Origin of the sequence: Gordonia sp. (in: high G+C Gram-positive bacteria), assembly GCF_047600565.1 — a bacterium.
GTDB lineage: Bacteria > Actinomycetota > Actinomycetes > Mycobacteriales > Mycobacteriaceae > Gordonia.
Genome location: NZ_JASGKN010000001.1, coordinates 282377 through 340047, shown reverse-complemented (window position 1 = coordinate 340047; position 57671 = coordinate 282377). Strand labels below are relative to the sequence as shown.

Annotated in this window: 43 protein-coding genes, 3 pseudogenes and 1 riboswitch (2 of these 47 running past the window's edge); of the genes and pseudogenes, 21 read left to right on the top strand and 25 right to left on the bottom strand. The window is 69.1% G+C overall.

Annotated elements, in window-relative coordinates:
• Both QM774_RS01660 and metE read left to right on the top strand, forming a co-directional pair.
• Positions 1-1228, top strand: the 3' portion of a protein-coding gene (locus QM774_RS01660; RefSeq protein WP_414976554.1) for a carboxyl transferase domain-containing protein. Its footprint begins 4238 nt before the window's first position; 1228 of the gene's 5466 nt are visible here — the last part of the coding sequence; the start codon falls outside the window, past its left edge; the stop codon is at positions 1226-1228.
• Between the two features lie 350 nt (positions 1229-1578).
• Positions 1579-3876 carry a 5-methyltetrahydropteroyltriglutamate--homocysteine S-methyltransferase gene (gene metE / locus QM774_RS01655; protein ID WP_414974237.1) on the top strand — a complete coding sequence of 766 codons (2298 nt, stop codon included), beginning with the start codon at positions 1579-1581 and terminating at the stop codon, positions 3874-3876.
• Between the two features lie 102 nt (positions 3877-3978).
• Here metE and QM774_RS01650 read toward each other — a convergent pair whose 3' ends face one another.
• From QM774_RS01650 to prpD, 6 genes and pseudogenes are all read right to left on the bottom strand, one after another.
• On the bottom strand, positions 3979-5448 hold the full coding sequence (locus QM774_RS01650; protein WP_414974236.1) for a DUF222 domain-containing protein: 1470 nt from the start codon (positions 5446-5448) through the stop codon (positions 3979-3981).
• A gap of 96 nt (positions 5449-5544) precedes the next feature.
• Positions 5545-5983: pseudogene (locus QM774_RS01645) on the bottom strand (NUDIX domain-containing protein).
• A gap of 9 nt (positions 5984-5992) precedes the next feature.
• Positions 5993-9383 (bottom strand): annotated as a pseudogene (locus tag QM774_RS01640) (pyruvate carboxylase).
• Positions 9384-9512: 129 nt separating this feature from the next.
• A complete protein-coding gene (locus QM774_RS01635) occupies positions 9513-10634 on the bottom strand; it encodes a bifunctional 2-methylcitrate synthase/citrate synthase (protein WP_414974235.1) in 1122 nt (373 codons plus the stop codon).
• Complete coding sequence (gene prpB, locus QM774_RS01630) at positions 10631-11548, bottom strand: methylisocitrate lyase (RefSeq protein WP_414974234.1); 918 nt, start codon at positions 11546-11548, stop codon at positions 10631-10633. Before prpB ends, QM774_RS01635 begins: the two co-directional genes overlap by 4 nt.
• Positions 11548-13050, bottom strand: coding sequence for a 2-methylcitrate dehydratase PrpD (gene prpD, locus QM774_RS01625; RefSeq protein WP_414974233.1), 1503 nt, complete (start codon positions 13048-13050; stop codon positions 11548-11550). Before prpD ends, prpB begins: the two co-directional genes overlap by 1 nt.
• Positions 13051-13167: 117 nt before the next feature.
• On the opposite strand from prpD, the gene QM774_RS01620 reads away from it, so the two are divergent.
• Positions 13168-14604, top strand: a complete 1437-nt coding sequence (locus tag QM774_RS01620) for a short-chain fatty acyl-CoA regulator family protein (RefSeq protein WP_414974232.1) — start codon at positions 13168-13170, stop codon at positions 14602-14604.
• Here QM774_RS01620 and QM774_RS01615 read toward each other — a convergent pair.
• Positions 14570-15826, bottom strand: a complete 1257-nt coding sequence (locus tag QM774_RS01615; protein WP_414974231.1) for a PucR family transcriptional regulator — start codon at positions 15824-15826, stop codon at positions 14570-14572. The genes QM774_RS01620 and QM774_RS01615 overlap by 35 nt on opposite strands.
• Positions 15827-15934: 108 nt before the next feature.
• Between QM774_RS01615 and QM774_RS01610 the strand changes: the two genes are divergently transcribed.
• Genes QM774_RS01610 through QM774_RS01600 form a run of 3 tightly spaced genes read left to right on the top strand, consistent with a single transcriptional unit; the run spans position 15935 to position 22920 of the window.
• A complete protein-coding gene (locus QM774_RS01610) occupies positions 15935-17449 on the top strand; it encodes a flavin-containing monooxygenase (protein ID WP_414974230.1) in 1515 nt (504 codons plus the stop codon).
• Positions 17450-17488: 39 nt separating this feature from the next.
• Complete coding sequence (locus QM774_RS01605) at positions 17489-22138, top strand: ATP-dependent helicase (RefSeq protein ID WP_414974229.1); 4650 nt, start codon at positions 17489-17491, stop codon at positions 22136-22138.
• Positions 22138-22920, top strand: a complete 783-nt coding sequence (locus tag QM774_RS01600) for a DNA-formamidopyrimidine glycosylase family protein (RefSeq protein ID WP_414974228.1) — start codon at positions 22138-22140, stop codon at positions 22918-22920. The genes QM774_RS01605 and QM774_RS01600 overlap by 1 nt, the downstream gene beginning before the upstream one ends.
• 10 nt (positions 22921-22930) lie before the next feature.
• On the opposite strand, the gene QM774_RS01595 is transcribed toward QM774_RS01600, so the two are convergent.
• Together QM774_RS01595 and glpD are read right to left on the bottom strand one after the other, a co-directional pair.
• A complete protein-coding gene (locus QM774_RS01595; RefSeq protein WP_414974227.1) occupies positions 22931-23347 on the bottom strand; it encodes a pyridoxamine 5'-phosphate oxidase family protein in 417 nt (138 codons plus the stop codon).
• 107 nt (positions 23348-23454) lie between these two features.
• Positions 23455-25218, bottom strand: a complete 1764-nt coding sequence (gene glpD, locus QM774_RS01590; RefSeq protein ID WP_414974226.1) for a glycerol-3-phosphate dehydrogenase — start codon at positions 25216-25218, stop codon at positions 23455-23457.
• A 52-nt stretch (positions 25219-25270) separates the two neighbouring features.
• On the opposite strand from glpD, the gene glpK reads away from it, so the two are divergent.
• Complete coding sequence (glpK, locus tag QM774_RS01585; RefSeq protein ID WP_414974225.1) at positions 25271-26797, top strand: glycerol kinase GlpK; 1527 nt, start codon at positions 25271-25273, stop codon at positions 26795-26797.
• A gap of 18 nt (positions 26798-26815) precedes the next feature.
• Here the strand turns inward: glpK and QM774_RS01580 are convergent, their stop codons facing one another.
• Together QM774_RS01580 and QM774_RS01575 are read right to left on the bottom strand one after the other, a co-directional pair.
• Positions 26816-28252 (bottom strand): MFS transporter, encoded by a 1437-nt coding sequence (locus tag QM774_RS01580; RefSeq protein ID WP_414974224.1) that lies wholly within the window; start codon positions 28250-28252, stop codon positions 26816-26818.
• 2 nt (positions 28253-28254) lie between these two features.
• Positions 28255-29652 carry an NAD(P)H-quinone dehydrogenase gene (locus tag QM774_RS01575; protein WP_414976553.1) on the bottom strand — a complete coding sequence of 466 codons (1398 nt, stop codon included), beginning with the start codon at positions 29650-29652 and terminating at the stop codon, positions 28255-28257.
• 109 nt (positions 29653-29761) lie between these two features.
• Here QM774_RS01575 and QM774_RS01570 point away from each other — a divergent pair, with 109 nt between their 5' ends.
• On the top strand, positions 29762-30250 hold the full coding sequence (locus tag QM774_RS01570; protein WP_414974223.1) for a gamma-glutamylcyclotransferase: 489 nt from the start codon (positions 29762-29764) through the stop codon (positions 30248-30250).
• A gap of 10 nt (positions 30251-30260) precedes the next feature.
• On the opposite strand, the gene QM774_RS01565 is transcribed toward QM774_RS01570, so the two are convergent.
• Positions 30261-31424 carry an amidohydrolase gene (locus tag QM774_RS01565; protein WP_414974222.1) on the bottom strand — a complete coding sequence of 388 codons (1164 nt, stop codon included), beginning with the start codon at positions 31422-31424 and terminating at the stop codon, positions 30261-30263.
• The gene (locus QM774_RS01560) at positions 31424-32116 is read right to left on the bottom strand and encodes an enoyl-CoA hydratase/isomerase family protein (RefSeq protein ID WP_414974221.1); all 693 of its coding nucleotides are present in this window, start codon (positions 32114-32116) and stop codon (positions 31424-31426) included. The genes QM774_RS01565 and QM774_RS01560 overlap by 1 nt, the downstream gene beginning before the upstream one ends.
• Before the next feature lie 52 nt (positions 32117-32168).
• On the opposite strand from QM774_RS01560, the gene QM774_RS01555 reads away from it, so the two are divergent.
• From QM774_RS01555 to QM774_RS01545, 3 genes are read left to right on the top strand one after another with little or no spacing between them, the layout of a single operon-like run.
• The gene (locus QM774_RS01555) at positions 32169-32978 is read left to right on the top strand and encodes a purine-nucleoside phosphorylase (RefSeq protein ID WP_414974220.1); all 810 of its coding nucleotides are present in this window, start codon (positions 32169-32171) and stop codon (positions 32976-32978) included.
• Positions 32978-34501: a phospho-sugar mutase gene (locus QM774_RS01550; RefSeq protein WP_414974219.1), complete on the top strand. Its 1524-nt coding sequence runs from the start codon at positions 32978-32980 to the stop codon at positions 34499-34501. The genes QM774_RS01555 and QM774_RS01550 overlap by 1 nt, the downstream gene beginning before the upstream one ends.
• Entirely contained in the window at positions 34498-35166 is a 669-nt protein-coding gene (locus QM774_RS01545; RefSeq protein ID WP_414974218.1) for a hypothetical protein, read from the top strand. The genes QM774_RS01550 and QM774_RS01545 overlap by 4 nt, the downstream gene beginning before the upstream one ends.
• Before the next feature lie 14 nt (positions 35167-35180).
• On the opposite strand, the gene QM774_RS01540 is transcribed toward QM774_RS01545, so the two are convergent.
• Positions 35181-36089, bottom strand: a complete 909-nt coding sequence (locus QM774_RS01540) for a C40 family peptidase (protein ID WP_414974217.1) — start codon at positions 36087-36089, stop codon at positions 35181-35183.
• Positions 36086-36385 carry a type VII secretion target gene (locus QM774_RS01535; protein WP_414974216.1) on the bottom strand — a complete coding sequence of 100 codons (300 nt, stop codon included), beginning with the start codon at positions 36383-36385 and terminating at the stop codon, positions 36086-36088. The genes QM774_RS01540 and QM774_RS01535 overlap by 4 nt, the downstream gene beginning before the upstream one ends.
• Positions 36386-36460: 75 nt before the next feature.
• Between QM774_RS01535 and upp the strand changes: the two genes are divergently transcribed.
• Both upp and QM774_RS01525 read left to right on the top strand, forming a co-directional pair.
• Positions 36461-37099, top strand: coding sequence for a uracil phosphoribosyltransferase (gene upp / locus QM774_RS01530; RefSeq protein ID WP_414974215.1), 639 nt, complete (start codon positions 36461-36463; stop codon positions 37097-37099).
• Between the two features lie 79 nt (positions 37100-37178).
• Positions 37179-38432 (top strand): primosomal protein, encoded by a 1254-nt coding sequence (locus QM774_RS01525; RefSeq protein WP_414974214.1) that lies wholly within the window; start codon positions 37179-37181, stop codon positions 38430-38432.
• Positions 38433-38438: 6 nt separating this feature from the next.
• Here the strand turns inward: QM774_RS01525 and QM774_RS01520 are convergent.
• The 3 genes and pseudogenes from QM774_RS01520 to QM774_RS01510 form a co-directional block, all read right to left on the bottom strand.
• A pseudogene (locus QM774_RS01520) lies at positions 38439-39543 on the bottom strand (adenosine deaminase).
• Positions 39544-39571: 28 nt separating this feature from the next.
• A complete protein-coding gene (locus QM774_RS01515; RefSeq protein WP_414974213.1) occupies positions 39572-40870 on the bottom strand; it encodes a thymidine phosphorylase in 1299 nt (432 codons plus the stop codon).
• Positions 40867-41283, bottom strand: a complete 417-nt coding sequence (locus QM774_RS01510) for a cytidine deaminase (protein ID WP_414974212.1) — start codon at positions 41281-41283, stop codon at positions 40867-40869. The genes QM774_RS01515 and QM774_RS01510 overlap by 4 nt, the downstream gene beginning before the upstream one ends.
• Before the next feature lie 197 nt (positions 41284-41480).
• Here QM774_RS01510 and sdhC point away from each other — a divergent pair, with 197 nt between their 5' ends.
• The 5 genes from sdhC to QM774_RS01485 all read left to right on the top strand — a co-directional run bounded on the left by sdhC (position 41481) and on the right by QM774_RS01485 (position 46553).
• Positions 41481-41888: a succinate dehydrogenase, cytochrome b556 subunit gene (sdhC, locus tag QM774_RS01505; RefSeq protein WP_414974211.1), complete on the top strand. Its 408-nt coding sequence runs from the start codon at positions 41481-41483 to the stop codon at positions 41886-41888.
• A gap of 11 nt (positions 41889-41899) precedes the next feature.
• Positions 41900-42328, top strand: a complete 429-nt coding sequence (locus tag QM774_RS01500) for a succinate dehydrogenase hydrophobic membrane anchor subunit (RefSeq protein ID WP_414974210.1) — start codon at positions 41900-41902, stop codon at positions 42326-42328.
• Positions 42329-42343: 15 nt separating this feature from the next.
• Positions 42344-44098 (top strand): succinate dehydrogenase flavoprotein subunit, encoded by a 1755-nt coding sequence (sdhA, locus tag QM774_RS01495; protein WP_414974209.1) that lies wholly within the window; start codon positions 42344-42346, stop codon positions 44096-44098.
• Complete coding sequence (locus tag QM774_RS01490; protein ID WP_414974208.1) at positions 44098-44883, top strand: succinate dehydrogenase iron-sulfur subunit; 786 nt, start codon at positions 44098-44100, stop codon at positions 44881-44883. The genes sdhA and QM774_RS01490 overlap by 1 nt, the downstream gene beginning before the upstream one ends.
• Positions 44884-44975: 92 nt before the next feature.
• On the top strand, positions 44976-46553 hold the full coding sequence (locus QM774_RS01485) for a D-alanyl-D-alanine carboxypeptidase family protein (protein WP_414974207.1): 1578 nt from the start codon (positions 44976-44978) through the stop codon (positions 46551-46553).
• Here the strand turns inward: QM774_RS01485 and QM774_RS01480 are convergent, their stop codons facing one another.
• From QM774_RS01480 to QM774_RS01470, 3 genes are read right to left on the bottom strand one after another with little or no spacing between them, the layout of a single operon-like run.
• Positions 46554-47600 carry a YhjD/YihY/BrkB family envelope integrity protein gene (locus QM774_RS01480; protein ID WP_414974206.1) on the bottom strand — a complete coding sequence of 349 codons (1047 nt, stop codon included), beginning with the start codon at positions 47598-47600 and terminating at the stop codon, positions 46554-46556.
• A gap of 11 nt (positions 47601-47611) precedes the next feature.
• A complete protein-coding gene (gene trpS / locus QM774_RS01475; RefSeq protein ID WP_414974205.1) occupies positions 47612-48637 on the bottom strand; it encodes a tryptophan--tRNA ligase in 1026 nt (341 codons plus the stop codon).
• Positions 48638-48659: 22 nt separating this feature from the next.
• Positions 48660-49502 carry an exodeoxyribonuclease III gene (locus QM774_RS01470; RefSeq protein WP_414974204.1) on the bottom strand — a complete coding sequence of 281 codons (843 nt, stop codon included), beginning with the start codon at positions 49500-49502 and terminating at the stop codon, positions 48660-48662.
• A gap of 83 nt (positions 49503-49585) precedes the next feature.
• Between QM774_RS01470 and QM774_RS01465 the strand changes: the two genes are divergently transcribed.
• Both QM774_RS01465 and QM774_RS01460 read left to right on the top strand, forming a co-directional pair.
• Positions 49586-50020, top strand: coding sequence for a hypothetical protein (locus QM774_RS01465; protein ID WP_414974203.1), 435 nt, complete (start codon positions 49586-49588; stop codon positions 50018-50020).
• A 35-nt stretch (positions 50021-50055) separates the two neighbouring features.
• Positions 50056-50550, top strand: coding sequence for a putative molybdenum carrier protein (locus tag QM774_RS01460; RefSeq protein ID WP_414974202.1), 495 nt, complete (start codon positions 50056-50058; stop codon positions 50548-50550).
• Here the strand turns inward: QM774_RS01460 and QM774_RS01455 are convergent.
• The 4 genes from QM774_RS01455 to QM774_RS01440 all read right to left on the bottom strand — a co-directional run bounded on the left by QM774_RS01455 (position 50544) and on the right by QM774_RS01440 (position 56518).
• Entirely contained in the window at positions 50544-51755 is a 1212-nt protein-coding gene (locus tag QM774_RS01455) for an MFS transporter (protein WP_414974201.1), read from the bottom strand. The two genes, QM774_RS01460 and QM774_RS01455, sit on opposite strands and share 7 nt — an antisense overlap.
• On the bottom strand, positions 51752-52975 hold the full coding sequence (locus QM774_RS01450) for an NADP-dependent isocitrate dehydrogenase (protein ID WP_414974200.1): 1224 nt from the start codon (positions 52973-52975) through the stop codon (positions 51752-51754). Before QM774_RS01450 ends, QM774_RS01455 begins: the two co-directional genes overlap by 4 nt.
• Before the next feature lie 220 nt (positions 52976-53195).
• Positions 53196-54611, bottom strand: a complete 1416-nt coding sequence (locus tag QM774_RS01445; protein WP_414974199.1) for a cutinase family protein — start codon at positions 54609-54611, stop codon at positions 53196-53198.
• 146 nt (positions 54612-54757) lie between these two features.
• Entirely contained in the window at positions 54758-56518 is a 1761-nt protein-coding gene (locus QM774_RS01440) for a PE-PPE domain-containing protein (protein ID WP_414974198.1), read from the bottom strand.
• A gap of 208 nt (positions 56519-56726) precedes the next feature.
• A riboswitch (SAM riboswitch) is annotated at positions 56727-56846 on the top strand.
• A gap of 63 nt (positions 56847-56909) precedes the next feature.
• On the opposite strand from QM774_RS01440, the gene QM774_RS01435 reads away from it, so the two are divergent.
• On the top strand, positions 56910-57671 hold the 5' portion of the coding sequence (locus tag QM774_RS01435) for a bifunctional o-acetylhomoserine/o-acetylserine sulfhydrylase (protein ID WP_414974197.1). The gene runs 540 nt beyond the window's last position; only the first 762 of its 1302 coding nucleotides appear in the window; the start codon lies at positions 56910-56912; its stop codon lies beyond the right edge, outside the window.

Sequence of the window (57671 nt, the reverse complement as noted above, 5' to 3'; positions counted from 1 at the left end):
CATCAACGTCGGCGGCCAGGCGTACTGGAACGCCGAGGCCACCATGCTGATGCACACCAAGGGCATTCTGGTGATGACGCCGGATTCGGCGATGGTGCTGACCGGCAAGCAGGCTCTGGACTTCTCCGGCGGCGTGTCCGCCGAGGACAACTACGGCATCGGCGGCTACGACCGGGTCATGGGACCCAACGGTCAGGCCCAGTACTGGGCGCCGGATCTGCCGGCGGCCCGCGACATCCTGATGAACCACTACGAGCACTCGTATGTGGTGCCCGGCGAGGCGGGTCCGCGCACCGGCGAGACGAAGGATCCGTCCGACCGCGACATCTCGAGCTTCCCGCACAACGTGGAGGGCAGCGATTTCGCGACGGTCGGCGAGATCTTCTCGGCCGAGAAGAACCCGGACCGCAAGAAGCCGTTCGACATCCGTTCGGTGATGCGCGCCGTCTCCGACCAGGACCATCCGGTGCTGGAGCGGTGGGCAGGCATGGCCGACGCCGAGACGGCCGTGGTGCAGGACGTCCATATGGGCGGTCACCCGGTGTGCCTGATCGGCATCGAATCGCAGCCGGTCCCGCGTCACGGTTTCGTTCCGGCCGACGGACCGGACACGTTCAGCGCCGGCACCCTGTTCCCGCTGTCGTCGAAGAAGGCGGCCCGGGCCATCAATGCGGCCAGCGGCAACCGCCCGGTGGTGGTGCTGGCGAACCTGTCCGGCTTCGACGGCTCCCCCGAGTCCATGCGCAAGCTGCAGCTCGAGTACGGCGCCGAGATCGGCCGGGCCATCGTCAACTTCGACGGTCCGATCGTGTTCTGCGTGATCTCCCGCTACCACGGCGGCGCGTTCGTGGTCTTCTCGAAGACCCTGAACGAGAACATGACGATCCTGGCACTGGAGGGCTCGTACGCCTCGGTGCTCGGTGGCGCACCGGCCGCCGCGGTGGTCTTCGCCAGCGAGGTCCGCATGCGTACCGCCGCCGACGATCGCGTCCAGGAGCTGCAGTCGCGGCTGACGCAGGCGACCGGCACCGACCGCGCCTCGCTGAGCGCCGAACTCGACGAGGTCCGCGACTCGGTCCGGCAGGAGAAGCTCTCCGAGCTGGCCGCCGAGTTCGACGCCGTCCACGACATCGAGCGCGCCGTCCGCGTCGGCTCGGTGGATGCGGTGATCGCCCCGTCGCAGTTGCGTCCGAGCATCATCAAGGTCATCGCCGACACCAAGGACTGATCGGCGGGTTTCTCCGCCGCGGCGCGGAGAGGCCGCTGACCTGGCCGGAATTAAATTCACGACGCGGGGCCGTTGTGACTGGGGTCCGGGGTCTGCTCTAGACTCGACCCCAGCGATCGGTTCGCCGGACGCGCGTCACCAAGGAGCCCCTTGACCGCGATCGGCGTCGTTCCGCCCACCGTTTCGGCGGATCGGGGCTGCCCGTCGCAGCCGGATGCACCCGCATCCGGTCAAGCACCGTCTCGTGGGACGGATGATGTCGTGAGCGCATTCTCATTTCGGGGCTCCGCATCTCCTCTCCCCTGCGCGGCGGTGAACAACACCATGTAAAGCAGGAGAAAACACCAGCGATGAGTTTCACCACCACGGTGCCGGGCACCGCGCGCATCGGCGCGAACCGGGAACTGAAGAAGGCCGTCGAGGGCTACTGGGCCGGCACCGTCAGCGCCGATGAGCTCAAGTCCGTCGCCGCCGATCTGCGCAGCAAGAGCTGGGCCGAGCTGAAGGCCGCCGGCTTCGATTCGATTCCGGTCAACACCTTCTCGTACTACGACCAGGTGCTCGACACCGCCGCCATGCTGGGTGCGCTCCCGCCCCGCGTCGCCGGCATCAGCGACCCGCTGGACCGTTACTTCGCCGCTGCCCGCGGTGGCGACGGTGTGACCCCGCTCGAAATGACCAAGTGGTTCGACTGCAACTACCACTACCTGGTCCCGGAGATCGCCCCGGACACCACCTTCTCGCTCAACACCGACAAGATCCTCGGCGAGCTCGCCGAGGCCACCGAGCAGGGCGTTCCGGCCCGCCCCGTCGTCATCGGCCCGATCACCTTCCTCGGTCTGTCGAAGGGCGTGCCGGCCGATCTGGCCGCCGTCGACCTGACCGATCCGCTCAAGGAGGGCCAGGCGCCGGACCCGCTGACCCGCATCGACGAGCTGCTACCGCTGTACACCGAGCTCCTCGGCACTCTCGCCGACCAGGGCGTCGAGTGGGTGCAGATCGATGAGCCGATCCTGGTGACCGACGCACACGACGGCCTGCCGGAGCTGGCCGAGCGCGTCTACACCGCCCTGTCGGGTGCCGAAAAGCGCCCCAAGATCCTGGTGCAGACCTACTTCGGCGACGCCCGCGACGGTCTGGCCGCACTGGCCCGCACCGGCATCGAGGGTGTCGGCGCCGACCTGGTGTACGGCACCGTCGATTCGGTGGCCGCCGCGAACCTGGGCGACAAGCTGCTGGTCGCCGGCGTGGTCGACGGCCGCAACGTGTGGCGCACCGACCTGGATGCCGCCCTGGAGACCCTGACCGGTCTGCAGGACAAGGCCGGCTCGATCGCCGTGTCCACGTCGTGCTCCACCCTGCACGTGCCGTACAGCCTGGAGCCGGAGACCGAGCTGGACGACGTCCTGCGCGGCTGGCTGGCGTTCGCCTCGGAGAAGTTCGTCGAGGTCGCCGCCCTGTCCGGTGCGCTCACGAACGGCCGCGACTCGCAGGCGCAGGCCTTCGACGCCGCCAAGGCCGCTCTGGCCACCCGGGAGACCGATCCCCGCGTGAAGGTCGACGCCGTCCGGACGCGTCTCGCCGCGCTGAGCGACGACGACGCCACCCGCACCGATTCGGCCGAGCGCCGCACCAAGCAGCAGGCCGCCCTGAACCTGCCGGAGCTGCCGACCACCACGATCGGTTCGTTCCCGCAGACCGGCGACATCCGCAAGGCCCGCCAGGAACTGAAGAACGGCACCATCGACGCCGACACCTACCGTCAGCGCATGGAGGCCGAGATCAAGGCCGTCATCGACCTGCAGGAGCAGCTCGGTCTGGACGTTCTGGTGCACGGCGAGCCCGAGCGCAACGACATGGTCCAGTACTTCTCGGAGCAGATGGACGGCTTCTTCTCGACGCAGAACGGCTGGGTCCAGTCGTACGGTTCGCGCTGTGTGCGCCCGCCGCTGCTGTACGGCGACGTCGCCCGCCCGAACCCGATGACGGTCGGCTGGATCACGCACGCCCAGTCGCTGACCAGCAAGCCGGTCAAGGGCATGCTGACCGGTCCGGTCACCATCCTGGCCTGGTCGTTCGTCCGCGACGACCAGCCGCTGAAGGACACCTCCGACCAGATCGCCCTGGCGATCCGCGACGAGACCGTCGATCTGGAGCGTGCCGGCGTCGGCATCATCCAGGTGGACGAGCCGGCGCTGCGCGAGCTGCTTCCGCTCAAGAAGGCCGATCGTGACGACTACCTGAAGTGGGCCGTGAACTCGTTCCGCCTGTCCACCGCCGGTGTCACCGACGAGACGCAGATCCACACCCACCTCTGCTACTCGGAGTTCGGCGACGTGATCGGTGCGATCGCGGATCTGGACGCCGACGTCACCTCGATCGAGGCGGCCCGCTCGCACATGGAGGTCCTCGACGACCTGAACGCGATCGGCTTCCGCAACGAGGTCGGCCCGGGTGTCTACGACATCCACTCGCCGCGCGTCCCGGGTGCCGACGAGATGACCACGCTGCTGCGTGAGGCTCTCGAGGCCGTTCCGGCCGAGCGTCTGTGGGTGAACCCGGACTGCGGTCTGAAGACCCGCACCACCGAGCAGGTCACCGCGGCTCTCGCCGCGATGGTCGAGGCGGCCAAGGCCGTTCGCGCCTGATGTTCTGATCGGCGATCAGCCGAGCGATCGGCCCTGGACTCTCCCCGAGTCCGGGGCCGTTTCGCGTTCGAGCGCACGCCGATCAACGGCGACACCGCAGGTTCAGGCGGTGTGGCCGAGGCGGGCTTGGTCGTCGTTCGGCGGTGCGTGCGCGTCGTTGTCGGCGTGGGGCACCAGATGGTGGGTCGGGTTGAGTTTCCAGGGCTTGCCTGGACGGTTGACTCGCCAGAGCATGCGTCCGGCGTCGCGGCCTCGGCGTTCGATCGCGGTCTCCCATTGACCCTTCTGGTCGCCGACGGCCCGATTGTGGCGTGCGCACACTGCGCCGAGTTCGTCGATGTCGGTGCGGCCGCCTTTGGCCCAGTCGGTGTTGTGGTGGGCCTGCGTGCGGGAGAACGGTGCATCGCAGGCCGGGTGCGTGCAGCCCCGGTCGCGGCCGAAGAGCGCCAGTCGCTGCGCCTTGTTCGCCAGCCGCTTCCCGCGTCCGAGGTAGAGGATCTCGTGCGTGTGGTGCCGGAACACTTCCAGGTGCGGGGTGGTGCCGGCGGCCAGCTCGATGAGGTCGCTGATCGGGACCAGGGTGCCGGTCCCGGTGAGTCCGATCCCGGCATGGGTGGCGAGTTCGGCATCGCTGATGGTGATGACCAGGTGCCCGGCCAGGCTTGCGGTGGTGGTGTCGGCGGCCAGTCCTGCGTCCAGGAATGCGGCGAGGGCGTCGTGATTGCGTTGATCGGAACCGCGGAGGTCCCGTTCTCGCGCTGCGGCCAACTTCTCGGGATCGATGGTCGATGCGTGGATCGAACCGCGCGGCGAGTCCGGATCGTCGGGCACGTTCATTCCCGGCGCGGCCCACCCGTCGAGCATCAGCTCGAGTCTGGCGCGCAGGGCGGGTGTGAGGTCGCCGACGAGCCGGGACATCAGCTGGCGGTCCTGCCCGCCGAGGGTCAGGCTGCGGCGTCGTGCCCGGTCTTTGTCGTCGGACAGTGAACCGTCGGGGTCGAGGTGGGCGAGGATCCGGTTCGCCGCCTGCGCGAGTGTGTTCGGCGGGAGTGTCGCGGCGAACTCGACGAGGTCGGCCTCGACCTGCTGCCGCACGTCGGCGTCGAATCGTCCGGGCAGGCGTTGCATCGTCTCGGTGATCACGGTGAGGTGGCCGTGCCCGATCGTCCCGGCGGCCAGAGCCGTCGCGGTGGCGGGCAGTCTCGGGTCGAGGCGCTCGCCGGTCACCGAGGACAGGTTCGACAGGTGATAGGCGTGCGACTCGCGCCGCTTGGCTTCGCCCGGACCCAGCCGCTGACCCATCGCGAAATAGGTTCTGGCGCTCAGGTACCCGGATACGCGATCCACACCCCGGTCGGAGACCTCCGTGAACTGTGCAGCCGAAACATAATCCAGGCGGCGCCGCACCCGCTCGGTGGCTTCGACGATCCGATCCACCTCCTCCACCGTGCACGAGGCCATCCGGCCGGAGGTGGCGGCCATCTTCTCGGCTACCGCATCCATGAGCTCAGCGAGCTCCACCGGCGAGTCGGGCAAGGCCGTGCCGGCGACGTCGACGATGGTCGTCGTCATCCCGATCACCCCCTGTGACCTGCCGTTTCCATTGACAACAATGTATCTCGGGGGTACGACAAAACGGCTTCGCCGAGCAGACGTGGCCGACGCGCCCTACTTCCAGGCGAACAGCGGCTGCTCCAACTCGTTCACCCGGGTGGCGCGGCCGCGAACCACGACCTCACCGAACTGGTGGATGACGGCGGCCGTGGGCGCGTGCACCCAGCGTCCGATGATCGGTAGCCGGATCACCGGGCGGGGCGACTCGTCGATGGTGTCGAACTCGGGCTGCGCGGCCGTCTCGGCGAGGGACACGAAATGCAGCTCGGCCACCTCGTCCGGTCTCCCCCGGATCCAGCCGCCCGCCGGGAAGCGCGAACTGACCGGGATGACTGCGCAGCGTCGGCGGCCGTCGCGCCACCCAGATGCCCCGGCCACCCGGGCCGGGCACCACGGTGATCGCGACCGCCGCCCGGCGCAACCCGTCGCCGGGCAACTCCAGTCGCCGCCACGCCGTCACACGCCGCAGAGCGAGGTCCCGATCGAGCTCCATGCCTCCGGTCTACTCCAGAACCACCAGCAGGTCACCCGGTTGCACTTCGGTGGTGCCGGAGACGACCACACGCTGCACCCGTCCACCGGATGTCGCGGTCACCGTCGCCTCCATCTTCATCGCCTCGATGGTGCCGATCGGGTCGCCGGCGGCGACGGTGTCGCCGGGCGCCACGGTCACCGTCACCACACCGGCGAACGGCGCCGCCACGTGATGTGGATTGTCCCGGTCGGCGCGTTCCCGCGTCTGGACCGACACCTCCGCGGTGCGGTCGCGGACGAACACCGGCCGCAGCTCCCCGTTGAGGGTGCACATCACGGTGCGGATGCCCGCCGGGTCCGGTTCGCTGATCGCCTCCAGTGTGATGAGCAGATCCACACCGTCCCGCAGATGCACACGATGTTCCAGGCCCTGCTGCAGTCCGTAGAAGAACTGGTTGCCGGCGAGATGTGAGGTGTCGCCGAACTCGGCGACGTGCGCCAGATACTCGTCGGTGGGCCCTGGGAACAGCAGCCGGTTGAGCGTCGCCTGCCGGTCCGGTCCGGGCCGGTCCAGCGCCGTCTCGTCGGAGGCGCTCAGCTCCTCCTCCTTCGACGACGCCGAACGGCCCGCCAGAATCTGCTCGCGCAACGGCTCCGGCCATCCGCCGGCCGGCTGCCCCAGCTCGCCGGACAGGAAGCCGATCACCGAATCCGGGATGTCGTACGCCGACGGGTCGGCGGCGAACTCCTCGGCGGTGATGTCCTGGGCGACGAACGCCAGCGCCAGGTCGCCGACGACCTTCGACGACGGCGTCACCTTGACCGGGCGGCCCAGGAGCCTGTTCGCCGCCGCATACGCGGTCTCGACCGCCTCGAAACGGTCGCCGACGCCGATCGAGATGGCCTGCTGACGCAGATTCGACAACTGTCCGCCCGGGATCTCATGGTCGTAGACGCGGCCGGTCGGTGCCGGGATCCCCGACTCGAACGGCCGGTACATCCGCCGCAGCGCCTCCCAGAACGGCTCGATCGACGTCGCCGCGTGCAGGTCGATACCGGTGTCGTAGTCGGTGTGTGCGGCAGCCGCCACGATCGCCGACAGCGACGGCTGGCTGGTGGTGCCCGCCAGGGCCGCACTCGCGCCGTCGACGGCGTCGGCACCCGCCTCCCACGCGGCCAGATAGGTGGCCAGCTGGCCGCCCGGCGTGTCGTGCGTGTGCACGTGGATCGGCAGGTCGAACTCCGAACGGAGCGCCCCGACCAGGGTGCGGGCGGCCGCCGGCCGCAACAGGCCGGCCATGTCCTTGATCGCCAGAACGTGCGCCCCGGCTGTGACGATGTCCTCGGCGAGCCGCAGGTAGTAGTCCAGGGTGTACAGGTCCTCGGCCGGATCGGCGAGATCACCGGTGTAGCTCAACGCCACCTCGGCGACGGCCGTACCGGTCTCGCGAACCGCATCGATGGCCGGCCGCATGGCCTCGACGCTGTTGAGGGCGTCGAAGATCCGGAAGATGTCCACGCCGGTGCGCGCGGCCTCGTCGACGAACGCGGTGGTCACCTTCGTCGGGTACGGCGTGTAGCCGACGGTGTTCTTACCGCGCAGCAGCATCTGCAGACAGATGTTGGGCACCGCTTCACGCAGCCGGGCGAGCCGGTCCCACGGATCCTCCTTGAGGAACCGCAGAGCGACGTCGTAGGTGGCCCCGCCCCAGCATTCGAGGGACAGGAGCTCCGGCGTCAGGGCGGCGACATAGGGTGCGACCGCGGTCAGCCCACTCGTCCGCACGCGGGTGGCCAGCAGCGACTGATGGGCGTCACGGAACGTGGTGTCGGTGACCGCGAGCGCCTTCTGCTCGCGCAGCGCCGCCGCGAACCCCTCCGGGCCCAGCTCGTCGAGCCGCTGCTTGGAGCCGGCCGGCGGATGCGCGAGCAGATCGTCGGCGACGTCCGGCAGCTTCGTGCGCGGATGGACCGGGGTCGGCAGCGGACCGTTCGGCTGGTTGACGGTGACGTCGGCCAGGTAGTTGAGCAGTCGCGAGCCGCGCTCGGAGGAGTGCACCGCATCGAGCAGATACGGCCGCTCGTCGATGAACGAGGTCGTGATGTGCCCGGCCTGGAAATCCGGATCGGCCATCACCGCACGCAGGAAGTCGATGTTGGTGCGCACCCCGCGGATCTTGAACTCCGCGAGCGCACGGCGCGCCCGGGTCACCGCGGTCGGGAAGTCCCGTCCCCGGCAGGTCAGCTTCACCAGCATGGAGTCGAAGTGACCGGTCACCTCGCTGCCCAGCGCCGCCGCACCGTCCAGCCGGACACCGCTGCCGCCCGGGGCGCGGTAGACGTTGATCCGGCCGGTGTCCGGACGGAATCCGTCGGAGGGATCCTCGGTGGTGATACGGCACTGCAGGGCCGCCCCGTGGAGTTCGATCGCCTCCTGCGACAGCCCCAGATCCGCGAGACTCTCCCCCGCCGCGATCCGCATCTGGGCGGCCACGAGATCGACGTCCGTCACCTCTTCGGTGACGGTGTGCTCCACCTGGATCCGCGGGTTCATCTCGATGAAGAAGTGCTCACCCCGCGCGTCGACCAGGAACTCGACGGTGCCGGCACAGGTGTACCCGATCTGCCGGGCGAAACTGACGGCGTCCGCACGAGATGCGGTCGCGCAGTGCCGGATCGAGGTCGGGCGCCGGCGCGATCTCCACCACCTTCTGGTGGCGGCGCTGCAGACTGCAGTCACGCTCATAGAGGTGGATCACCTCGCCGGAGCCGTCGGCCAGGATCTGGACCTCGATGTGCCGGGGATCGACGACGGCCTGTTCCAGGAAGACCGTCGGATTGCCGAACGCCGACTCGGCCTCACGGGACGCGGCCGCGATCGCGTCGGCGAGCTGCTCGCGCTGCGCCACCCGGCGCATGCCGCGTCCGCCGCCGCCGGCGACCGCCTTCACGAAGATCGGGAAGGTCATGTCCTTCGCCGCCGCCAGCAACTCGTCGACGTCCGACGACGGCTCGCTGCCGGCCAGAACGGGCAGACCGGCGGCCCGGGCCGCCGCGACCGCCTGCTGCTTGTCACCGGTCAGTTCGAGCACCCGGCTGCTCGGCCCGATGAACGTGATGCCGGCCTCCTCACAGGCGGCGGCCAGCGCCGGATTCTCCGAAGCGAACCCGTAGCCGGGATAGATCGCGTCGGCGCCGCTGCGCCGGGCGGCGCCCAGCAACTCGTCGACCGACAGGTACGCCTGCACCGGATGGCCGGGCTCGCCGATCTCGTAGGCCTCGTCGGCCTTGCTGCGGTGCACGCAGTTGCGGTCTTCGATCGGATAGACCGCGACCGTCGACGCGCCGAGCTCATACGCCGCGCGAAAGGCACGGACCGCGATCTCGCCGCGATTCGCCACCAGGACTTTGCTGAACATGCGGACCTCCCCGGGGTGTCCAGAGGTACGACTGCGCCGACGGGCGGACCGGGATCGTCCGGACGCCCGCCGGCGCAGCAGTGGTTGGGTATTCAGTTGTGGATGCCGCGCGAAGCGGCCCTGGCCCGATCAGTTCTTCGGGACCTCGCGCTGCGGAACGCCGTTGTAGGCGGACAGCGGACGGATCAGCGCATTCGACTCGGTCTGCTCGACGATGTGCGCGGTCCAGCCGGTGATCCGGCTCATCACGAACATCGGGGTGAACATCGGGATGTCGAAGCCCATCAGGTAGTACGCCGGGCCGGTCGGGAAGTCGAGGTTCGGCTTGATCCCGGTCCGCTCGTCCATGGCGGCGGCCAGCTCGTCGTACATGGTCAGCCACTTGTCGTCGCCGACGTGCTCGGACACGTTCTTGAACGCCTCGTGCATGGTCGGGACGCGCGAGTCGCCGTTCTTGTAGACGCGGTGACCGAAACCCATCACCTTGTCCTTGGCGTCGAGCTTGGCGTTCAGCCAGTCCCGGGCCTTGGCGGGGTCGCCGATCTCCAGCATGTCGTGCATGACGGCCTCGTTGGCGCCGCCGTGCAGCGCACCCTTGAGGGCGCCGATGCCGGCGGTGACCGCGCTGTAGATGTCCGACGTGGTCGAGGTGACCACGCGCGACGCGAACGTCGACGCGTTGAAGCTGTGCTCCGCGTACAGGATCATCGACACGTTGAACGCCTTGACCAGGACCGGATCCGGAACGGAGCCGAAGCACATGTTCAGGAAGTTCTCCGAGTAGTCCAGGTCCTTGCTGGGTGCGATCGGCTCCTCGCCGCGGCGGCGACGGAAGTCGGCGGCGACGATGGTCGGCAGAACGGCCAGCATCTTCAGACCCTTGGCCAGGTTGGCCTCGGTGCTGCGATCCTCCTCCGTCGGGTCGGTGCTGCCCAGGAAGCTGATCATGGTGCGGCAGGTGTCCATCGGGTGACAGTCGGCCGGAATCTGCGCGAGGACGGCCTTCGCCGCATCGCTCAGTTCACGGTTGGCCCGCTCGGCATCGGTGAACTTCGTCAGCTGGTCCGCGGTCGGCAGCTCGCCGTACCAGAGCAGGTAGGCCACCTCCTCGAACGACTTGCTGGCCGACAGGTCCTGCACCGCGTAGCCGCGGTAGGTCAGGCTGTTGGTCTCCGGAACCACCTTCGAGACCGCGGTGTAGTCGACGACCACACCGGCCAGGCCCTTGTAGATCTTCTGTTCCTCGGTCATGACTGCTCTCCCGGTCGGCTGTAGGTGAAGATGGACGAATCGAAATCGTTGTAGTCGGCGTACTGCAGGAACTCGTACAGCCGCGCACGGTGCTGCATCTTGTCGAGCAGGTTCGCCTGGGTGCCTTCGGCCGCGATCTGTGCCAGACCGGACTCGACGGCGCCCATCGCCAGCCGCAGCGTGGTCACCGGGTAGATGACGACGTTGTAGCCGATCGACTTCAGCTGATCGGTGGTGAGCAGCTCGGACTTGCCGAACTCGGTCATGTTCGCCAGCAGCGGCGCGTCGACCTCGTCGCGGAAACGCTTGAACTCGTCGAGATCCTTCAGCGCCTCGGTGAAGATCATGTCCGCGCCGGCGTCGATGTACGCCTTGGCACGGGCGATCGCCGAATCGAGATCCTCCACGCCGCGGGCGTCGGTCCGGGCACAGATGACGAAGTTCTCGTCACGGCGGCCGCCGGCGGCCGCGGCCAGGCGGCGCACCATCTCGTCGGTGGAGACCACCTCCTTGCCGTCGAGGTGACCGCACCGCTTCGGATTCACCTGGTCCTCGAGGTGGCAGCCGGCCAGGCCGGCGTCCTCCAGGGTGGCGACCGTGCGGGCCGCGCTCATCGGCTCGCCGAAACCGGTGTCGGCGTCGATCAGCGTCGGCAGGTCGGTGGCTCGCGCGATGGCGCCGCCGCGGGCGGCGACCTCGGTGAGCGTCGTCAGACCGATGTCCGGGAGACCCAGGTCCGCCGACAGTGCGGCCCCGGAGACGTACACGCCCTCGAATCCGGCGTCGGCGACGATCTTGGCGACCAGGGGTGAGAAGGCTCCCGGCCAGCGCTGCAGCTCGCCCGACTTCAGGGCGGCCCGCAGGTTCTTGCGCTTGTCGGCGTCGCTGACACCCGAGGAGAACAACGCGGACATCAGAGAATGCCCTTGCCGGTCTCCGGCGCCTTCTTCAGCACGTCGTCGAGCACGGTGACGTTGAGGCCGTTCAGCTCGGCGCCTTTCAGGCCGGCGAGACCCTCGGCGGCGGTGACGAAGCGCTTCTGCTCGTCATCGGCGACGACGCCCTTGGCCATGCGGGCGAACTTGTCCAGGTACTGCGGACGGGCGAACGGCCGGGCGCCCAGCGGGTGGGCGTCGGCGACGGCCAGCTCGTCGGTGATCACGTCGCCGTTCTTCATGGTGACGACGGCCTTGGCGCCGAACGCCTTCTCGTTGGGGTCGGTCGAGTGGTAGCGGCGGGTCCACTCCGGGTCCTCGACGGTTGAGATCTTGTTCCACAGCTCGACGGTGTCGGGGCGGGCGGCACGCTCCGGGGCGTACGACTTCTCGTGATCCCAGTCGCCGTCCTGCAGTGCCACCGCGAAGATGTACATGACCGAGTGGTCAAGGGTTTCGCGGCTGGCCTTCGGATCGAACTTCTGCGGGTCGCCCGAGCCGGTGCCGATCACGTAGTGCGTGTGGTGGCTGGTGTGCAGCACGATCGACTCGACGTCGTCGGTGTTGCCGACGCGGTCGCGCATGCGGCGGGCCAGGTCGATGGGGGCCTGGCTCTGGTACTCGGCCGAGTGCTCCTTGGTGTAGCTGTCCAGAATGGCGCGCTTGGGCTCGCCCGGACCCGGCAGCGGCACGGTGTAGTGCTTGTCCGGACCACCGAGCATCCAGGCGATGACACCGTCTTCGCCTTCCCAGATCGGCGACGGCGCACCCTCGCCGCGCATGGCACGGTCGACGGCCTCGACGGCGATCTTTCCGGCGTGGGCCGGAGCGTAGGCCTTCCAGCTGGAGATGGCGCCCTTGCGCGACTGACGGGTGGCGGTGGTGAGGTGCAGGGCCTGGCCGATCGCCTGGTAGATGGTGTCGACGTCCAGGTTCAGCATGGTGCCGAGGCCGGCGGCCACCGACGGGCCGAGGTGAGCGACGTGGTCGATCTTGTGCTCGTGCAGGCAGATGCCCTTCACGAGGTCGATCTGGATCTCGTAGGCGGTGGCGAGTCCGCGGATCAGGTCCTTGCCGGTGGCGCCGACGCGCTGCGCGACCGCGACCAGCGGCGGGATGTTGTCGCCGGGGTGCGAGTACTCGGCGGCCAGGAAGGTGTCGTGGAAGTCGAGCTCGCGCACGGCCACGCCGTTGGCCCAGGCGGCCCACTCGGGGGCGAAGGCGCCGTCGATGCCGAAGACGGTGGAGCCGCCCTTGATCGGGCGGGTCTGCGCCTGCCGGCGCGCGGTGGTGACGGGGCGGCGGATCACCGACGCGGCGCTCACGGCGGCGTTGTCGATGATGCGGTTGATGATCATCTCCGCGGTGTCGTCGGGAACGTCGACCGGATCGGCTGCCACCTGGGCGATCTTGTAAGCGAGGTGCTCGCTGGTCGGGAAGTCGTCGGAACTGCGTCGCGTGTACACGTCGTGATTGATCATGTTTGCACCATACACACACGCGATATCGCCGGAAAAGACCAGGCCACTGTGTATTTTTGTGGATTTCACCCACCATTTTTGCGAATGTTGCGGACAGTGCGGATAAGATCGCTGACCATGGCCAAGACATACGTGGGAGCGCGCCTGCGACGGCTCCGCGACGACCGCGGGCTCACCCAGGCCGCACTCGCCCGGAACCTCGGGCTCTCCACCAGCTACGTCAATCAGCTCGAACACGACCAGCGCCCCGTCACCACCCCGGTCCTGCTGTCGCTGACCCGCGAATTCGACCTGCCCGCCGACTTCTTCGCCGCCGAATCCGACGCACGACTGACGGCCGACCTCGCCGAGGTCCTCCTGTCCCGCGGGGCCGGACGGATCCCCGCATCGGAGATCAACGAACTCGTCTCCCGCATGCCCGAGGTGGGACAGACACTCGTCACCCTGCACCGGCAGCTGGCGTCGGCGTCGGTGGAACTGGAGACCTACCGCGGCACCCTGGCCGCCGGCGCACCGAATCCCGACGACCACGCCCCCACGACGCCGTTCGAACAGGTCCGCGACTACTTCTACGACCGCCGCAACCACATCGCCGAACTCGACACCGCGGCCGAAGCGATGTTCTCCGCGCACGGCCTGCGGATCGGCGGCCTCGACCTCCAGCTCGCCCGGGTCCTCGAAGAGGACTACGGCATCACGGTGTCGATCAGCGCGCCCGCTCTCGGCGAGGAGCCCGAACCGGGGCCCAAACGCCGCTACGACCCGGCGACCGGACGCGTCGAACTGGCCCGCCGGCTCACCTCGGGCCAGCGCGCCTTCCAGCTCGCCACCCAGCTGGCCCTGGTCAGCCAGCAGGATCTGATCGACGAGCTGATCGCCGATGCCGCCGACCGGTTCACTCAGGGCTCGCTGCACGTCGCCCGCACCGGACTGGCCAACTACTTCGCGGGCGCCCTGGTGCTCCCCTACACCCAGTTCGCCGCGGCCGCCCGCGAGCTGCGCTACGACATCGACCTCCTGAGCCGCGACTTCGAGGTGGGCTTCGAGACCGTCTGCCACCGCCTGTCGACGCTGCAGCGCCCCGGCGACCGCGGCATCCCGTTCATCTTCGTGCGCGTCGACAAAGCCGGGAACATCTCCAAACGGCAGTCGGCCACCGCCTTCCACTTCTCCCGCACCGGCGGCAGTTGCCCGCTCTGGGTGGTGCACGACGCCTTCTCGATGGCCGGCCGGATCCAGACGCAGATCTCCGAGATGCCCGACGGCCGCCGCTACTTCTGGCTGGCCCGCACCACCGACCCGGTGCATCCGGGCCATCTCGGAACGCCGTCGAACTTCGCCGTCGGTCTCGGCTGCGATCTGTCGCACGCCGACGAACTGGTCTACGCCACCGGGATCGACGTGCAGGACACCCGCACGGTGGTGCCGATCGGCTCCGGTTGCCGCGTCTGCCCTCGTCCGGCGTGTCCGCAGCGGGCGTTCCCGCTGATCGGACGGCCCATCGCACACGACGAGACGGTCAGTGCGGCGGTGCCGTATCAGCCGGTGCTGTGAGGCGGCTTCCCGTGCCGCGCCAGTGCCGCAGTTCGAGGGCCGCCGCCACCGCGATGGCGTGATCGGCCAACGGCACCGGCAGCAGTTCCTCGGCGCGGGCCAGTCGTCGCACCACCGTGTTGCGGTGTGTGAAGAGCCGGGCCGCGGTGGCGCTTGCGTTGCAGCGCTCGGCGAACCGAATGCGCAGGCATTCGGCCAGCTCCGGGTCGGCCGTGTCGAGGTCACCGAGCGTGGAGGCGATGAAGTCGTCGATCTTGTCGTCGTCCTCGCTCATCGCGTCGGCCAGCCGCAGGTCGTCGTAGGCGGCCACCTGCCGCCCGGTGCCCAGCCGCTGCATGAGACGGTGCGTGGTGAGCGCCTGGAAGTGGCTGCGGCGGAATCCTTCACGGCCGGTGCCCGGTGCGCCGATCGCCACCTGCACACCCGCCGGGATGGACGCCGCGGCGGCGTCCAGCGCGGTCACCGGGAACCAGACCCACAGCTGCGCGGCGCCGGCGAGCACGATGAGCCGGCTGGTGATGCCGCTCGCGGACATCAGCGCCTCGCAGGCCGCCTCCAGTCGTTCGGACGGTACGTCCGGTCCGCCGGAGACGACGGCGGCCAGTTGGGGCCCGGCCAGCCGGTAGTGCAGCTGCGCCTCGGCCCGTTCGTCGGTGACCGGCGCGCCTTCCAGGAGCAGGGCCGTCGCGGCGCGACGCTGCGCATGGGTGTCTCCGGCGAGCTCGGCCCGGGCGACGTCGATCTGTTCGGCCAGGGCGCCGACCGTGTCGTCGATGAAGGCGCCGATGGACGCCGACGTGATCGCCAGGAGTTCTTTGAGGAGGCCCGGGTCGTCGGTGAGCTCGAAGCAGATGGCCATCCACAGCTGCCAGGCCACGTTCTGGGAGGTCCGGAAGGCGTCGAGGGCGCCGCTGTCGAGCCCTCGGCGCACCAGCTCCCGGACGTAGGTCTGTGATTCGGCCGAGCCGCTGTCGACCGGCACGCGCTCGCCCGGGGACTCGAGGTTGCTGGTGGCCCACTTGGCGATGTTGCCGGCGGTCATGTCCAGGGCGTTGCGGGTCAGTGCCTCGTCCTGGGTGATCTGTCCCATTCCGGCGGCACGCAGCACGCTGGCGTCGAGCTGGCCGAGCATGTCGGCGGGGGCGTCGATCACGACGCGGACCCCGGCGCGGATCAGCTCGGCGACCTCCGGGCTCGGCGATGACCAGGTCGTTTCCAGCATGGTGTCTATTATGCACCACGTGGAGCGACTATCTGGTGCAGTTCATTCTTGCGCAACCTCGATTGAATCAATGATCATTGATACATCGAGCTCAGGAAGGAACCGACTATGAGCACCAGCACCGCCCAGCCCGCGGCCCTGCCCACCGACGTCCTCGACGTCCTCGTCATCGGTGCCGGCATCTCCGGTATCGGCGCCGCCCACTACCTGACCACCGAGCAGCCGGACAAGACGTTCATCATGCTCGAGTCGCGCGACCAGGCCGGCGGCACGTGGAGCCTGTTCAAATACCCGGGCCTGCGGTCCGACTCCGACCTGCACACCTTCGGTTTCGAGTTCAAACCGTGGACCGACAACCAGGCGATCGCCGACGCTCCGCGCATCCTCGACTACCTCAACGAGGCCATCGACGACGATCACCTGCAAAGCAAGATCTACTACAACCGCCGCGCCGTCTCCGCGGACTGGCACACCGACGAGCAGCTGTGGCACGTCACCGTCCGCCGCACCGACGAGGACGGCACCGCGACGGACGTCGTGAAGACGCGCTGGATCTTCGCCGGCACCGGCTACTACAACTACGACGAGGGCTTCACCCCGGACTTCCCCGGCCAGGACCGGTTCACCGGGCAGATCATCCACCCGCAGCACTGGCCCGAAGACCTGGACTACACCGGCAAGAAGGTGGTCGTGATCGGTTCCGGCGCCACCGCCGTCACGCTGGTCCCGTCGATGACCGGGACGGCCGAGCACGTCACGATGCTGCAGCGCACCCCCACCTACGTGATCCCGCTGCCGCGCGAGGACGCCGTCGCCAACGCGATGAAGAAGGTCCTCGGCCCCAAGGTCGGCTACCGCGCCTCCCGTGAGAAGAACATCTTCCAGCAGCGCGTCATGTACGAGCTGTGCCAGCGCTTCCCGAAGACCATGCGCAAGGTCATCCGCGGCACCAACAAGGCGATCCTGGGCAGCGACTTCCCGCTGGATCCGCACTTCAACCCGCCGTACAACCCGTGGGATCAGCGTCTGTGCGTGGTGCCGGACGGCGACATGTTCAAGGAGCTGCGCAAAGGCAACGCCTCGATCGTCACCGACCGGATCGCGACCTTCACCGAGAAGGGGATCCTGCTGGAGAGCGGCCAGGAACTGGAGGCCGACATCATCGTGACCGCCACCGGCCTGAACCTGCAGCTGTTCGGCGGCATGGAGATCGACATCGACGGCACCCCGGTGGATCTGACGAAGTCCGTCGCCTACCGCGGCGTCATGCTGTCGGGCATCCCGAACTTCGCGATGGCCGTCGGCTACACCAACTCGTCGTGGACCCTCAAGGTCGACATGCTGTGCCAGTACTGGTCCCGCATGCTCACCTTCATGGACTCCTACGGCTACACGTCGGTGACCGCCGAGTTCCCGGAGGGCATGGACACCCGGCCGCTGCTCGACTTCGGCGCCGGATACGTCCAGCGTGCCCTCGACCGGCTGCCCAAGCAGGGCACCGTCAAGCCATGGACCATGTCGATGAGCGTGTACGCCGACATCGGCCAGCTGCGCCGCGGCACCGTCGAAGACGGCTACCTGCACTACGAGAAGGCGCCGGTCGCCGCCAAGGCCACCGCCTGATCTGAGCACCCTGTCCGCACCCTGCGCTTGAATGGAGGGGTGACGGACGAGACGATCCTGGCGAGCTTCGGCCCGGCCACCCGACGCTGGTTCGGCGATGCGTTCGGTGCGCCGACCGCAGCGCAGGCCGGCGCGTGGGAATCGATCTCGCGCGGCGACGACACCCTGGTGATCGCGCCGACCGGCTCCGGCAAGACCCTCGCGGCGTTCCTGTGGGCGATCGACCGGATGGCGGCGGCACCCCGCCCGTCCGGCGCCGGAGTCCGCGTCCTCTACGTCTCCCCGCTCAAGGCGCTCGCCGTCGACGTCGAACGGAATCTGTCGGCACCGCTGACCGGTATCGGCAACGCCGCCGCGATGCTCGGGCTGCCGGCCCCCGCGGTGACCGTGGGGGTCCGGTCCGGTGACACCCCGGCCGCCGCCCGGCGCGCCCTCGTGTCGTCGCCGCCGGACATCCTCATCACCACCCCCGAATCGCTCTATCTGATGCTCACCTCGGCGGCGGCCGCGACCCTGACCGGCGTCGAGACGGTGATCGTCGACGAGATCCACGCGATCGCCGCGACCAAACGGGGTACGCACCTGGCGCTGTCGCTCGAACGTCTGGACATGCTGACCGGCGAGCCCGCCCAGCGGATCGGCCTGTCGGCCACCGTCCGCCCGCCCGAGGTCGTCGCCGACTTCCTCAGCGGATCGCGCGAGGCGGTCGTCGTGGCGCCCCCGGCCGCCAAGACGTTCGATCTGCGCGTCGACGTACCGGTCCCGGACATGACCGACCTGCCGGTCCCGCCCGACGGCGGCGACCTCGACGACGCCTTCTCCCCGACCGCCGGGTCACTGTGGCCGTTCATCGAGTCGGCGATGGTCGACCTGGTCGAACAGAACCGGTCGACCATCGTGTTCGCGAACTCGCGGCGTCTCGCCGAACGACTGACCGCGAGCCTCAACGAGATCGCGTCCGAGCGTCTCCTGTCGGCGAGCTCAAGGAGCAGAGAGACCCGGAATCCGCAGGTGCCCGGTGGGGCGCCCGCCATGATCACCGGCGCGGTCACCACCTCCGGCGCCCCTCACGTCCTGGCCCGTGCACACCACGGGTCGGTGAGCAAGGAGCAGCGCGCCCAGATCGAGGACGACCTCAAGTCGGGCCGCCTGCGCTGCGTGGTGGCCACCAGCTCACTCGAACTCGGCATCGACATGGGTGCGGTGGATCTGGTGATCCAGGTCGAGACCCCGCCGTCGGTGGCGTCCGGACTGCAGCGGATCGGCCGCGCCGGCCACCAGGTCGGCGAGATCAGCCGCGGTGTCCTGTTCCCGAAGCACCGGACCGACCTGATCGGCTGCGCGGTCACCGTCACCCGCATGCTCGACGGCGCGATCGAAGAGATCCGTGTTCCGCGCACCCCGCTCGACATCCTGGCGCAGCAGACGGTGGCCGCCACCGCGGTCGCCGACGTGAACGTCGACGAATGGTTCGACGTCGTCCGCCGGGCCGCGCCGTACCGTGATCTGACACGCGACGTCTACGACGCGGTCCTCGACCTCATCTCCGGGCGCTATCCGACCGACGAGTTCGCCGGACTGGCCGCCCGCGTCGACTACGACCGGTCCACCGGGACACTGACCGCGCGGCGCGGCACCCTCCGGCTGGCCGTGACCTCCGGCGGCACCATCCCCGACCGCGGGATGTTCGGTGTCTTCCTGGTCGCCGGCTCCGACGGCACCGGCACGGATACCGGAAACCAGCCCCGGAGAGTCGGTGAACTCGATGAGGAGATGGTGTACGAGTCACGCGTCGGGGACGTGATCGCACTCGGCGCGACCAGCTGGCGGATCGCCGAGATCACCCACGACCGCGTGCTGGTGACACCCGCGTTCGGGCAGCCCGCACGCCTGCCGTTCTGGATCGGCGACGCGGTCGGCCGGCCCGCCGAACTGGGTGCGGCGATCGGCGAATTCATCGGCGCCGTCGCCGACCCCACCACGCTGTCCGTGCGCGCCGACGCGATCGGCCTGACCGACAACGCCCGCGACAACCTGAGTTCACTGATCGCCGACCAGAAGGAGGCCACCGGGATCCTGCCCACCGACCGCACGCTGGTGGCGGAACGGTTCCGGGACGAACTCGGTGACTGGCGCCTGATCCTGCACTCCCCCTACGGTCTGCGCGTGCACGCGCCGTGGGCCAGTGCGATCGCCGCGCAGCTCCACGACCGCCTCGGCCTGGACGGCGCGACCACCGCCGCCGACGACGGCATCATCGTGCGGCTGCCGGACACCGAGGATGCACCGCCCGGTGCGGAGGTCTTCGAGGTGGCGGCCGACGAGATCGGCGGCATCGTCACCGGCGCTCTCGCGGGGTCGTCGATGTTCGCCTCCCGGTTCCGTGAATGCGCGGCCCGCGCACTGTTGCTCCCGCGCCGCGATCCGGGTCGCCGCGCACCGCTGTGGCAGCAGCGCCAGCGGTCGGCCCAACTCTTGTCGGTGGCCTCGCAGTTCCCCGATTTCCCCATCGTCCTCGAAGCGGTCCGTGAATGTCTGGAGGACGTCTACGACTTGCCGGCCCTCACCGACGTCCTCGAACGCATCGGCAAGCGCCGTATCCGGCTGACCGAAGTCGAAACGTCCACGCCGTCGCCGTTCGCCGCCGCCATGCTGCTCGGCTACACCGGCGCGTTCCTGTACGACGACGACGCTCCGCTCGCCGAACGCCGCGCCACCGCCCTGACCCTGGACACCGCACTGCTCGCCCAGCTGCTGGGCCGGGTGGACCTGCGTGAACTCCTCGACCCGCAGGTGATCGCCGAGACCGTCGGCCGGCTGCAGCGGACCTCGCCGGACCGGAAGGCGCGCGACGCGCAGGACGTCGACGACCTGCTGCGCTGGCTCGGTCCGCTGAGCCGGGAGGAGATCGGACTCCGCTACGACGGTGAGGCCGAACTGCCCGCGATCCTGGACGGCCTCGTCCGCGGCGGACGGATCGTCGAGGTCACCGTCCGCGGCGAGCCCCGGTTCGCGGCGATCGACGACGTCGCCCGCCTCCGCGACGGACTGGGTGTTCCCGCACCGCTGGGGGTACCGGCCGTCTATCTGGAGCCGGCGGCCGACCCGGTGAACGATCTGATCCACCGCTACGCCCGCACCCACGGACCGTTCACCGCGGAGCAGGCCGCCGCCGATCTGGGTACCGCGGTCGGCGTGGTGCGTGACGCGCTGGTGCGGCTCGCCGAGCGGCGACGGGTGATCGAGGGCCGGTATCTGGCCGAGGACGACGGGGCCACGGCGCAGTGGTGTCACACCGACGTGCTCGGTCAGCTCCGCCGTGGATCCCTCGCGGCCGGCCGCACCGGGATCGAACCGGTCGACGCCGCCACCTATGCCCGGTTCCTGCTCGGCTGGCAGCACGTGACCGGCCCCCTGCGCGGCGTCGACGGGGTGGCCGCGGTGATCGAGCAGCTCGCCGGTCAGCCCATTCCGGCGTCGGCGGTCGAATCACTGGTGCTGCCGTCGCGGGTCGCCGACTATCAGCCGTCGATGCTCGACGAACTGCTGTCGTCCGGGGAGGTCACATGGTCCGGTCACGGACGGATCGGTGCCGCCGACGGCTGGGTCGCGCTGCACACCGCCGAGTCGGCGCCCATCACTCTGCGTCCCCCGGACGATCTCGAGCTCACCGATCTGCACCGGACACTGCTGGAGGCGCTGCAGGGCGGGGCACTCCGCTACCCGCAGATCCGTGAGCAGCTGTCGACGGCTGCGGGAACCGTCGAGTCTCCCGACGACGAACGGCTGACGACGGCGCTGTGGGATCTGGTGTGGGCCGGCCTCGTCGCCAACGACTCGTTCTCGGTGGTGCGGGCGCTGTTGCGGCCGGGTCGCCGTTCCACCGGGACGGCGACACCCAGTCACCGGGTGCGCGGCCGGGCACCGCGACTGCGTTCGGCACGACTGTCCGGACGGTACCTGGCCGGCGCGACCGCGGCGACTGAGACGGTGGCGCCGCTCGCCGGCGGCCGCTGGGTGCTTCTCGATCGCGCCGACCTGGATCCGACGGCCGAGGCCGCCGCCGTCTGCGAGGTCCTGCTCGACCGGTACGGCGTCGTCACGAAGGGTTCGGTGACCTCCGAAGAGGTCCCGGGCGGATTCTCCCGGATCTACCGCGCGCTGAGCGTCTTCGAGGACTCCGGTCAGGCCCGCCGCGGCTACTACATCGACGGGCTGGGCGGCGCGCAGTTCGCGGCCGGCCACACCGTGGACACGCTGCGCGACGCGGCGCTGATCCCCCGCGAGGATCGCGGTACCGCGGTGGTGCTGGCGGCGACCGATCCGGCGAATCCGTACGGCGCCGCGCTGCCGTGGCCGGACCGCCCGGACGCCGACTCCGGTCATCGTCCCGGTCGCAAACCCGGTGCACTGGTGGTGCTCGTGGACGGCGAGCCGGCGGTCTTCATCGAGCGCGGTGGCAAACGGATCCTGACGTTCACGACCGACGACGACCCGTTGACCGCGGCGGCCACCGCCGTGGCCGACGCGGTGCGGTGCGGGCGCGTCCCCCGGATCCACGTCGACCAGGTGGACGGCGCACCCGTTCTGGGCAGCGCGTTCGGACGGCGCCTCGTGGATCAGGGTTTCGCCACGACTCCCCGCGGTATCCGGATGCACTACTCGCCGCACAGTTCCCGGACGCGCTGATGCCCGAGGGCGACACCGTCTACCGCGCGGCGCACCGGCTGGATGCCGCGTTGACCGGCGCGACGCTGACCCGCAGCGACTTCCGGATCCCGTCTCTGGCGACCGTCGACCTGTCCGGCGCCCGGGTCACGGCGTGCCGATCGGTCGGCAAACACCTGTTCATCGACCTCGACGGCGACCGGACCGTCAGCATCCACTCCCACCTGAAGATGGAGGGAGCCTGGCACGTCTATCGCCCGGGCGAACGGTGGCGACGGCCCGGATTCACCGCCCGGATCGTGCTGCGCACCGGCCAGGTCGAAGCCGTCGGCTTCGACCTGGGAACTCTGGAGCTCACCGAGCGGCCCGGCGACACCGTCGCCCACCTGGGCCCGGATCTGCTGGGCCCGGACTGGGATCTGGAGACGGCGGCCGCGAATCTGGCCGCCGACCCGGACCGGCCGATCGGCCTCGCACTGCTCGACCAGCGGGCGATGGCCGGTGTCGGGAACATCTACCGCAGCGAATTGTGCTTTCTGTCGGCGGTGCATCCGGCGACACCGATCGGCGCGGTCGACGCCCTCACGCTCGCCGGCGACGCCCACCGGCTGCTGGCCGCCAACCGGCTGCAGGCGGTCCGCTGCACCACCGGTGACCGCCGGCGAGGACGGGAACTGTGGGTGTACGGGCGTGATCGACGGGCCTGCCGCCGCTGCGGCACCGCGATCCGGCGCGGCATGCTCAGCGAGCGGGTGATCTACTTCTGCCCGTCGTGCCAGCGCCCTCCGGCGGCCTCGACGTAGCGGGCGCGCCTCAGACCGGGTAGCGGTCCGGCTCGGGACCGAACCGGAAGCGGCGACCGGTGATCTCGGAGACGTCCAGCACGATGTAGTTCATCTTCAGGGTGGGCACCCAGGGCGTCAGGGGCAGCTTGTCCGCCTCCTGGATCTCCCGGGTTCCGGTCAGGATCCGCGCCTGCCCCTTGGCGACCACGCTCCACCCGACCTTGCTGGTGAAACCGTCGGTCTCGAAGGCGACGCGGCCGTTGACGGCGATCTCCGACAGTTTGGTGCCCTCCGCGGACCGGAAGTAGATCTTGCCGTCGGCCGCGTAGGCGTTGATCGGGAAGATCTCCGGCTCACCGTCGATGCTCAGCGCGAGGCGCCCGAACACCGCCTCGGACAGCAGATTCCAGCACTGGTCCTCGTCGAGAACGGTGATCTCGTCCATGGTCGCCTTTCGCTCGCGTGGGCGCGTCTCGTCGCCCCATCAGCTCCATGGTGCCCGGCGCCGCGGCGGCCCACCAGAGACCTTCGTCCCGGCTCGGCCGGCAGGCGTCACTCGGCGGTGATCGCGGCGTCCTTCGGGACCGGAACCGGTTCGAGGATGTCGCGGCGCGCCTCCGGGGCAGCGACCCGCAGTGCGTCCGCGGACTCGTCGTCGGGCTGGGCCTGCGAGGCGATCTCGGCCTTGACGCGCGCCTGGTAGTTGTCGATCTCCCAGGCGGTCTGCTTCTTGTCCCAGCCGAGGATCGGCGCCATCAGTTCGGCCACCTCGCCGGCGCAGTCGGCGCCGCGGTGGGCGTACTCGATCGAGATACGGGTGCGTCGCGCCAGCACGTCCTCGAGGTGCAGTGCGCCCTCGTTCTGTGCCGCGTACACGGCTTCCACCCGCAGGTACTGCGGGGCCGCCTCGATCGGGTTCAGCAGCGACGGGTCGGCCTTGGCCGGTTCGAGGACCTCGTCGAGGAGCGAGCCGTAGCGGTTCAGCAGCCGGCGGACCCGGTACGGGTGCAGCCCGTACTGCTCGCCGAGATGCTCGCACTGGTTGATCAGCGCGAAATAGCCGTCCGCACCCAGCAGCGGCACACGCTCGGTGACCGACTTGCCGACCCGGTCCGGAATGAACTCGGCGGCCGCGTCGACCGCATCCGCACCCATCACCCGGTAGGTCGTGTACTTGCCGCCCGCGATGGACACCAGCCCCGGGGCGACCGCCGCGACGGCGTGCTCCCGCGAGAGCGCCGACGTCTGATCGCTCTCCCCGGCGAGCAGCGGGCGCAGACCCGCGTAGACGCCCTCGATGTCGTCGTGGGTCAGCTGGGTGACCAGTTCCTGGTTCACGCGTTCGAGCAGGTAGTCGATGTCCTTACGGGTGGCCGCCGGGTGCGCGAGATCCAGATTCCAGTCGGTGTCGGTGGTGCCGATGATCCAGTGGGTCTCCCACGGGATGATGAACAGCACCGACGTCGGGGTGCGCAGGATGATCGCCGTCTCGCTGACGATCCGGTCGCGCGGCACCACGATGTGCACACCCTTGGAGGCACGGACGGTGAAGTGGCCGCGATTGCCGGAGAGCAGCTGCACCTCGTCGGTCCACACGCCGCCGGCGTTGATCACCGCGTGCGCCTTGACCTCGGTGGTCTCGCCGGTCTCGGTGTCGCGCAGCTTGACGCCCATCACCCGATCGGCCTCCTTGAGGAAGCCGACGGCCTGCGTGGAGGTGCGCACGACGGCGCCGTAGTGGGCGGCCGTACGGGCCAGCGTCATGGTGTGGCGGGCGTCGTCGACGACGGTGTCGTAGTAGCGGATGCCGCCGACCAGGGCGTCACGCTTGAGGCCCGGCGCCACACGCAGTGCGCCGGCCCGGGTGACGTGCCGCTGGCCCGGCACCGACTTGGCACCGCCCATCCGGTCGTACAGGAAGATGCCGGCGGCGATGTACGGGCGCTCCCACACGCGGTGGGTCAGCGGGAACAGGAACGGCAGCGGCTTCACCAGATGCGGGGCCAGCAGGCTCAGCGACAGTTCACGCTCGCGCAGGGCCTCACGCACCAACCCGAACTCGAGCTGCTCGAGGTAGCGCAGGCCGCCGTGGAACATCTTCGACGACCGGCTGGAGGTGCCGGACGCGAAGTCGCGGGCCTCCACCAGCGCGACACGCAGTCCGCGGGTGGCCGCGTCGAGGGCGGCACCGGCGCCGACGACGCCGCCACCGATCACCACGAGATCGAACTGCTCCTCCCCGAGTCGTCGCCATGCATCGGCGCGCTGCGCCGGTCCGAGATCCGCTGTTCCACCCTGAGTCTTCTCCGTCGTCACGCGGGCAAGCCTACCCTTCTTCGTTGCCAACCTCGCATGGCACACTTGCGGCGTGACCGCCTCCGACAGAGACCCCGCCAAGCACAAGTACGTCGTCGCCATCGACCAGGGGACCACGTCGACGAGAGCGATGGTTTTCGACCGTGCCGGGCAGGTGATCGCCCGCGAGCAGATCGAACACAAGCAGGTGTTTCCGCAGGCAGGATGGGTGGAACACGATCCGATCGAGATCTGGCGCAACACGCGGCGGGTCGCCGGTGCGGTGCTGGCGGCCGGCGAGGTGGCCGGCGAGGAGATCGCCGCGTGCGGCATCACCAATCAGCGTGAGACGACCGTCGTCTGGGACAAGCACACGGGTCAGCCGATTCACAACGCGATCGTGTGGCAGGACACCCGCACCGACGCCCTGTGTGACGAACTGGCCGGCGACGAGGGCGTGGACCGGTACCGGCAACGCACCGGTCTGCCGCTGTCGACGTACTTCTCCGGCCCCAAGATCCGCTGGCTGCTCGACAACGTCGACGGCGCCCGGGAGCGGGCCGAGAACGGCGACCTTCTGTTCGGCACCATGGACACCTGGCTGGCCTGGAACATGACCGGCGGCGTGTACGGCGGCGACCATGTCACCGACGTCACCAACGCCTCGCGCACCATGCTGATGAACCTGCGGACGCTGGACTGGGATCCGGAGATCTGCGCCGACTTTCAGATCCCGGTGTCGATGCTGCCCCGGATCCATTCCAGCTCCGAGATCATCGCCCCGATCCACATCCCCGGACCGTCGACCGGGGTGCCACTGGCCGGCATTCTCGGCGACCAGCAAGCCGCGATGTTCGGCCAGGCCTGCCTGGAGCCCGGCGAGGCGAAGAACACCTACGGCACCGGCAACTTCCTGCTGCTCAACACCGGCACCGAGCCGGTGTTCAGCGATCACGGGCTGCTCACCACCGTCTGCTACCGGCTGGGTGACGAGCCCGCCCGGTACGCGCTGGAAGGGTCGATCGCGGTCACCGGCTCACTGGTGCAGTGGGTCCGCGACAACCTGGGGCTGATCCGGCACGCCGCGGACATCGAACCGCTCGCCGCCGAGGCGAAAGACAACGGCGGCGTCTACTTCGTGCCGGCCTTCTCCGGCCTGTTCGCGCCGCGCTGGCGGCCGGACGCGCGCGGTGTGATCGTCGGTCTGACCCGGTTCGCCGACAAGCGTCACATCGCCCGGGCCGTCCTCGAGGCCAGCGCCTATCAGACGCGGGAGGTGATCGAGGCGATGGAGGCGGACTCCGGCGTCGCCCTGACCACCCTCAAGGTGGACGGCGGCATGACGGTCAACGAGCTGCTGATGCAGTTCCAGTCCGACATCCTCGACGTGCCGGTGGTCCGGCCGGAGGTCAACGAGACCACCGCCCTGGGCGCGGCGTATGCGGCCGGGCTGGCCGTCGGCTTCTGGGAGAGCACCGACGACATCCGCACCAACTGGGCCGAGGGCGCCCGGTGGACGCCGTCGATGGCCGACGAGGAGCGGGTGCGCCTGTACTCGGAATGGAACCGGGCCGTCACCCACTCCTTCGACCTGGCCTGACGCGGGCGACGCGCCTGCTCAGGGCGCGAGGTGGAACCGGCGGGCGACCGTGAATTCGCGCAACGCGATCACCACGGCCAGCAGCCCGATGACCGCGTACCCGTAGCTGAGTACCCGGGCCGACCCGAGGATTCCCGGCCCGCCCAGCGCCACCAGCAGGCCGGCGAGCGCCGACCCGAAGGCCGTCGCGATCAACTGCGAGGTGTTCATGCCGGCCGACTGCTTGGCGACCTCCTCGGGAGCGGCGGGCACCTTCATGCCGGCGGTGAGCCAATGGCACATCGCCATGCCGATACCCAGGCCCGCCACGAACAGCGTCGCGAACCACCCGACGCGGAGCGCGACGCCGGGATCGGGCCACTGCAGCAGCCCGTAGCCCAGGAGACCCACCGAGACGATCAGCGGTCCGGCGACCCGCGCGATCCGGGTCTGGCGTTCACCGGTGAGATTGGAGCTCAGCAGGGAGCCGACCGTCCAGCCCCAGGAGATCGCCGCCCCGAGGAAACCGGCGACGAGCGGCGAGAGGCCTCCCAGGCGCTGACCGAAGAGCGGAATGAACATCTCGATGGTCCCGGCGAGGGCCAGCACCGCGATCGATGCGTAGATCCAGCGCAGCGGCGACACCCCGCGATAGGTCGACGCCGGCAGCACCCGCGCATCGGCCTCGCGTTCCTGCGCGATGAACCCGACGCCGCAGATCACGGCGAGCACGACCAGACCGCCGATCGCGAACGGTGAGGACACGATCGAGGCGATCGAGACGAGGAGTGCGGTCGCCGCCAGGAGTGCCAGCGCGAGCCACCCGATCCCGTCACCGGGGTCGTCGGCCCGTGCCTGAGCCGGTAGTGCCCGGAGCGTCAGGATCGCCAGTCCGAGAGCCACGACGCCGAGCAGGACGAACGCGCCGCGCCACTGACCGATCTGGGCGAAGAAGCCGCCGATCACCGGACCGAGCAGGTTGCCGACACCCCACATCGCCGACATGAGCGCGACCGCACGCTGCCACAGCTGCTCGGGCAGCACCAGGCGCAGCACCGCGAACCCGAGACCGGCGAGCAGTCCGGCCGCCGCGCCCTGGACGCCGCGGGCCACCAGCATCACCGGCATGTTCGGCGCGGTCGCGGCCGCGAAGGTGCCGAGCGCGAAGACACCGAATCCGGTGAGGTAGGCGAGGCGGCCGCCGAGCCGGGCCAGTGCACGGCTCACCAGCATGGAGCTGATCACCGCGGCGACCACGAACACGGTCATCGTCCACGCGTACAGGCTCTCCCCACCGATCTCCCGCACCGCGCTGGGCAGCAGACTGGTGGTGACGTAGGTGTTCGTCGCGAACAGGCCGACACCGCCGGCCATCACGATCATCGGGGCGCGGTGGGTGTGATCGAACAGCTCACGCCAGGTGCCCAGGGCTCCGCCGGCCGACGATCCGGTGCCCGGCGCTCCCGGTTCGGCCACCGTCAGTCGAGGTCGTCGTGGCGCACGAGCTGGCGGGCGGCCTCGGTGATGGAGCCGGACAGCGACGGGTAGACGCTGAAGGTGTGGGCGAGCTTGGACACCTGCAGTTCGTTCTCGACGGCGATCGCCAGCGGCAGGATCAGCTCGGAGGCGTTCGGCGACACGATGACGCCGCCGATCACCACACCGGTCTGCGGGCGGCAGAAGATCTTGACGAAGCCGCGGCGCAGGCCGCTCATCTTGCCGCGCGGGTTGGTGGTCAACGGCAGCATGACGGTGCGGGCCGGGGTCTCACCGGAGTCGATCGAGTTCTGCGAGACGCCGACGGTCGCGATCTCCGGGCGCGTGAAGATGGCCGACGCCACCGTCTTGAGCCGCAGCGGGCTCACACCCTCGCCGAGGGCGTGATACATCGCGATACGGCCCTGCATGGCGGCCACCGAGGCCAGCGGCAGCAGGCCGGTGCAGTCGCCGGCGGCGTAGATGCCGGGCACCGAGGTGCGCGAGACGCGGTCGACGGCGATGTGACCGGAATCGGTCACCGTCACACCGGCCTCCTCCAGACCCAGATCCTTGGTGTTCGGGATGGCGCCGACGGCCATCAGCGCGTGCGAGCCGGTCACGGTGGCACCGTCCGCCAGCTCCACCAGAACGCCGTCGCCGGTGTTGGTGACCTTGTCGGCGCGGGCATGCTTGATGAGGGTGACGCCGCGCTCGGAGAAGGCCTCCTCGAGCACCAGGGCGGCGTCTTCGTCCTCGTGCGGCAGCACGCGGTCACGGCTGGACACCAGCGTGACCTTCACCCCGAGTTCGGTGTAGGCGTGCACGAACTCCGCGCCGGTGACGCCCGAACCGATCACGACGAGATGCTCGGGCAGCTCGTCGAGGTCATACAGCTGACGCCACGACAGGATCCGGTCGCCGTCCGGCTTCGCGTCGGGCAGTTCGCGGGGCGAGGCACCGGTCGCCAGCAGCACGACGTCGCCGACGAAGGTGGCCGTCGACCCGTCCGGGTGGGTGGCGAGCACCTCGTGCTGCCCGGGGCTGGCCTTGGCGATCGAACCGCGGGCGTTGACGATCGCCACACCCTCGCTGACCAGGCGGGCACGGATGTCCGCCGACTGCGCGTGCGCCAGATCCTTCACCCGCTGGTGGATCTGCGGGAGCGTCACGAAGGTGTCGTCCACGGAGATGTTGATCCCCAGGTCGACGGCCTTTCGGACCTCGGTGCGGATACCGGTCGACGCGATGAACGTCTTGCTGGGCACACAGTCCCAGAGGACACAGGCACCACCGATGCCGTCCGAGTCGATGACGGTGACGTCGGCTCCGTAGGCCGCGGCGGCCAGGGCCGCCTCGTAGCCGCCCGGTCCGCCGCCGATGATCACGATCCGCGCCACGCTGCGATCTCCTGTTCTCATGAGGGGCTGTCTCACGTCCCAAACTATCCCCTCGCCGCGCGCGGCGTGCGGTTCCCCTCCCCGCCCCCGAGGGCTTAGGCTGAGCGCCGTGCCCATCTATGCCGCCTACGCGTCGAACATGGACCCTGCCCAGATGCTGGAGCGGGCACCTCACTCACCCATGTATTCGACCGGCTGGCTGTGCGGATGGCGACTGACCTTCGCCGGTGACGACATCGGCTGGGAGGGGTCGCTGGCCACGGTCGTCGAAGACGACGACCCGGACGCCAAGGTGTTCGTGGTGCTCTACGACGTGCCCGACGAGGACACCGCGAACCTGGACCGCTGGGAGGGCACCGAACTGGGCGTCCACCGCAAGATCCGGGCACGGGTGGAGACCGTCGAGGGTCCGGTGCTGGCGTGGCTGTACGTGATCGACGGCTACGAGGGCGGTCTGCCGTCGGCCCGCTATCTGGGCGTGATGGCCGACGCGGCCGAGGTCGCCGGGGCGCCCGCCGACTACATCGAGCGGCTGCGGCTGCACGAGGCGCGCAACGTGGGTCCGGGCCCCGAGGAACCCCTCGAAGACCAGAGCTGACCAGCGCTGATCAGTCCCGGTCGCCGTAGAGGACGGCACCGGCGAGAGTGGCGACCCCGACCCCGAGCGCACGTTCGTCGAGATCGAAGGTGGGCGCGTGCAGGTCGTGCCGCGGACCCTTCCCCGACCAGACGCCGAGCCGGGCCATCGCCCCGGGCACGTGTTCGAGATACCAGGCGAAGTCTTCGCCGCCCTGCGACTGCGGGGTGTCGACCTCGGCGTCCGGATCGATGGCGACCACGGCCCGGCGCAGCCCGGTGATCGCGTCGTCGTCGTTCACGACCGGCGGCACGCCACGCACGTAGGTGAGGTCGTGGGAGGCGCCGTACGGGGCGAGCAGTTCCCCGATGATGCCTCGCAGCAGCGGTTCGAGCCCGGCCCACACGTCGCGATCACCGGTCCGGATGGTGCCGCGCAGCCGGCCTTCCTGCGGGACCGCGTTCGACGCATCGCCCGCGTGGACCGCGCCCCAGCCCATCACGGTGCCCGAGCCCGGCGGCAGGCGGCGCGTCAGAATCGCCGGCAGGCCGGTGATGACCGCCCCCATCGCGTACACCAGGTCCACCGTCAGGTGCGGTCGCGACGTGTGGCCGCCCGGCCCGTGCACCACCACTTCCAGGAAGTCGGCGGCCGAGGTGAGCGCACCGGTCCGCAAGCCGACCGTGCCGACCTCGAGATGCGGATCGCAGTGCAGGGCGTAGATCCGCTCCAGGCCGTCGACCGCGCCGGCCTCGATCGCATTTAGCGCACCGCCCGGCTGCACCTCCTCGGACGCCTGGAAGATCAGGCGGACGCCGAAGGGAAGATCGTCGACCGTCGACAGCAGACAGGCCACACCCAGCAGAACAGCGGTGTGCGCGTCGTGCCCGCACGCGTGCGAGACGCCCTCGACCGTGGACGCGAACGGCAGCCCGGTCTGCTCGGGGATCGGCAGCGCATCCATGTCGGCGCGCAGACCGATGCGCGGCCGGTCCTCGGGCCCGAGATCGCAGACGACGCCGGTGCCGGTGGGCAGCACGGTCGGGTTCAGGCCCGCGCCGGTCAGCACGTCGACCACCTTCGCCGTGGTCTTGAACTCGGCCCTCGACAGCTCGGGGGCGGCGTGGAGTTCACGGCGCCACGCGACCACACGGTCCAGATTGGCGGCGAGCCAGTCGTCGATCAGCCGGGACATCAGAGGAGCGTCGGCGGCGTCTTGACGTTCAGGTCGTCCAGCAGCGGCTGACGGAGTCCACGCTTGATGACGCCGACGTTGGGGTTCACGATGGTGCGCGCCTGCGCGATCTCGTGGGCGCGGCTCAGCAGCGATTCGGCCGGCACGGCCTCCTCGACGATGCCGGCGGCCTTCGCGTCGTCCGCGCCGTAGCGGCGGCTGGTCAGCATGGCCTCGGTGGCCGTGGCATCCGGGACACGGGTGCGGACCAGCGCGGCCATGCCGCGGGTGAACGGCATGCTCAGCGCGGCCTCGGGCAGCGACCAGAAACCGCGCTCGGTGCGCATGATGCGGTAGTCGGCGCACAGCGCCAGCATGGCTCCGGCACCGAAGGCGTGACCGTTGATCGCGGCGATCGTCGGCGCGGGCGCCGCCAGGAGCTTCGCGTACACCTGGTGCACGTCGTCCAGGTACGACGGCAGCTTGGCGAACTCGGCGGCCACGTAGTCGGTGTCCAGGCCGTTGCTGAAGAACTTGCCGGTGGCCGTCACGATGATCGGCTTGGCGGCGGCGATCGCGTCGTCGAGGACCTTCTGGACCTCGGTGATCCAGTCGACGCCGAACCTGTTCTCCGGGTTCTTCTCGTCCAGTTCCACGCCCTCGGTGCCCAGGTAGACCTCGGCGGCGTCATCGGTCAGCTTCAGGTACGGCATGGCAGAGACTCTATCGCTGCCCGCGGGTCGGGGACGTCCTAGGGTGAAGGCCATGGATCCCACCGAAGACCCGGACGCCGCCGCCGTCGCCGCGGCGGCCGCCATCGCCGCCGAGACCGACTGCCGCAAGCACGACGTCGCGATCGTCCTGGGCTCGGGCTGGGCGTCGGCCGCCGACGCGTTGGGAACCGCACTCACGTCGGTGCCGATGCGCGCGATTCCCGGCTTCACCGCGCCGTCGGCGGCCGGTCACGGCGGCACCGTCCTGTCGGTCCGGGTCGGCACCACCCGGGTGCTGGTCCTGCTCGGCCGGATCCACGCCTATGAGGGCCACGATTTGGCACGCGTCGTCCATCCGATCCGCACCGCGGCCGCCGCCGGCTGCTCGACGGTGGTGCTGACGAATGCGGCCGGCGGGATCCGGCCCGGACTGGCGGTCGGCGACGCCGTGCTGATCTCGGACCAGATCAATCTGACCGGACGGTCGCCGCTGCGAGGCGCGACGTTCGTGAACATGGTGGACGCGTATTCGCCGCGCCTGCGGGAACTCGCGCGCAGCGTCGACGGATCGCTGACCGAGGGTGTGTACGCGGGACTGCCGGGGCCGCAGTACGAGACGCCGGCGGAGATCCGGATGCTCGGGGTGCTGGGCGCCGACCTGGTGGGCATGTCGACGGTGCACGAGACGATCGCCGCCCGCGAAGCCGGCTTGGAGGTCCTCGGCTTCTCCCTGGTGACCAACCTTGCGGCCGGTATCACCGGTGAGCCGCTCGATCACGCGGAGGTGCTCGCCGTCGGGGCGCAGTCGGCCACCCGGGTGGGCGAACTGCTCGGCGAGATCGTCGAACGGATCTCGCACTGATGGCTCTCGCCTTCGGCACCGCGGGTCTGCGCGGCCCGCTCCAGGACGGCCCCGACGGCATGAACGTCGCCACCGTCACCCGCGCGACCGCCGGGCTCGCCGCCTGGCTGACCGCGCACGGGCACGCCGGGCAGACGGTGGTCGTGGGGCGCGACGGCCGGCACGGGTCGCCGGAGTTCTTCGCCGCCACCACCGAGGTCCTGGCGGCGGCCGGTTTCGCCGTCCTCGCCCTGCCCGATCCGGGGCCCACTCCCCTCGTCGCGTTCGCCTGCCGCCGCCTGGGGGCCGCGGCCGGCGTGATGATCACCGCGTCGCACAACCCTCCGCAGGACAACGGCTACAAGGTGTACCTGGACGGCGGGGCGCAACTGATCGGTCCGGCCGACCGCGAGATCGAAGCATGCATCACCGCCGCCCCGGACGCGGCGGCCGTGCCGCGCACCACGGTGCCGTCCGATCCGCGGGCCGCCGCCGTCCGCGACGACTATCTGTCGCGTCTCGACGAACGGTTCGGCGCGCCGGTCGCCGGCGGCATCCGGGTGGCCCTCACCGCCATGCACGGCGTGGGCGGCGCCCTGGCCGTGGACGCCCTGCACCGCAGCGGGATCTCCGACGTCGTGGTGGTGGACGAACAGTTCACCCCGGACCCGGACTTCCCGACCGTCGCGTTCCCCAACCCGGAGGAGCCCGGCGCCACCGACCTGCTGCTGGCCCTGGCCGCCGAGAGCGACGCCGATCTGGCGATCGCCCTCGATCCGGATGCGGACCGGTGCGCGGCCGGTGTCCGCGACGGCGACGGGTCGTGGCGGATGCTCACCGGCGACGAGACCGGTGCCCTGCTCGGGAACGCCGTCCTCGACGAACACGACCCGGCAGCCGATCCCCGGCCGGTGGTGGCGTCGTCGATCGTGTCCGGAACCCTGATGGACCGTCTCGCCACCGTCCGCGGCGCGGACGCGCGACGCACCTTGACCGGATTCAAATGGCTGGTCCGGGCTGGTGAACCCCTCGTCTACGCCTACGAGGAGGCTCTCGGACACTGTGTGGACCCGGAGGCGGTCCGCGACAAGGACGGGATCAGCGCAGCGGTCGCCCTGGCGCGACTCGCCTGCCGGTGCGCGGCGGCGGGCCGCACGCTCGGCGACGCTCTCGAGGACCTGATGTCCCGGTACGGGCGGCATGTGACGGCGCAGCGCGCGATCCGCGTCGACGACACCGCCCGGATCGCGGCGATCATGGCCGGGCTGCGGGCGGAACCGCCCGCCGCGATCGCCGGCATCCCGGTGACGCTGCACGACTACCTCGATGCCGCCGACGGTCTGCGCACGGACGCCGTCGAACTGACGGGATCGTCCGGTGAGATGAACCTGCGGATCGTCGCGCGTCCTAGCGGGACGGAACCGAAGCTGAAGTATTACGGTCAGTGCAGCGAAGAGCCGGGCGCCGCTCCCGCGGACCTGCCCGGACTGCTTGCGCGGGCGCTCGCCGAGCTGCCCGACGGCGTCACCAGGAGAAACGCATGACCAACCCCTACGGTCCCGGCAACGATCCCCGATTCCAGCCCGGGTACGGCTACACCGATCCGCAGGAGTATCCGGTCGCCCCGGCCGGCTATCCGGCCCCGCAGCCTCCCCAACCTCCGCAGAAGCCCGACCGCACCATGGCGTGGCTGCTGGGCGTGCTCGGCCTGATCGTGCTGGTGGCGGCCGGTGTGGTGGTCGCACTGCTGCTCACCAGGAACAGCGACAAGAACACCCAGAATTCGGCGACCACCCAGACCCAGGTGGTGGTGCCCGGCCAGACCGTCACCCAGACGCAGACGCAGACCGTGGCGCCGCAGGACACGGGATTGCAGCCCAGTGAACCGCAGTCGGTGTCGGGTGCCGACGGCCAGGGATTCATGTCCGGGCCCCGCTGCAACGCCTCCGACGATCCTGCGATGTTCATCGGCCGCACCAGCGAGTCCAAGGTCGTCGTGTGCCAGGTCGGCAGCCAGACGGGCCGCTACTACTACAAGGGCGACCGCGACGGCGACACCATCGAGATCGGCTACCCCAGTCGCAGCGGTTCGACGTTCACCGCGGTCAACGGCAACACCGTCTACACGGTCTCCCCGAGTTCACTGACGATCACCGAGGACGGCGCCACGATCGCCACCGAGCCGATGGTCGAGTCCTGGGTGCGCTGACCGAACACTGCTGATCAGTTGGGCCGGTAGAAGCCTTCGAAGGCCATGTCCATGTTGGTGGTGCGGACCGGACCGACCTGGACCGGATCGCCGGCTTCCACCATCTGACCGTTCCCGATGTACATCGCGACGTGGCCCGACCAGACGGCGAGGTCGCCGGGTTGCAGGTCGGCCTGGGAGACGGCGAAGCCGGCGGTGTCCTGTTCCTGGGCGAGACGCGGCAGTTCGAGGCCGGCCTGCTGATAGGCCCACTGGGTGAGGCCGCTGCAGTCGAAGCCGGCCGGCGTCGTGCCGCCCCACACGTAGGGAACACCCTGCTGGCTCAGGGCCGCCTCGACGGCCGTCGCCGCCCGCTCGTTGGGCGCGTAGGCGATCGAGCCGTCGGGCAGGGTGATCGGGACCCGGCCCGGTTCGGACGAGAACCGGTGCCCGGGCGCCTGGTGACGGCCGAGCCCGGCGGCGTCGCCGGCCAGGTCGTCCTGCGTCCGCTCGACCACATCGAGGCCGCGGGCGAGATGGTCCATCGCCAACGGCACCAGCACACCCAGAGCGGCCGGGCTGAGGGCCGGCGCGGCGGCGTTCGCGGCACTGATGAACGAATCGACCAGCCGGTTCAGCTCGGTATGGGCGGCCTGGACGCGTCCGGCCGCCCGATCGATGACGCCGGCGATCCCGAGGCCGTCCTGTCCCGCCGTGCGGTCGTCGGCCGACGAGGTGACGGCACGGGCGGTGGCGGCGTCGCCGCCGGACCCCTGCCAGCCGGCGGCAGCCGCCGCCGGGACTCTCGCCGCCAGGTCGCCGGCCTCCTCGAGCGCCGCCGACGATGCGGCGAGCTGCTGCGACGCCCCGCCCGGCGGCAGCACCCCGGTTCCCAGGACGGTGGTCAGCATCCGCAGGGGCGCGATCAGGAAGTCGAAGGTCATGACCGCACCCCGGTGGCGTTCGCGACGTCGGCGGCCGCATACCCGGCGGCCCCGGCGGCGGTGGCCGCGGCCTGCCCGGCGTGACCGCTCGCGAGCGTGTCGAGTCGGGATGCGCGGGAACTCATCGTCGCCGACAGGGTCGCGAGGAACGGTGCACCGATCACCCCGAACGTGGGCGCCAGGAGTGCGGCGTCGAAGCGTTCGGCGACGGCGCGTTCGGTGATCGTCGCCGCGGCGCTGCCGTGCGATCCGGCGATGGTGGTCAGGGACTGGGTGTCGACGGTGACTGGCTTCATGACGTTTGGACGCGCCGGACGGCCGATCGGTTCCACCAGCGCGCCCGGGCGTGCCGCACGCTCTACGCTCAGACGATGGATTCGCTGGAGCTGACGGTCACCACCCATCCGCTGACGCTGGCGCGGCTCACGCAGCTCCGGGACGAACGCACCGGTGACGCCGAGTTCCGGAACCTGCTCACCAGGGTGAGCGAGATGCTGATCTACGAGGCGTTCGCCGACCAGCCGACGACGCCGGTCACCGTGCAGACCCCGGTCGGCCGGGCCGACGGGGTGGAACTGACCGAGGCTCCGATCTTCGTGCCGGTGCTGCGCGCCGGACTCGGCATGCTCGACGCGGCGCTGCGCATGGTCCCCGAGGCCCAGGTCGGGTTCGTCGGCGTCAAACGCGACGAGGCCACCGCCCAGCCGGTCGAGTACCTGGTGTCGCTGCCGGACTCGCTCGCCGGGCGGCGCGTCTACGTGATCGACCCGATGCTGGCGACGGCGGGATCCCTGCTGCACACCCTCGACATCGTGGACCGTCGCGGCGCCACCGATGTGACCGCGGTCTGCGTGGTCGGAGCACCCGAGGGAATCGAGGCGCTGCGCCGGTCGGGCCGCCGGCTGCGGCTGGTGATCGGCGCGGTCGACGACCACCTGAACGAGGACTCCTACATCGTCCCCGGGCTCGGCGACGCCGGCGACCGCCAGTTCGGTCCCCGCAACATGTGAGCGCGGCGAATCGGACCTTCCGGCACGGATTGCGGACTGCGCATTGATCGGCGGACGCACTGCCGGTACGCTCATGCGCATGGCCGGAGACATCGTCCCCATCGAACTCGGACTCACCGAAGGCAACCTGTTCACCCTGTGGGCTCCCCGTTGGCGCGAAGGCGACGACGAGTGGGAGGCCTTCCTCGGGCTGGACGAGGACCTCTACGGGTTCCCCAGTGTCGCGGAGCTGACCGCGTTCGTCCGGACGGACGACGACAACGACCTCGCCGACCACCCTCAGTGGGACACCGTGAAGGCGCTCAAGGCCGACGAGTTCGTGCCCGACGACAAGCACACCTACGACCTGGTGGGCGTGCCGGAGCTGGCCGCCGAGGACCCGACCCCCGAGGTGGTCGCCGAACTCGAGGACTCCCTCGAGATCGCGCGCATCATCGGCGAGGTCTGCGAGCTGGCGCCCGTCGTCAAGTTCTTCACCGCGAACCCGATCCTGGGCGCGGTCACCGTCGGCACCGATAACTTCCGCGGCCGTGAGGGCGTGGACCTGTGGGTCCGTATCGGCCGTCTGATCGCCAAGGGGTGGGACGACGTCATCGACGCGCTCGACGACGTGGTCAGCACCCCGAAGGTGGACAAGAAGGCCGTCACCGTCGCCGAGGACGAGCTGGACGCCGCCGCCTCGGCCGAGGACGAGGACGAGCCGGACTTCGATCCGGTCGACCCGCTGGTCGATGAGGACGAGGACGACGATCTGGTCGACGAGGACGAGGATGACGAGGACGACTCGTTCTGGGGTCAGGTCGGCATCGACCCGATCCGGATCTTCACCGACGACGGCGAATATCTGACCCTGCGCTGCTACCTCGGCGACGATCCGGTGTTCCTGGGCAAGAGCGGCACCATCTACGGCTTCAGCTCCGAGCGGGCGCTCACCAAGTTCCTGGCGAGCTCCAGCGATCACGATCTGGCTCGCGTCTCCACCTTCGACGAGGTGCAGTCGGCCGCTGAGACCGGCGACGTCGACTACGACGTGCTGCCGGAGAACACCTATGCGCTGCCCGGTATCGCCGAGGACATCCTCGACGGCCCACGCCGGGTGGACGGCAAGCAGCTGGATCTGGCGGCCGAGCTCTTGACCAATGCCGCCGACTTCGCCGACCTCGACACCGTAGACGAGGCACTGCGCACCACCACTCCGCTGGGCTGGTTCGTCGATTACGCGATCAAACCCGATCCGGAGCGTCTGGCCCCGTCGGGCCCGTTCGACAACGAGTCCGAGGCCTGGCGTGCACTGGTCGCCGACTTCGAGGGGCGTCTGGTCCGACGCGGCTGAGTCGCGTCAGTCCATCAGGACCGCGAAGCCGGGCTTGATCACGTCGTCGATGAGCGCGATGCGTTCGTCGAAGTGCAGGAACGCCGACTTCATGGCGTTCACGGTGAACCGCTCGAAGTCGGCCCAGCCGTAACCGAACGTCTGGTGTAGCAGCAGGAATTCGCGGCTCATGGACGTCGCACTCATCAACCGGTTGTCGGTGTTGACGGTCACCCGGAACCGCAGGCGAGCCAGCACATTGAACGGATGCTCGGCCAGGGACGGCACCGCACCGGTCTGCACGTTGCTGCTCGGGCACAGTTCCAGCGGAATCCGCTTGTCCCGCACATAGTGCGCCACCAGCCCGAGCTGGGCGCCGTCGAAGCTCTCGTCGGCGGGGGACGCGCCGGCGGGCAGCACCACATCGTCCATCACCCGCACCCCGTGGCCGAGCCGCTCGGCCCCGCAGAACGCTACCGCCTCGTGAATGGACGGCAGACCGAACGCCTCGCCGGCGTGGATGGTGAAGTGGGCGCACTCACCGCGTAGATAGTCGAAGGCGTCCGAGATGCCGGGACGGCGGGTTGCCGGCCTCGGCACCGGCGATGTCGAAGCCGACCACCCCGCGATCCCGGTACTTCACGGTCAGTTCGGCGATCTCCCTCGACCGCGCGGCGTGCCGCATCGCGGTGAGCAGGCAGCGCACGACGATCGGGCGGCCTTCCCGCCGCGCCGCGGCCTCGGAGTCCGCGAAGCCTGTCAGCACCGCCTCGATCACCTGGTCGAGGGTCAGCCCGTTCTCGGTGTGCAGCTCCGGGGCGAACCGGATCTCCGCGTAGACGACGCCGTCCGTCGACAGATCCTCTGCGGCCTCGAAGGCCACCCGCTGCAACGCCGACGCCGACTGCATGACGCCGACGGTGTGGGCGAACGTCTCCAGATACGTCTCCAGCGATCCCGAATCGGCGGCCTCGGCGAACCAGCGGGCCAGTGCGTCCGCGTCGTCGGCGGGCAGTTTGTCGTAACCGGATTCGCGGGCCAGGTCGAGGACCGTCGCGGGCCGCAGTCCCCCGTCGAGGTGATCGTGCAGCAGAACCTTCGGAGCCAGCCGGCAGTCGTCGAGGGTGATCATGCTCCCGACGGTAACCCGGCCCAGCGCGTCACGCGATACGGCCGCGCACCCTCGTCGGGGCGGGGGCGGTCTCGGTGCGGCTGACGGTCACCGCGCCGGCCAGCCGCTCCAAGGCGCGGTCGAATCGGGAGGGGTCGTCGGCGTGCAGGGTCAGCAGCGGGGCGCCCTTCGTCACGGGATCCCCGATGCCGGCGTGCCAGGTGACTCCGGCACCGGCGCTCACCGCCGCACCCGGCGTCGACCGTCCGGCGCCGAGTTCCCACGCGGCCAGGCCGACCGCGAGGGCGTCCAGGTGCGCCAGCCACCCGGACTCGGGCGCAGCCACCACCTGCCGGTGGGCGGCCTGCGGGAGGTCGGCGTCGGGGTCGCCGCCCTGGGCCGCGATCATGGCGCGCCAGGCGTCCATGGCCTGTCCTCCGGCGAGATGGTCGGCGGGATCGACGTCGGGAAGTCCGCCCGCGGCCAGCATCTCGCGCGCCAGCGCCAAGGTCAGTTCGACGACGTCACCGGGTCCCCCGCCGGCCAGCACCTCGACCGATTCGGCCACTTCGAGGGCGTTGCCGGCGCTGCGGCCCAGCGGCACCGACATGTCGGTGAGCAGCGCGACGGTGTGCACGCCGGCATCGGTGCCGAGGTCGACCATGGTGCGGGCCAGTACCGCGGCGTCGTCGTAGGAGGTCATGAAGGCACCGGATCCTGCCTTGACGTCCAGGACGAGGGCCTGCGTGCCCTCCGCGATCTTCTTGCTCATGATCGAGCTGGCGATCAGCGGGATCGACGGCACGGTGCCGGTGACGTCGCGCAGGGCGTACAGCTTGCGGTCGGCGGGCGCGAGGTCGTCGGAGGCGGCGCACACCACCGCCCCGACGGATTCGAGTTGCTCGCGCAGTTCGCCGGGAGTCAGGGTGGCGCGCCAGCCCGGAATCGCCTCGAGCTTGTCCAGGGTGCCCCCGGTGTGGCCGAGCCCGCGGCCGGACAGTTGCGGCACGGCGAGCCCGTAGGAGGCGATCAGCGGGGTGAGCGGCAGGGTGATCTTGTCGCCGACTCCACCGGTCGAATGCTTGTCGACGGTGCGCAGCGATGTGCCGTTCCGGGTGAGACCGCTCAGGTCCATCCGGGTTCCGGAGGCGACCATCGCCGCCGTCCAGTCCGCGATCTCACGGCGGTTCATGCCTCGCTGCAGGATCGCCATCGCCAGCGCCGCCATCTGTTCGGGGGCGACGTCGCCGCGCGTGAAGCCGTCGAGAACGGTCCGGATCTGCTCCGTGGACAGCACGCCGCCGTCGCGCTTGGCGACGATGATGCTGACCGGGTCGAGTGCGCTCATCGACGGCCGCCGTCCCGCACCCGGGCGAGGTCGGCCGGACCGAACGCCTCCGGCAGGAGTTCGGCGAGCGCGCGCGGGTGGTCCGCACCGTCGATCAGGAGGCCGTCGCCGCCGATCTCGAGCAGCACCTGACGGCACCGTCCGCACGGGGTGAGCACGTTGCCGTCGGCGTCGCACACGCTCACCGCGCGAAGCCTTCCGGCCCCGCTGGAAACCGCCGCCGAGACCACCGACACCTCCGCACACACACCGAGACCATATGAGACATTCTCCACATTGCATCCGGTCACGATGTGGCCCGATTCACTCACCGCTGCGGCACCGACCGAAAAGCCCGAGTACGGAGCGTATGCCCTGGTCATCACGTCATGTGCGGCCTCACGCAGAGCGCCGAAGTCGATTTCCGAAGACATGACAACTCCTCTTTCCCGGAATCATTAAAGGTAAGGCAAACCTAAATCCCCTCAGGGGCTTCGGTCACATTGTTATGGCAATTTACGACAACGCTCACGGGGGGTTTAGAGTCGAAGGCATCGGGTCCAGGGTCGGCACCGTCGTGTCCTCCCGGAGATCCTCGTAGATGTCGACACTCTGGAGGCGAAGGCAAGCGATGAGCACCCCCACCGAGGTCGCACCGGAGCCGGTGCGCAAACGCTCCCTCTATCGCGGGGACCCCGGCATGTGGTCCTGGGTGATGCAGCGCATCACCGGCGTCACCATCTTCTTCTTCCTCTTCGTGCACGTCCTCGACACCGCGGTCATCCGCGTGAACGAGAACACCTACACCGAGATCATCAACACCTACAAGACCCCGATCATCGGCCTCATGGAGATCGGTCTCGTCTTCTGCGTGCTGTACCACGCCCTCAACGGCATCCGGATCATCCTGGTCGACTTCTGGTCCAAGGGCCCGAAGTACCAGCGCCAGATGCTCTGGGTCGTCCTGGGCGTCTTCGCCGTCACGTTCATCGCCATGGCTGCGCGGCTGCTGCAGATCATGATCCAGCACGCGTTCTAGGGAGCTGACACATGACTACTGAAGCCAAGACCCTGGGGACCGACTACGACCGCCCCGCCAGCCTGGACAACCCGCGCAGCCCGCGGGCCCACAAGGGCGGCAACTTCGAGAAGTACGCGTGGCTGTTCATGCGCTTCTCCGGCATGGCGCTGGTGATCCTGGCGCTGGGCCACATCTTCATCATGCTCGCCTGGGACAACGGCGTGCACCGGATCGACGCGTCGTTCGTCGCCGAGCGCTGGAAGCAGCCCTTCTGGCAGATCTGGGACCTCACCATGCTGTGGCTCGCCCAGCTGCACGGCGGCAACGGTGTGCGCACGGTGATCGCGGACTACTCGCGCAAGGACTCGACCCGTTTCTGGCTGAACGTCCTGCTCGGTATCTCGATGATCCTGGTCCTGACGCTCGGCACCTACGCGCTTCTCACCTTCGGCTCTTAAGGAGACTTCCCCCTCATGCAGGAACACCGCTATGACGTCGTCATCGTGGGCGCCGGAGGCGCCGGGATGCGCGCGGCCATCGAGGCCGCTCCGCGCGCCCGCACCGCGGTTCTGACCAAGCTGTACCCGACTCGCAGCCACACCGGCGCGGCCCAGGGCGGCATGTGTGCCGCACTCGCCAACGTCGAAGAGGACAACTGGGAGTGGCACACCTTCGACACCGTCAAGGGCGGTGACTACATCGTCGACCAGGATGCCGCCGAGCTGATGGCCAAGGAGGCCATCGACGCGGTGCTCGACCTGGAGAAGATGGGTCTGCCGTTCAACCGCACCCCGGAGGGCCGGATCGACCAGCGCCGCTTCGGCGGCCACACCCGCGATCACGGCAAGGCCCCGGTCCGTCGTGCCTGCTACGCCGCCGACCGCACCGGCCACATGATCCTGCAGACGCTGTACCAGAACTGCGTCAAGCACGACGTCGAGTTCTTCAACGAGTTCTACGCGCTCGACCTGAACATGACGACCGACGAGAACGGCGAGCCCGTCGCCAACGGCATCGTCGCCTACGAGCTGGCCACCGGCGAGATCCACGTCTTCCACGCGAAGTCGATCGTGTTCGCCACCGGCGGCAGCGGCCGCATGTACAAGACGACGTCCAACGCCCACACCCTCACCGGTGACGGCATGGGCATCGTCTTCCGCAAGGGCCTGCCGCTGGAGGACATGGAGTTCCACCAGTTCCACCCGACAGGTCTGGCCGGTCTGGGCATCCTCATCTCGGAGGCGGTCCGCGGCGAGGGCGGCATCCTCCGCAACGTCGACGGCGAACGCTTCATGGAGCGCTACGCCCCCACCATCAAGGACCTCGCCCCGCGTGACATCGTCGCCCGGTCGATGGTCACCGAGGTGCTGGAGGGCCGCGGCGCCGGCCCGAACAAGGACTACGTCTACATCGACGTGCGCCACCTCGGCGAGGACGTCCTCAACGAGAAGCTGCCGGACATCACCGAGTTCTCCCGCACCTACCTCGGTGTGGACCCGGTGACCGAGCTGGTGCCGGTGTACCCGACCTGCCACTACGTGATGGGCGGCATCCCGACCACCATCACCGGCCAGGTGCTCGCCGACAACGAGCAGGTCGTCCACGGCCTGTACGCCGCCGGCGAGTGCGCCTGCGTGTCGGTGCACGGTGCGAACCGTCTGGGCACCAACTCGCTGCTCGACATCAACGTGTTCGGTCGTCGCGCCGGGATCGCCGCCGCCGACTACGCCAACACCCACGAGTTCACCGAACTCGAGGAGCAGCCGACCGCGATGGTCGACGAGTGGCTGGCCGGCCTGCTGTCCGAGCACGGCAACGAGCGCGTCGCCGACATCCGCACCGAACTGCAGCAGACCATGGACAACAACGCCGCGGTGTTCCGCACCGAGGCCACGCTGACCCAGGCGCTCAACGACATCCACGCGCTCAAGGAGCGCTACAACCACGTCCGCGTGCACGACAAGGGCAAGCGTTTCAACTCCGATCTCCTCGAGGCCGTCGAGCTGGGCTTCCTGCTCGAGCTGGCCGAGGTGACCGTGGTCGGCGCGCTCAACCGCAAGGAGTCGCGCGGCGGTCACGCCCGCGAGGACTACCAGCAGCGTGACGATGAGAACTACCTGGTTCACACCATGGCGTACAAGAAGGGTAAGGGCCTGATCACGGACATCGATCTCGATTACAAGCCCGTGGTCTTCACCCGCTACGAGCCGATGGAGCGTAAGTACTGATGACTGCCACACTCTCGCGCGACAACGCCACCAGCGAGCCGCCGCTGCCTCCGGTTCCGGAGGAAGCGGTGATGGTGACGCTGAAGATCTACCGGTTCAACCCGGAGAACCCCGACGCCCAGGGCTTCGAGAGCTTCCGTGTCCCGGCACTGCCGACCGACCGCCTGCTCAACCTGCTCCTCTACACGAAGGGCTACCTGGACGGCACCCTGACGTTCCGCCGCAGCTGCGCCCACGGCGTGTGCGGCAGCGACGCCATGCGGATCAACGGTGTGAACCGCCTGGCCTGCAAGCTCCTCATGCGGGATCTGCTGCCCAAGGACTCGTCCAAGGAGATCACCATCACCATCGAGCCCATCAAGGGTCTGCCGGTGGAGAAGGATCTCGTGGTCGACATGGAGCCGTTCTTCGACGCGTACCGCGCGATCAAGCCGTTCCTGATCACCACGGGCAACGAGCCGACCCGTGAGCGCATCCAGTCGGCCAAGGACCGCGCCCGTTTCGACGACACCACCAAGTGCATTCTGTGCGCGTGCTGCACCACCAGCTGCCCGGTGTTCTGGAACGAGGGCTCCTACTACGGTCCGGCCGCGATCGTGAACGCTCACCGCTTCATCTTCGACAGCCGTGACGAAGGCGCCGTCGAGCGTCTGGACATCCTGAACGACATGGACGGTGTGTGGCGCTGCCGCACCACCTTCAACTGCACCGACGCCTGCCCTCGCGGCATCCAGGTCACGCAGGCCATCCAGGAGGTCAAGCGCGCTCTGATGTTCTCCCGCTAGAACTTCTCTGCAGCCCCGGAAACACGCCCCCACCGCTGAGCGGTCGGGGCGTGTTTCGTCTTTTCCGGGCGCCGGTAGACTTCCGGATCGTTATGCGTGTCACAGCCCTGCCCCGAGTCCTGTCCACCGTCGCACTGGCCGCGTCGCTCGCCGTCGCCCCGGTGGGCCTCGGGGCGGCGGGAGCCGATCCGATGGCGCCGACGGTGGCACCGACGTCGGAGGTGACCGCCGGTGTGCCCGCGGAGCCCACACCGGTGACCGACGACTGCCCGCAGAAGACGGGCACCCCGCCGGCCGTGGACGACTCGGAGGTGGTGCAGCCGTGGGACACCACGCCCAGCCCGCTGCCCGTCCCGACCCCGCCGGTCGGCGGTCCGCGGATGGCCGAATGCGGTGTGGTCAGCGATGCGGCGGCCGGACCGGTGCCGGCGAATCTGACGTCGTCGGCATGGCTGATCGCCGACCTGGACACCGGCGAGATCATCGCCGCCAAGGATCCGCACGGCCGCTACCGTCCCGCGTCGACGATCAAGGTGCTGCTGGCACTCACCTACCTGAACACGCACCCCGATCTAGACAAGGTGGTGACCGCGAACGTCCGCGACTGGTCCATGGAGGGCGACATGTGCGGTGTCGGGCCCGGCGGCCGGTACACGATCCGCGACATCCTCAGCGGACTGATCGTGGTGTCCGGCAACGACTGCGCCAACATGATCGCCCGCGAGCTGGGCGGCTTCGATCAGGCACTGGCCAAGATGAACGCCACCGCCGCCTCGATCGGCGCGAAGGACACCCGGGCCGCCACCCCGTCGGGGCTGGATGCACCCGGCATGTCGACCTCGCCGTACGACGAGGCGACCATCTTCCGGGCGGCGATGGCCGACGAGGAGTTCCGGCACATCATCACGCTGCGGAACTACGACTTCCCCGGCTATCCGGGCGACGAGTCCGCCGGGATCCCCGCCCGTCCGGGCTACACGATGGTCACCTCGAACGTGATGCTGCGCGACGGCACCGTCCCCGGCATGATCGGCGGCAAGACCGGGTACACCGACGACGCCAAGAAGACCTTCGTGGGCGCGATCGAGCGGAACGGCCGCACGCTCGTCATCGTCCAGATGTACGGCCTGTCGGAGGCCGGCAACGGCTACGACCAGCAGGCGATCCGGATGATCGACTACGGCTTCGCAGCACCCAAGGGCACGACCGTCGGCGAGCTGGGTGAGCCGAAGCGGGCCGACGGGGCGACCGGTGCGGACCGGGCGTCGAACACCTGGTGGATCGTGCTGCTCTCGCTGCTGGGCGTCGGCGTGCTCGGCGGGCTCGCCTACCTGCTGCTGTCCCGCCTGCGCGGCCGTGAGAAGGGTGTCCGGGGCGAGCCCGCGGAAACCTCGGCGGAGTCCGGTGAGACGGAGCAGGATGACAGCGAGGCCGGTGACACCGGTTCCACTGACACCGAGGAGTCCGAGGACATGCCCGTAGACGGTTCGAATGCAGATGAACTGGGCGACGACGCCCTGGCCGCCGATGCCGAGGACTCGGTGACCGAGGGCCGCGAGAACGCGGCGTCCGCCGCCGATCCGGACACCCAGGACACCGATCCGACGGACGAGATCGCACAGGCCGACGCCGACAACGTCGACGCCGGTGAAGACGGCTCGGACGACTGACTAGCGGCGCCGCGACCGGCCGAGCAGTCCCCCGAGGAGTGCGCCCAGGCCGGCGGCGGTGAGCAGACCGCGAGCACTGGCCGTGGCGGTCGGCGTCTCGTAGACCGGCGCCAGCACCACTTCCTTCGGCTGGATCTGTTCGAGGGCCTTCTCCCGGCGGCGGGAGGCGGCCTCCTGCTGGTCGTCGAGGATCCAGAACGGCTCGTTGGCCGGATTCGAGGCCGTCCAGGCGGCGGCGTACAACAGGATCCGACTGGCGAGGTACGCGAACACCATGATGCCGATGATCGGGCCGAACGCGATTCCGGCCGGACCGCCCAGCACCTTCTCGAGGTAGACGCTGCCGACCTCTTTGAGGACTTCGAAGATCAGGGCGCACACCAGTGCCGAGGACCGGACCACCGACCACGGGATCTTCTCCAGCGGCAGCTGCGACAGCACGATCGTGAGCAGCGCCCAGGTGGCCAGCACCGAGACCAGGCGGGAACCCCACTGCACGATGAAGACGCGGACGCCCTCGGAGGCGAACGTCATGTGGTCGGCCAGCAGATGAGCGATCGGCCCGCTCGCGGTCGCGCCGAGGAGCAGGGTGACCAGCAGGAGTGCCCCCAGACCGAAGAACAGGCCCAGGTCGATCAGTTTCGATGTAAGGAAGCGACGTTTGACCCGGCCGCCCCACATCTCGGTCAGACCTTCACGGACCTGACCGATCCAGCCGATTCCGGTGAAGGCGGCACCGGCCAGACCGAGGGTTCCGACCGCGGCACGCGAGTTGATGGCCGAATGGATGACGTCGGACAACGTGTGCCCCATCTCGCCGGGCACGTTCCGCAGGATGGCGTCGATGATCTGTTCGACCAGCTCCGGCCGGCTCGCCAGCACCACGCCGGTGATGGCGAAGGTGACCATCAGGATCGGGACCAGCGCCAGGATGCCGCTGAACGTGATCGAGGCGGCGTACACGTTGCCGCGGCGTTCGTTGTACCACTTCTGCATGGCCAACAGCCGGCCGAGCGGCGGGCCGAAGAACTTCTTGAGGGCCGTCATGCCACCCGACGCTACTTGGTCGGCGCCAGGAATCCGACCTTGTCGTAGACGTCGGCGAGCGTCGTGCCGGCCACGTCCCGCGCCTTCTCGGCGCCGTCGGCGAGGATCCGATTCAGTTCGGCGCGATCGTCGAGGTATTCGTCGACCTTGCCGCGCAGCGGCGTCACGAAGTCGGTGAGGATGTCGGCGGTGTCGACCTTGAGGTGGCCGTACTGCTTGCCCTCGTAGGAGGCGACGATCTCGTCCATGTCGCGGCCGGTCAGAGCCGCCTGGATGGTGAGCAGGTTGGAGACGCCGGGCTTGGTCTCACGGTCGAAGGCCACCACGGTCTCGGTGTCGGTGACCGCCGACTTGATCTTCTTGGCCGACGTCTTCGGGTCATCGAGCAGATTGATGAGTCCCTTGTCCGAGTCGGCGGACTTACTCATCTTGGCGGTCGGATTCTGCAGGTCGTAGATCTTGGCGAACTCTTTGACGATGTACGGCTTGGGCACCGTGAAGGTATCGCCGAATCGGGAGTTGAAGCGCTGCGCCAGATCGCGGGTGAGCTCCAGGTGCTGGCGCTGGTCCTCGCCCACCGGTACCTCGTCGACCTGGAAGGCCAGGATGTCGGCGGCCATCAGGATCGGATAGGTGAACAGGCCGACGCCGGCGGCGTCCTGGCCGCTCTTGGCCGACTTGTCCTTGAACTGGGTCATCCGGCTGGCCTCGCCGAAGCCGGTCAGACACGACAGCACCCACGTCAGCTGCGCGATCTCCGGCACCTGCGACTGCACGTAGAGGGTCGCCCGTGACGGATCGACACCCAATGCCAGCAGCTGGGCGACCCCGCTCAGGGTCCGTTCGCGCAGTGCCGCCGGATCCCACGGCAGCGTGAGCGCATGCATGTCCGGGATGAAGTAGTAGACGTCGTCGAAATCGTCCTGCAGAGCCACCCACTGGCGGACCGCACCCAGGTAGTTGCCGAGATGGAACGAGTCGCTGGTGGGCTGGATCCCGGAGAGGACCCGCCGGTGCTGCGGGGTGGAGGCGGTCATGGGTTCATTCTTCCAAACGCGGTCAACGGGAAAAGACGACGGTCACGGGTGCGTGGTCGGACCAGCGCAGGTCGTAGGCGTCGGCACGGTCCACCCAGGTCTTCTCCACCCGCTGCGCGAGGGCCGGGGTGGCCAGGTGGTAGTCGATACGCCAGCCGGCGTCGTTGTCGAAGGCCTTGCCTCGCCACGACCACCAGGCGTACGGGCCGGCGACGTCGCCGTGGTGTTCGCGGGCGACGTCCACCCAACCCCCGGCCAGCCGGGCCGCCACCCATTCGCGTTCGTGGGGCAGGAATCCCGAGTTCTTCAGGTTGCCCTTCCAGTTCTTGATGTCCCGCTCGTCGGGGGCGATGTTCCAGTCACCGGCCACCACCGCGTGCCGGCCGGACTGCAGGAGTGTGTCGAGGTACGGGCCGAAGGAGGTCATGAAGCGGAGCTTCTCCTCGTACTTCTCCACGTCCTTCTTCTCGTCGGTGAGGGCGGCACCGGAGGGCACGTACACGCTGGCGGCGGTCACCTGCTGCTCGCCGTCACCGAAGTCGGCCTCGATGTAGCGTCCGAGGGTGTCGAACTCGTCGTCGCCGTAGCCGATGCGGACGTCCGACGGTTCGGTGCGCGACAGGATCCCGACACCGGCCCGGCCCGCCTGCGAGGACGCGGTCATCGCCAGGTGCCAACCGTCGTCGAGGGCCGGGGCGAGCGCCTTCCGGGCGGTCTTCTCGTCGGCGCGGATCTCCTGCAGCAGCACCACGTCCGGGGCCTGGCGCGCGAGCCACGGCAGCATTCCGGGGTTGTTCTCGTTGCGCTGCTTGACCGCCGCGCGGATTCCGTTGACGTTGATGCTGGTGATCTTCAAGGACGGCACAGGCACCTACGGTAGCGGCCGTCGATCCACAACCATCTCGCGAACCCCTGGATAGCGAGAGCCCGTCCTGGTTGTCTTTCAGCATGCTCAATACGTTGGCCCAGATCAGCACGGCACTCGGCGGCTTCTCGATCATGATCGCGATGTTCGCGCTCCTCAAAGAGCGGCGGACGGAAAACCTCGCCAACCTCTTCTACCTGCACCAGTACCTGGCACAAGAGGAGTTCAGCGCGGCACGCAGGCGCGTACGCACATCCATGTATTCGAAGCCGTACGACGAGTGGTCGACTGACGACCTGATCGCAGCCAACCGAGTGTGCACATGTTACGACCAGGCGGGCCTCCTCCTCGGTGTCGGCGCCGTCAACAAGAAGACGGTTCAGCAGTTCTTGTCGACATCATGGGGAGAGAGCATTCTGCGATCAATACGAGCTGCTCGCGCCGTATCTGGACGCGAATCAAACGCCGACCAGAACGGGTCGGGAGTTCTTTCACCACTTCGGAACGCTCTACACTGAAGCCAAGATCTTCCATCGCACACCGTGAGGTGAACATGTCGCGCATCCGGATCGCTCGGATCGTCTCCGGCGGACAGACCGGAGCCGACCGTGCGGCACTCGACGCGGCCATCGACGCCGGCCTCCCCTATGGCGGTTGGTGTCCACTCGGCGGATGGGCCGAGGACTATCCGGTCGCGCCCGGCGTGATCGCCGACTATCCCCACCTCCGCGAGGCAGCGGAACGCCGGCCCGAGGTGAGGACTCGTCTGAACGTCCGTGACAGCCATGCCACGCTCGTCGTACGAACCGATACGGGGTCCCTGTCTGCAGGAACGGATCTGACCGTGCAGTTCGCTGCCGATCTTCGCCGCCCGGTCCTCGTCAGCAGAGGCGATGATCCGGATGAAGTCGTCTCCTGGCTGGACGGCCTACCGGCCGAGCTGACGCTGAATGTCGCAGGACCCCGAGAATCGGAGGCCGCGGGTACCTACGAGGCATGCCGAACGCTTCTGCGGGACGTGCTGCGCACGGTGCCGGCGGTTCACTGAGCCCGCAGCACGGCAGACCTGCGGGCGGCGAGCAGGGTGACACCGAAGACCGCGAGCCCGGCCAGCGGCAGGACCACACCGACCGCGGAGGGCGCGCGATAGCTCATGCCGGCGGCGATGGTGACGCCGCCGAGCCAGGCGCCGAGCGCGTTCGCGACGTTGAGCGCCGAATGGTTGAGGGCGGCGGCCACAGTCTGGGCGTCGTGACTGACGTCCATCAGGCGGGTCTGCAGGCCCGGGATAGCCGTGGAGCCGGTCAGGCCGACGAAGAAGGTGAGAGCCACCGCCAGCCAGCCGATACCGAGCAGCAGGGCGAAGGCGCCGAGGGCGACGGCGGTGGCCGCCATGCCCACGGCGATTCCCAGGTCCACACTGCGGTCGGCGAGACGCCCGCCGACCACGTTGCCTGCCACCATGCCGGCGCCGAACAGCATGAGGGCGATCGGGACCACCCCCTCGGAGATCCCGCCGACCGAGGTGAGGGCGGTGTTCAGATACGTGTAGAAGGCGAACATGCCACCGAACCCGACCAGCCCGACCAGCAGGGTGAGCAGCACCTGGCTGCGGCGCAGCGCGCCCAGTTCGGTGCGCGGATCGGTGGTCTTCATGCCGTGCAGGTCGGGCACGGTGACGATCAGGGCGGCCACGGTGATCACGCCCAGCAACACCACGATCCCCAGCGCCCAGCGCCAGCTGAGTGCCTGCCCGATCCAGGTGGCGGCCGGCACCCCGACCACATTGGCGACCGACAGCCCCATCATCACCTGGCCGACGGCCTGCGCGCGTCGGCCCGGCGCGGCCAGGTGCGCGGCGACCAGCGCGGCGACACCGAAGTAGGCGCCGTGCGGAAGACCGGCGAGGAAACGTGCCGCCATCAGGGTCGGATAGTTCGGGGCGATCACCGACAGGCCGTTGCCGACGGTGAAGGCCACCATCAAGGCGATGAGCAGGGTGCGCCGGGGCACGCGGGCGGCCAGCGCCGCGATGACCGGGGCGCCCACGACCACGCCGAGGGCATACGCCGAGATGAGATGGCCGGCCGTCGGTTCACTGATGTGCAGGTCCGACGCGATGTTCGGCAGCAGGCCCATCGCCACGAACTCGGTGGTACCGATCCCGAAACCGCCCAGGGCCAGCGCCGTGATCACCCAGCCGGCCGGCCACCGCTTGCGCGTCGGAGCGGAGGAGGCCGGACCCCGGGTCACTTCAGGGCGGCCTGCAGGTTCTCGTCCAGGGTGCCGAGGAACTCCTCGGTGGTCTGGTACGGCTGATCGCCGCCGACCAGCAGCGCCAGATCCTTGGTCATCTTGCCGGACTCGACGGTCTTGATGACCACGTCCTCCAGCGTCGAGGCGAACTCGCGCACCGCGGGCGTGTTGTCCAGCTTGCCGCGGTGGTCGAGGCCGCGGGTCCAGGCGAAGATCGACGCGATCGGGTTGGTCGACGTCGGTTTGCCCTGCTGGTGCTGACGGTAGTGGCGGGTCACGGTGCCGTGCGCGGCCTCGGCCTCACAGGTCTGGCCGTCCGGGGTCAGCAGCACCGACGTCATCAGGCCGAGCGAACCGTAGCCCTGGGCGACGGTGTCGGACTGGACGTCGCCGTCGTAGTTCTTGCAGGCCCAGACGTAGCCGCCCTCCCACTTGAGCGAGGAGGCCACCATGTCGTCGATCAGCCGGTGCTCGTAGTGCAGGCCGGCCGCGTCGAACTGGGTCTTGAACTCGTCGTCGAAGACCTGCTGGAAGATGTCCTTGAAGGCGCCGTCGTAGGCCTTCAGGATGGTGTTCTTGGTGGACAGGTACACCGGGTAGTTCTGCTGCAGGCCGTAGTTGAACGACGCCCGCGCGAAGTCCTCGATGGACTTGTTGAAGTTGTACATGCCCATCACGACGCCGCCCTCTTCAGGGATCTGGACGACCTCGTGCTCGATCGGCTCGGAGCCGTCGGACGGGGTGTAGGTGATGGTCACGGTGCCCCCGGAACCGGCGGGGATCTTGAAGTCGGTGGCGCGGTACTGGTCGCCGAAGGCGTGGCGGCCGACGACGACGGGCTTGGTCCAGCCCGGGACCAGGCGCGGAACGTTCGAGATCAGGATCGGGGCGCGGAAGATGGTGCCGCCGAGGATGTTGCGGATGGTGCCGTTGGGCGACCGCCACATCTTCTTCAGGCCGAACTCCTCGACACGGGCCTCGTCCGGGGTGATGGTCGCGCACTTCACGCCGACGCCGTACTTCTGGATGGCGTGGGCCGAATCGATCGTGACCTGGTCGTCGGTGGCGTCGCGGTTCTCGATACCGAGGTCGTAGTAGTCGAGGTCGATGTCCAGGTAGGGATGGATCAGCTTCTCTTTGATGAACGCCCAGATGATCCTGGTCATCTCGTCGCCGTCAAGCTCGACGACTTTGCCTTCGACTTTGATCTTGCCCATATGGCTCGGTGCCCTCCTCGGCTCCGCCGCGCACGGGTGTCGCGCGGCTTTCACGGTTGCCCGGAAGTCGTCGCGGATCAGGCGCGACGGCCCGGTTCAAACGTAGTACGGCCCCGTTCTCGGCGCTGAGCCCGGGTAAACATTACGTCCGTACTGTTTCTTCGAGCATATCCGATCGCCGGTCGACCGGCGCAGCTACGCGCCGGTCGACATCGACTGTTCAGTTGACCTGTGTGTAGCCGGTGACGAAGTCGTAGGCGGCGCCGCCGATTCCGACTCCCACCGAGCCGTTCATGGGGTTCCAGCTGAGGGTGCTCATCGCCTGGGCCGGGGTGGTGTCCGGGGTGATCCCGGAGGCACCGGAGATCCCGGTCTGGAGGTTGACGTTCAGCTGGAACATCGGCTGCGCCTCGCCAGCGGGCGGAGCGACGTTGCCGGTGACGGTCAGCGGCAGCGTGTCACCCGACCAGCCCAGATTGACCGGAGCGGACTCGGCCGGCGGGGTGACCGCCTGCGGGGCCACAGTCGCCGGGGCGACCGGAGCGGCCGGCGCAGCCGGATCGACGACGGCCGGTGCCGCCGGAGCGGTCGCGTCCGGAGCGGTGGCGTCCGGGACCGCCGGAGCGGTCTCCAGCGGCGCCGGATGCGCGTCCCACAGACCCAGGGTCTGCCCCAGGTTGTCGCCCGCGCCGAGCGTGTTGCCGGCGACCCCGAACAGGTTGAAGTTGTACAGCGAGTCGACGACGCCGATCAGATTGTTGACCACGGCCGTCGGCGTGCCGGTCTCCGGCTGCTGTGCAGCACGCTGCTCGATCGCCTGCGCCACGGCGGGATCGGCGGGGACCTCGCAGTCGGCGTAGTACCCGGCGTAGGCCGGATCGCAGTGCCAGGTGCGTCCGTCACCCACCGGCTCGTTCATGCGGGCCGGGTAGTAGCCGTGCTTGGTGAAGTAGCCGACCAGGCCGTCGACCGCCGCGAACGGGCGCAGCAGCGGGTTGGGCAGGTCGCAGATCGGATCGCCCTGCAGGCAGTAGCCGGTCACCGGAACCGAACCGAACCCGCCGGCACGCGGACCGGACATGGTGGCACCGGGCAGCGGGGTGAGACCGGCGAGCGTGTTCTCGATGCCTCCGACACCATCGAGACCCTGACGCCGCGGATCCGAGTACAGCTCACCGCGCAGACCTTCGGCCTTGACCTTCGACCGTCCGTTGCCGGCATCGGAGATCACGTCGCCGGCGATGCGGGCGCCCTGCGAGTAGCCGACGACGGTGACCGGCTTGCCGGGGCACTGCGCCTGGTACCGGGAGACGGCCTTCTCGGTGGCGGCCTTGCCGATCGCCACGTCCTGGTCGTACGGGATGGGTCCGACCGGGAACAGATCGGTCGGGTAGTCGACGTACTCGACCTTGTATCCCTCGTTCGCGTACCGCTTACCGGCCCCCTCGACGCCGCCGGTCGGCAGTCCCTCGTGATTGCGAGGTGCACCTGTTCCCGCCACGATCACCGCGGCGCCCTCACCGCAGCCTGCGGAGGTGTCGCCGCCGGCGAACGCCGCGCCTGGGGGTACTAGTGCGAGCGCGACGACGACCAGCGGCACCGCTTTTTTGGACCTTGAGCTGAGTTTCTTTGCCACACAGGCTATTCCGAGGCAGCCTGGTACATCCGGCAACCGCTGGAACCGCTCTGACTTCAATGTTCAATCTGTGGAAACACGGAATGTGTTTGGCTCCACAGCGCGAAACCTTGCGGTTACCTGTCAGTAGGTTGTGAGTTCGCCCATCAGCCGACCGCGGACTCCAACTGTCCGCCTCCGCCACCGGACACCGAGGCGTCGGGGGCCGACGGCGACTCCGGTGCCACCGGCACCTGCGGAGCGGGCGCCGGCTCGGCGCTGGGCTGCGAGCCGCCGGTGAGCGCGGGCGGGCTGGAGGTCGGCGGCGCGGGAGCGACCGGCGCCGGCACCGGCGAGGACTGCGTGACCGACGGCTGGCCCGACGACGTCTTCGGGGCCGGCGCGTAGCTGAGCTCCGGGCCGCCCGTCGCCGAGGGCGCGGTAGCCGTGGTCGTGGTCGGCGGCGCGTACTCGAGCGTGGCGTCGCCGGACGAGCCGGTGTCGGCAAGGCGCGTCAGCGTCGGCTCGCCGAGCCGGCTGAGCGTCGGCTGATCGAGCGTCAGCGCCGACTTGCCGTTGAACGCCTTCTCGTCGAGTTGCACGCCGGCGCTCACTGCACGGCTGGTGGCCGCGAGATCCAGGGTGAAGCCCCCGTCCTTCGCCGTCGCGTCGTCGCCGGCCGAGGTGCCGAGCGCCGAGACCAGCTGCTTGCTCTCCGTGTCCTTCGGGTCGATCAGCTTCTCGACCGTGGTGACGATCCGCTTGCCCCAGCGGTCGACGAAGACGACCGGCATCTTGACGATCGACAACAGGCTGCCGGCCACCTCTTTCACACCCTCGCCGACGAGGCCGGGGTCGAGGTTCACGACGCCGTTGAGGATGTCGGTGAACATGAAGAGGTCCGGCAGGTAGCCGCCGTAACCGAGTTGGGGCAGCTGCGGAAGCAGATCGAGCACCGGCTTGATCACCGGCTGCAGATCGGACACCGTCACGTTCGGCAGGATGTGGTCGGCGTTCGGGATCATGCTCCAGAAGTCGATCACCGTCCGGTCCGGGAGCCCGACCAGGTGGCGGAAGTCGTTGACAAAACCGTTCCGCAGTTCGGCGATCGTGGACCGGTCCTCGACGAAGCAGTCGTTCGTCTTGCCCTTCGTCGTCTTGTCACAGGTCCACTGCGAGTAGTCCAGACCCATCTGGCTCGGGTACCAGGTGTGGCGGGTGAAGTAGCCGATGAAGCTGTTGATGACACCGGCCGGGTCGTGGACGATGTCCGGCAGATCGCAGATTCCGTCGCCGGAGCGGCAGTACTCGTTGACGGCGACGTCGCCGAAGCCGCCGTCTCGTTTGCCGTTCATCGTCAGACCGGGGATCACGCCGAGGAACGCGACCTCGATACCGCGGCCGGTCTTGTCGCCGTCGCGTCGCGGATCGGACCACAGTTCACCGGAGACGTCGTCGTGGTCGAGGCCGAGGTCGTCGCGGCCGGTGCCGATGTCGGAGAGGACGTCGCCGGCGATGCGCGCGCCCTGCGAGTAGCCGATGACGACGATCTTCTTGTCGCCGTCCTTATTGCACTCCGCGTTGTAGGCCGCGATCTGCTTCTTGGTCTCGGCGATGCCTTGACGCACGTCCTCGTCGTATCCCGGGGAGCCGAGCGGCCACAGCGTCGTCTTGTATTCAATCTTGACGACGTCGTAGCCGTTGCCGCGATAGCGCTGCTCGGCCCCGGTCATGCCGGCACCGCCGGGATCGTTGGTTCCCGGCACGCTGAACACCGCACCGCTCTTGGAGCAATCGAACGCCGACGCCGTACCGTTGCCGACTCCACTGAGCAGGCCGGCACTGCCGACGAGAGCTGCGGCGGCCAGAACGACCGTCCCCTTACGAACGCTGCTGTTGCGCAGCACTGACATGCCGATCGTGCGCATGTGTACATCTCCCCGGGCTGGGAGGAGGTCCCCGACGGACTTCCTTACTAGGCAGTAAGTATGACCCCTGTCACGTTCTTTGTCCGCTAGTTGCGCAAATCATATCTCCGCGTGTCGCGGATCGGCTTCGCGGACGCCGACCAGGGTTTTGCTCACGCCGGGTTTGCTCTTTTCCTGCGCCTGACCCGGTGGGATATTCTTCAAGGCAGGTCAAGAGTGTCAGCGCCAAGCCCCGGCTCGCTGACCGGCAACCCTCCAACCGCGGTGGGGTGCTCCGGGTGATGACCTGGCCACAGCCGCCCCTGGCAGACTGAGGCAAGCGCGGGTCCGATGGTCGGACCCAGAAGAACCGGACCGTTGTCCGGCCGACCGAGAGAAAGCGATGACGTCCATGACTGACGCCAGCAAGTGGAGCTTCGAAACCCTGCAGGTGCACGCCGGCCAGACGGTCGACTCCGACACCGGCGCCCGGGCCCTCCCGATCTACCAGACCACCTCGTTCGTCTTCGACGACACCGACCACGCGGCGGCCCGCTTCGCCCTGTCGGATCCGGGCAACATCTACACCCGCATCACCAACCCGACGCAGGACGCCGTCGAGCAGCGTCTCGCCGCCCTCGAAGGCGGTGTCGCGGCACTGCTGCTCGCCTCGGGCCAGGCCGCGACCACCTACGCGATCCAGAACATCGTCGAAGCCGGCCAGAGCGTGGTGGCCAGCCCCCGCATCTACGGCGGCACCTACAACCTGTTCCAGCACACGCTGCCCAAGTTCGGCATCGAGGTGATCTTCGTCGAGGATCCCGACGACCTGGACTCGTGGCGCAAGGCCATCAAGCCGAACACCCGCGCGGTCTTCGGTGAGACCATCTCCAACCCGCACAACCAGGTCCTCGACATCGAGGGCGTCGCGGGCGTCGCCCACGAGAACAACCTGCCGCTGATCGTCGACAACACCGTCGCGACCCCGTACCTGCTGAACCCGCTCAAGCACGGCGCCGACGTCGTCGTGCACTCGGCCACCAAGTACATCGGCGGCCACGGCACCTCCATCGGCGGCGTGCTCATCGACGGCGGCAGCTTCGACTGGACCCAGCAGCGTGACGGCGAGTCGCTGTTCCAGGGCTTCACCACCCCGGACCCCAGCTACGGCGGT

What these genes read in the sequence shown, in the direction of transcription:
- metE (WP_414974237.1), top strand. Translation starts at nt 1,579, where the DNA reads ATGAGTTTCACCACCACGGTGCCGGGCACCGCGCGCATCGGCGCGAAC.
- QM774_RS01650 (WP_414974236.1), bottom strand. Translation starts at nt 5,448, where the DNA reads ATGACGACGACCATCGTCGACGTCGCCGGCACGGCCTTGCCCGACTCG.
- QM774_RS01635 (WP_414974235.1), bottom strand. Translation starts at nt 10,634, where the DNA reads ATGACCGAGGAACAGAAGATCTACAAGGGCCTGGCCGGTGTGGTCGTC.
- prpB (WP_414974234.1), bottom strand. Translation starts at nt 11,548, where the DNA reads ATGTCCGCGTTGTTCTCCTCGGGTGTCAGCGACGCCGACAAGCGCAAG.
- prpD (WP_414974233.1), bottom strand. Translation starts at nt 13,050, where the DNA reads ATGATCAATCACGACGTGTACACGCGACGCAGTTCCGACGACTTCCCG.
- QM774_RS01620 (WP_414974232.1), top strand. Translation starts at nt 13,168, where the DNA reads ATGGCCAAGACATACGTGGGAGCGCGCCTGCGACGGCTCCGCGACGAC.
- QM774_RS01615 (WP_414974231.1), bottom strand. Translation starts at nt 15,826, where the DNA reads ATGCTGGAAACGACCTGGTCATCGCCGAGCCCGGAGGTCGCCGAGCTG.
- QM774_RS01610 (WP_414974230.1), top strand. Translation starts at nt 15,935, where the DNA reads ATGAGCACCAGCACCGCCCAGCCCGCGGCCCTGCCCACCGACGTCCTC.
- QM774_RS01600 (WP_414974228.1), top strand. Translation starts at nt 22,138, where the DNA reads ATGCCCGAGGGCGACACCGTCTACCGCGCGGCGCACCGGCTGGATGCC.
- QM774_RS01595 (WP_414974227.1), bottom strand. Translation starts at nt 23,347, where the DNA reads ATGGACGAGATCACCGTTCTCGACGAGGACCAGTGCTGGAATCTGCTG.
- QM774_RS01565 (WP_414974222.1), bottom strand. Translation starts at nt 31,424, where the DNA reads ATGTCCCGGCTGATCGACGACTGGCTCGCCGCCAATCTGGACCGTGTG.
- QM774_RS01560 (WP_414974221.1), bottom strand. Translation starts at nt 32,116, where the DNA reads ATGCCGTACCTGAAGCTGACCGATGACGCCGCCGAGGTCTACCTGGGC.
- QM774_RS01555 (WP_414974220.1), top strand. Translation starts at nt 32,169, where the DNA reads ATGGATCCCACCGAAGACCCGGACGCCGCCGCCGTCGCCGCGGCGGCC.
- QM774_RS01550 (WP_414974219.1), top strand. Translation starts at nt 32,978, where the DNA reads ATGGCTCTCGCCTTCGGCACCGCGGGTCTGCGCGGCCCGCTCCAGGAC.
- QM774_RS01545 (WP_414974218.1), top strand. Translation starts at nt 34,498, where the DNA reads ATGACCAACCCCTACGGTCCCGGCAACGATCCCCGATTCCAGCCCGGG.
- QM774_RS01540 (WP_414974217.1), bottom strand. Translation starts at nt 36,089, where the DNA reads ATGACCTTCGACTTCCTGATCGCGCCCCTGCGGATGCTGACCACCGTC.
- QM774_RS01535 (WP_414974216.1), bottom strand. Translation starts at nt 36,385, where the DNA reads ATGAAGCCAGTCACCGTCGACACCCAGTCCCTGACCACCATCGCCGGA.
- upp (WP_414974215.1), top strand. Translation starts at nt 36,461, where the DNA reads ATGGATTCGCTGGAGCTGACGGTCACCACCCATCCGCTGACGCTGGCG.
- QM774_RS01525 (WP_414974214.1), top strand. Translation starts at nt 37,179, where the DNA reads ATGGCCGGAGACATCGTCCCCATCGAACTCGGACTCACCGAAGGCAAC.
- QM774_RS01515 (WP_414974213.1), bottom strand. Translation starts at nt 40,870, where the DNA reads ATGAGCGCACTCGACCCGGTCAGCATCATCGTCGCCAAGCGCGACGGC.
- QM774_RS01510 (WP_414974212.1), bottom strand. Translation starts at nt 41,283, where the DNA reads ATGTCTTCGGAAATCGACTTCGGCGCTCTGCGTGAGGCCGCACATGAC.
- sdhC (WP_414974211.1), top strand. Translation starts at nt 41,481, where the DNA reads ATGAGCACCCCCACCGAGGTCGCACCGGAGCCGGTGCGCAAACGCTCC.
- QM774_RS01500 (WP_414974210.1), top strand. Translation starts at nt 41,900, where the DNA reads ATGACTACTGAAGCCAAGACCCTGGGGACCGACTACGACCGCCCCGCC.
- sdhA (WP_414974209.1), top strand. Translation starts at nt 42,344, where the DNA reads ATGCAGGAACACCGCTATGACGTCGTCATCGTGGGCGCCGGAGGCGCC.
- QM774_RS01490 (WP_414974208.1), top strand. Translation starts at nt 44,098, where the DNA reads ATGACTGCCACACTCTCGCGCGACAACGCCACCAGCGAGCCGCCGCTG.
- QM774_RS01485 (WP_414974207.1), top strand. Translation starts at nt 44,976, where the DNA reads ATGCGTGTCACAGCCCTGCCCCGAGTCCTGTCCACCGTCGCACTGGCC.
- QM774_RS01480 (WP_414974206.1), bottom strand. Translation starts at nt 47,600, where the DNA reads ATGACGGCCCTCAAGAAGTTCTTCGGCCCGCCGCTCGGCCGGCTGTTG.
- trpS (WP_414974205.1), bottom strand. Translation starts at nt 48,637, where the DNA reads ATGACCGCCTCCACCCCGCAGCACCGGCGGGTCCTCTCCGGGATCCAG.
- QM774_RS01465 (WP_414974203.1), top strand. Translation starts at nt 49,586, where the DNA reads ATGCTCAATACGTTGGCCCAGATCAGCACGGCACTCGGCGGCTTCTCG.
- QM774_RS01460 (WP_414974202.1), top strand. Translation starts at nt 50,056, where the DNA reads ATGTCGCGCATCCGGATCGCTCGGATCGTCTCCGGCGGACAGACCGGA.
- QM774_RS01450 (WP_414974200.1), bottom strand. Translation starts at nt 52,975, where the DNA reads ATGGGCAAGATCAAAGTCGAAGGCAAAGTCGTCGAGCTTGACGGCGAC.
- QM774_RS01440 (WP_414974198.1), bottom strand. Translation starts at nt 56,518, where the DNA reads ATGCGCACGATCGGCATGTCAGTGCTGCGCAACAGCAGCGTTCGTAAG.